At 58.0% G+C, this 57,671-nt stretch carries 42 protein-coding genes and 2 tRNA genes (1 of these 44 running past the window's edge); 12 read left to right on the top strand and 32 right to left on the bottom strand.

Annotated features, from left to right (window positions below; translation table 11 throughout):
- Nucleotides 1-415: 415 nt before the first annotated feature.
- The 3 genes from EII30_RS03050 to EII30_RS03060 form a co-directional block, all read right to left on the bottom strand.
- Nucleotides 416-488, bottom strand: a tRNA-Arg gene (locus tag EII30_RS03050).
- A gap of 176 nt (nucleotides 489-664) precedes the next feature.
- Nucleotides 665-1,402: a C40 family peptidase gene (locus EII30_RS03055; RefSeq protein WP_124885869.1), complete on the bottom strand. Its 738-nt coding sequence runs from the start codon at nucleotides 1,400-1,402 to the stop codon at nucleotides 665-667.
- 155 nt (nucleotides 1,403-1,557) lie between these two features.
- Entirely contained in the window at nucleotides 1,558-2,253 is a 696-nt protein-coding gene (locus EII30_RS03060) for a metal-dependent transcriptional regulator (RefSeq protein WP_124885870.1), read from the bottom strand.
- A 104-nt stretch (nucleotides 2,254-2,357) separates the two neighbouring features.
- Between EII30_RS03060 and serC the strand changes: the two genes are divergently transcribed.
- Nucleotides 2,358-3,479: a phosphoserine transaminase gene (gene serC, locus EII30_RS03065; RefSeq protein WP_124885871.1), complete on the top strand. Its 1,122-nt coding sequence runs from the start codon at nucleotides 2,358-2,360 to the stop codon at nucleotides 3,477-3,479.
- On the opposite strand, the gene EII30_RS03070 is transcribed toward serC, so the two are convergent.
- Entirely contained in the window at nucleotides 3,476-4,066 is a 591-nt protein-coding gene (locus EII30_RS03070) for a DUF3027 domain-containing protein (RefSeq protein ID WP_124885872.1), read from the bottom strand. The genes serC and EII30_RS03070 overlap by 4 nt on opposite strands.
- On the bottom strand, nucleotides 4,059-4,436 hold the full coding sequence (locus EII30_RS03075) for a cold-shock protein (protein WP_124885873.1): 378 nt from the start codon (nucleotides 4,434-4,436) through the stop codon (nucleotides 4,059-4,061). The genes EII30_RS03070 and EII30_RS03075 overlap by 8 nt, the downstream gene beginning before the upstream one ends.
- A 155-nt stretch (nucleotides 4,437-4,591) precedes the next feature.
- Here EII30_RS03075 and EII30_RS03080 point away from each other — a divergent pair, with 155 nt between their 5' ends.
- The 5 genes from EII30_RS03080 to EII30_RS03100 all read left to right on the top strand — a co-directional run bounded on the left by EII30_RS03080 (nucleotide 4,592) and on the right by EII30_RS03100 (nucleotide 11,011).
- Entirely contained in the window at nucleotides 4,592-4,966 is a 375-nt protein-coding gene (locus EII30_RS03080; protein WP_124885874.1) for a hypothetical protein, read from the top strand.
- 84 nt (nucleotides 4,967-5,050) lie between these two features.
- Entirely contained in the window at nucleotides 5,051-6,883 is a 1,833-nt protein-coding gene (locus tag EII30_RS03085; RefSeq protein ID WP_124885875.1) for a helicase-associated domain-containing protein, read from the top strand.
- Nucleotides 6,884-6,904: 21 nt separating this feature from the next.
- Nucleotides 6,905-8,632 carry a DNA repair helicase XPB gene (locus EII30_RS03090; protein WP_124885876.1) on the top strand — a complete coding sequence of 576 codons (1,728 nt, stop codon included), beginning with the start codon at nucleotides 6,905-6,907 and terminating at the stop codon, nucleotides 8,630-8,632.
- Nucleotides 8,633-8,654: 22 nt separating this feature from the next.
- Nucleotides 8,655-9,353: a response regulator transcription factor gene (locus tag EII30_RS03095; protein WP_124885877.1), complete on the top strand. Its 699-nt coding sequence runs from the start codon at nucleotides 8,655-8,657 to the stop codon at nucleotides 9,351-9,353.
- Between the two features lie 50 nt (nucleotides 9,354-9,403).
- Nucleotides 9,404-11,011 (top strand): HAMP domain-containing sensor histidine kinase, encoded by a 1,608-nt coding sequence (locus tag EII30_RS03100; protein WP_124885878.1) that lies wholly within the window; start codon nucleotides 9,404-9,406, stop codon nucleotides 11,009-11,011.
- Between the two features lie 142 nt (nucleotides 11,012-11,153).
- Here the strand turns inward: EII30_RS03100 and EII30_RS03105 are convergent, their stop codons facing one another.
- The 7 genes from EII30_RS03105 to sdhC all read right to left on the bottom strand — a co-directional run bounded on the left by EII30_RS03105 (nucleotide 11,154) and on the right by sdhC (nucleotide 23,898).
- Nucleotides 11,154-16,679 carry a SpaA isopeptide-forming pilin-related protein gene (locus EII30_RS03105; protein WP_124885879.1) on the bottom strand — a complete coding sequence of 1,842 codons (5,526 nt, stop codon included), beginning with the start codon at nucleotides 16,677-16,679 and terminating at the stop codon, nucleotides 11,154-11,156.
- A gap of 431 nt (nucleotides 16,680-17,110) precedes the next feature.
- Complete coding sequence (locus EII30_RS03110; RefSeq protein ID WP_124885880.1) at nucleotides 17,111-19,756, bottom strand: leucine-rich repeat domain-containing protein; 2,646 nt, start codon at nucleotides 19,754-19,756, stop codon at nucleotides 17,111-17,113.
- Nucleotides 19,757-19,758: 2 nt separating this feature from the next.
- Entirely contained in the window at nucleotides 19,759-19,959 is a 201-nt protein-coding gene (locus EII30_RS08870; protein ID WP_158608644.1) for a hypothetical protein, read from the bottom strand.
- Between the two features lie 418 nt (nucleotides 19,960-20,377).
- Entirely contained in the window at nucleotides 20,378-21,157 is a 780-nt protein-coding gene (locus tag EII30_RS03115; RefSeq protein WP_124885881.1) for a succinate dehydrogenase iron-sulfur subunit, read from the bottom strand.
- Nucleotide 21,158: 1 nt separating this feature from the next.
- Entirely contained in the window at nucleotides 21,159-22,967 is a 1,809-nt protein-coding gene (gene sdhA / locus EII30_RS03120) for a succinate dehydrogenase flavoprotein subunit (protein ID WP_124885882.1), read from the bottom strand.
- A gap of 50 nt (nucleotides 22,968-23,017) precedes the next feature.
- Entirely contained in the window at nucleotides 23,018-23,455 is a 438-nt protein-coding gene (gene sdhD, locus EII30_RS03125) for a succinate dehydrogenase, hydrophobic membrane anchor protein (RefSeq protein ID WP_124885883.1), read from the bottom strand.
- A 17-nt stretch (nucleotides 23,456-23,472) separates the two neighbouring features.
- Complete coding sequence (gene sdhC / locus EII30_RS03130; RefSeq protein ID WP_370266921.1) at nucleotides 23,473-23,898, bottom strand: succinate dehydrogenase, cytochrome b556 subunit; 426 nt, start codon at nucleotides 23,896-23,898, stop codon at nucleotides 23,473-23,475.
- 175 nt (nucleotides 23,899-24,073) lie between these two features.
- On the opposite strand from sdhC, the gene EII30_RS03135 reads away from it, so the two are divergent.
- Entirely contained in the window at nucleotides 24,074-25,180 is a 1,107-nt protein-coding gene (locus tag EII30_RS03135; RefSeq protein WP_124885884.1) for a mannose-1-phosphate guanylyltransferase, read from the top strand.
- Nucleotides 25,181-25,194: 14 nt separating this feature from the next.
- Here the strand turns inward: EII30_RS03135 and ccsB are convergent, their stop codons facing one another.
- From ccsB to EII30_RS03215, 16 genes are all read right to left on the bottom strand, one after another.
- Nucleotides 25,195-26,085 carry a c-type cytochrome biogenesis protein CcsB gene (ccsB, locus tag EII30_RS03140; RefSeq protein WP_233569257.1) on the bottom strand — a complete coding sequence of 297 codons (891 nt, stop codon included), beginning with the start codon at nucleotides 26,083-26,085 and terminating at the stop codon, nucleotides 25,195-25,197.
- Between the two features lie 51 nt (nucleotides 26,086-26,136).
- Entirely contained in the window at nucleotides 26,137-27,585 is a 1,449-nt protein-coding gene (locus tag EII30_RS03145; protein ID WP_124885885.1) for an MFS transporter, read from the bottom strand.
- Nucleotides 27,586-27,594: 9 nt separating this feature from the next.
- Nucleotides 27,595-28,962 (bottom strand): M20/M25/M40 family metallo-hydrolase, encoded by a 1,368-nt coding sequence (locus EII30_RS03150; protein WP_124885886.1) that lies wholly within the window; start codon nucleotides 28,960-28,962, stop codon nucleotides 27,595-27,597.
- Nucleotides 28,963-28,971: 9 nt separating this feature from the next.
- A complete protein-coding gene (locus EII30_RS03155; protein WP_124885887.1) occupies nucleotides 28,972-29,622 on the bottom strand; it encodes an ABC transporter ATP-binding protein in 651 nt (216 codons plus the stop codon).
- A 20-nt stretch (nucleotides 29,623-29,642) separates the two neighbouring features.
- Entirely contained in the window at nucleotides 29,643-31,376 is a 1,734-nt protein-coding gene (locus tag EII30_RS03160) for a hypothetical protein (RefSeq protein WP_124885888.1), read from the bottom strand.
- A 635-nt stretch (nucleotides 31,377-32,011) separates the two neighbouring features.
- Nucleotides 32,012-32,087: transfer RNA gene (locus EII30_RS03165), tRNA-Thr, on the bottom strand.
- Between the two features lie 156 nt (nucleotides 32,088-32,243).
- The gene (locus EII30_RS03170) at nucleotides 32,244-33,185 is read right to left on the bottom strand and encodes a thioredoxin domain-containing protein (protein WP_124885889.1); all 942 of its coding nucleotides are present in this window, start codon (nucleotides 33,183-33,185) and stop codon (nucleotides 32,244-32,246) included.
- Between the two features lie 27 nt (nucleotides 33,186-33,212).
- A complete protein-coding gene (gene secA / locus EII30_RS03175) occupies nucleotides 33,213-35,957 on the bottom strand; it encodes a preprotein translocase subunit SecA (RefSeq protein ID WP_124885890.1) in 2,745 nt (914 codons plus the stop codon).
- Between the two features lie 214 nt (nucleotides 35,958-36,171).
- Complete coding sequence (gene hpf / locus EII30_RS03180) at nucleotides 36,172-36,831, bottom strand: ribosome hibernation-promoting factor, HPF/YfiA family (RefSeq protein WP_124885891.1); 660 nt, start codon at nucleotides 36,829-36,831, stop codon at nucleotides 36,172-36,174.
- Nucleotides 36,832-36,951: 120 nt separating this feature from the next.
- The gene (locus EII30_RS03185) at nucleotides 36,952-37,701 is read right to left on the bottom strand and encodes a ComF family protein (protein ID WP_124885892.1); all 750 of its coding nucleotides are present in this window, start codon (nucleotides 37,699-37,701) and stop codon (nucleotides 36,952-36,954) included.
- Nucleotides 37,702-37,814: 113 nt separating this feature from the next.
- Nucleotides 37,815-39,479 carry an LpqB family beta-propeller domain-containing protein gene (locus EII30_RS03190; protein ID WP_124885893.1) on the bottom strand — a complete coding sequence of 555 codons (1,665 nt, stop codon included), beginning with the start codon at nucleotides 39,477-39,479 and terminating at the stop codon, nucleotides 37,815-37,817.
- A complete protein-coding gene (mtrB, locus tag EII30_RS03195) occupies nucleotides 39,466-41,148 on the bottom strand; it encodes an MtrAB system histidine kinase MtrB (RefSeq protein WP_124885894.1) in 1,683 nt (560 codons plus the stop codon). Before mtrB ends, EII30_RS03190 begins: the two co-directional genes overlap by 14 nt.
- Nucleotides 41,148-41,837 (bottom strand): MtrAB system response regulator MtrA, encoded by a 690-nt coding sequence (mtrA, locus tag EII30_RS03200; RefSeq protein ID WP_124885895.1) that lies wholly within the window; start codon nucleotides 41,835-41,837, stop codon nucleotides 41,148-41,150. The genes mtrB and mtrA overlap by 1 nt, the downstream gene beginning before the upstream one ends.
- A 29-nt stretch (nucleotides 41,838-41,866) precedes the next feature.
- A complete protein-coding gene (locus EII30_RS03205) occupies nucleotides 41,867-43,243 on the bottom strand; it encodes a DUF5719 family protein (RefSeq protein WP_124885896.1) in 1,377 nt (458 codons plus the stop codon).
- A complete protein-coding gene (locus EII30_RS03210; RefSeq protein WP_199731552.1) occupies nucleotides 43,236-46,307 on the bottom strand; it encodes a glycosyltransferase family 2 protein in 3,072 nt (1,023 codons plus the stop codon). Before EII30_RS03210 ends, EII30_RS03205 begins: the two co-directional genes overlap by 8 nt.
- Nucleotides 46,308-46,359: 52 nt before the next feature.
- Complete coding sequence (locus tag EII30_RS03215) at nucleotides 46,360-46,677, bottom strand: WhiB family transcriptional regulator (protein ID WP_124885897.1); 318 nt, start codon at nucleotides 46,675-46,677, stop codon at nucleotides 46,360-46,362.
- 268 nt (nucleotides 46,678-46,945) lie between these two features.
- Here EII30_RS03215 and EII30_RS03220 point away from each other — a divergent pair, with 268 nt between their 5' ends.
- From EII30_RS03220 to EII30_RS03235, 4 genes are all read left to right on the top strand, one after another.
- Complete coding sequence (locus tag EII30_RS03220; protein ID WP_124885898.1) at nucleotides 46,946-48,310, top strand: O-antigen ligase; 1,365 nt, start codon at nucleotides 46,946-46,948, stop codon at nucleotides 48,308-48,310.
- A gap of 148 nt (nucleotides 48,311-48,458) precedes the next feature.
- Complete coding sequence (locus tag EII30_RS03225; protein WP_124885899.1) at nucleotides 48,459-50,387, top strand: glycosyltransferase; 1,929 nt, start codon at nucleotides 48,459-48,461, stop codon at nucleotides 50,385-50,387.
- Nucleotides 50,388-51,623, top strand: a complete 1,236-nt coding sequence (locus tag EII30_RS03230) for a glycosyltransferase (RefSeq protein ID WP_124885900.1) — start codon at nucleotides 50,388-50,390, stop codon at nucleotides 51,621-51,623.
- A 107-nt stretch (nucleotides 51,624-51,730) separates the two neighbouring features.
- Nucleotides 51,731-52,486, top strand: a complete 756-nt coding sequence (locus EII30_RS03235; RefSeq protein WP_158608645.1) for a hypothetical protein — start codon at nucleotides 51,731-51,733, stop codon at nucleotides 52,484-52,486.
- A 125-nt stretch (nucleotides 52,487-52,611) separates the two neighbouring features.
- Here EII30_RS03235 and EII30_RS03240 read toward each other — a convergent pair whose 3' ends face one another.
- From EII30_RS03240 to EII30_RS03255, 4 genes are all read right to left on the bottom strand, one after another.
- A complete protein-coding gene (locus EII30_RS03240; protein ID WP_124885902.1) occupies nucleotides 52,612-53,700 on the bottom strand; it encodes a peptidoglycan bridge formation glycyltransferase FemA/FemB family protein in 1,089 nt (362 codons plus the stop codon).
- Nucleotides 53,701-53,764: 64 nt separating this feature from the next.
- A complete protein-coding gene (locus EII30_RS03245) occupies nucleotides 53,765-54,991 on the bottom strand; it encodes a glycosyltransferase (protein ID WP_124885903.1) in 1,227 nt (408 codons plus the stop codon).
- The gene (locus EII30_RS03250; RefSeq protein ID WP_124885904.1) at nucleotides 54,988-56,217 is read right to left on the bottom strand and encodes an acyltransferase; all 1,230 of its coding nucleotides are present in this window, start codon (nucleotides 56,215-56,217) and stop codon (nucleotides 54,988-54,990) included. Before EII30_RS03250 ends, EII30_RS03245 begins: the two co-directional genes overlap by 4 nt.
- 8 nt (nucleotides 56,218-56,225) lie before the next feature.
- Nucleotides 56,226-57,308: a glycosyltransferase gene (locus EII30_RS03255; RefSeq protein ID WP_158608646.1), complete on the bottom strand. Its 1,083-nt coding sequence runs from the start codon at nucleotides 57,306-57,308 to the stop codon at nucleotides 56,226-56,228.
- 188 nt (nucleotides 57,309-57,496) lie between these two features.
- Between EII30_RS03255 and EII30_RS03260 the strand changes: the two genes are divergently transcribed.
- Nucleotides 57,497-57,671, top strand: the beginning of a protein-coding gene (locus tag EII30_RS03260) for a glycosyltransferase family 2 protein (RefSeq protein ID WP_199731553.1). Its footprint extends 536 nt past the window's final position; 175 of the gene's 711 nt are visible here — the first part of the coding sequence; it begins with the start codon at nucleotides 57,497-57,499; the stop codon falls past the right edge of the window.

Consider the following 57,671-nt stretch of genomic DNA (forward strand, 5'->3'; position numbering starts at 1 on the left):
TATCCAAAGAAATCACCCTTTCATTTTTAGATGAATTGGGCTACTTTTCGAGCGGCGCTAGTGGGCTACTTTTCGACCGTCACTGACAGCAGTTTTATGAGCACGTAACGATTTAGGCACTGAGCAATTAACGAGTTCTTGTGAATACTTAGCTTCGCTCTTTAACCACCGGTCTACCAGGTTTTTTAGGAGCATCCGGAGAGTTGCTGCAGCTGGCCTGCATCTTAAAAATTAGCAAAATTTCCCCGAAAGCCCCAACTTCCGGGTTTAGAGTCGAGTAGCGGGGTTACTAACTCCTAGAAGATGTCTCACAAGTGGTCGGTTAGACCCAAAATAGACCCTTGGCAGGGTTTTGGGTGCTTTAGCTCGGAAAGCGTTTCTCTGTTTTGTGCCCCTGACCGGTGTTTTTGGCTTGTGCCCCAGAGAGGAATCGAACCTCCGACACCTTCTTTAGGAGAGAAGTGCTCTATCCACTGAGCTACTAGGGCGGATGTGTGGGTTTGGGCTGCTGCAAGAGCGCCCAGACGCACCTATCTAGGATACCAGGATCGGCACGGTTGATGCTGCACGTCAGCTGCCAAAGACAGAAAACCGCGGGATCCACCTAGGGAACCCCGCGGTTTAAGCTGCACGCCGCTGTTAGCTGCGCAGCGCAAGCACCGAACTAGTTAACGCGAATGATGATCGAGTAGGTGCTTGGGTTTGAAACGTAGCCTGGCTTGTCGTAAACGGTTGAGCCGAGGTAGCCACCGTGTACGCCGCCGCCGTTACCAGCATAGATGCCAACGTGACCTGGGCGGATCATAATATCGCCAGGCTGAGCCTCTGCTGGTGACACCTGGGTGCCGTAGCGAACGAAGTCGTAAACGCCGTGGTCGTAGCCGCCTGCGTCACGACGCTGGGTTTTGCCGAGAGCAGCCAGCGCGTTCTGCACCATGTCGGTGCAATCCTGTGAAATGCCGAGCTGCGCAAACGCTGCGTTGAGCAGACCCTGTGACCCCTCACCGGCTGGAATTGCAGGAGCTGCTGGAGCTGCTGAAGCTGCTGCCTGAGAGTTTGCCTGGGTGTTGTTTGAGCGGTTGTTTGCCTCGGTTGTTTCTTCAGCCTTAGCCTCTGGCTCTGCAGGCTTCTCAACCTCGGCGAGCGCAACGCTCTCACCAACCTGCGGCAGAGAAACCTCAGCCACCTCGGTGATAATGCCCTGGGTTGGAGCAGTGCGCAGATAGTAGAGGAATGCGTCATCCTCAGAGTTGCTCTCTGCGTATGCTGGAACCGCGAAGGTTGCTGTTAGACCAACCGCAATAACTGCCGCGCCGATTGCACGTACACCTGAACGGCGCTTTGCTGGCTTAGCCACACCGCTAGGTGCGACAACAAGCTCTGTGCTTGGGGTGAACTCCATAGCTTACTTCCTGTTTGTCGATTCGCTTCTTAGATTAGTTAGTGGAAGAACCACACCTGATCAACTGTAACGGAAAATAACGAAAATGTCACATTTAGATCACGGATTCTCAGCTTGTGTCGCTTTTCTGACCGTCGCAGGCGTGGAAAAAAGCCCTATAGGGTAACGAAAATATGGGCTGCGAGGTCTTTGCTTAAATCCAGGGATTTCTCAGATCCAGCAACCGTGATCGTGACATTTCGACCCTCACGGACGAACTTTGCGTGCTTACCAGGCAGCACATCTGCGGCGATGAACTGCTGCAGCACCTCCGGATTTACCTGCACCGGCTCAGCCAGTCTGCTGATAACAGCCTCAAATTCATCCAACGCGCCATCGGTGAACACCGACACAACGTCAACGACCTCACTGCGGAACACACCGCGCGGTTTGTGACCGAGCTCCTCAAGCCCTGGAATCGGGTTGCCGTACGGCGATGACACCGGATTGTCGATGAGTTCCAGGATCCGCTTCTCAACCCGGTCGCTCATCACGTGCTCCCAGCGGCAAGCCTCCTCGTGAACGTACTCCCACTCCAGCCCGATCACATCGTGCAGCAGTCGCTCAGCCAGGCGGTGCTTACGCATCACCTGCACAGCCTTCTGACGGCCCTCACCGGTGAGTTCCAGGTGACGATCCTCGGTTACAACGACCAGGCCGTCACGCTCCATCCGCGCAACCGTTTGTGAAACAGTCGGCCCGGAGTGATCCAGTCGCTCGGAAATACGCGCCCGCAGCGGCGTAATACCCTCTTCTTCAAGCTCAAGAATTGTACGCAGGTACATTTCTGTTGTGTCAATCAGGTCGGTCACAGATTTACCCCTCTCGCAGTCTCTATTGTTAGTCTACTCGCGCAACTCTTAGGATCGCCTAACTTTTGCTAAAAATTTTGTGAAAAAGCGCTAAAATTTCATGTATGCCTGAGATCAATATCCCACAGTCCCTACTCCCCGCAGATGGCCGTTTTGGTTGCGGTCCCTCCAAGATCCGCACCGCCCAGCTCGATTTTCTCAACTCTTTGCAGCCCGGCGTGCTCGGCACTTCCCACCGCCAGGCGCCCGTTAAAGACCTGGTTGCGAGCGTCCAGGCTGGCCTCCTGAAAATGTTTAACGCCCCCGATGGTTACGAGATTCTGCTCGCTAACGGCGGCGCCACAACGTTCTGGGATTCAGCGGTCCACTCGCTCATCGAGCAGCGCAGCGCACACGCCGCGTTTGGCGAGTTCGGCGCGAAGTTCACTAAGGCTGTTAAAGCGGCTCCGTTCCTAGCGGATCCGGTTGTGTTTGAGGCCGAGGCAGGCTCACTAGCAACCCCGTCAGAGGTGCCCGATGTTGACGTTTACGCCTACCCGCACAACGAAACCTCAACCGGCGTGATGAGCCAGGTGCGCCGCATCGCCGCTGACTCCGGCGCGCTCACCGTCGTTGACGCAACCAGCGCAGCCGGCGGCATCGACTTCAACGCCGCAGACGTTGACGTCTACTATTTCTCACCGCAAAAAAACCTCGCCTCCGACGGCGGGCTCTGGTTTGCGCTGGTTTCTCCGGCTGCAATCGAGCGGATCGCGAAGGTCACCGCCTCCGGTCGCTACATCCCTGAGGTGCTCAACCTGCAGGTTGCAGTCGATAACTCACGCAAACACCAGACCCTAAACACGCCAGCGCTTGCAACCCTCGCGCTGATGGATGAGCAGATCCGCTGGATTAACGACAATGGTGGCCTCGCCTGGGCTGCCGCCCGCACCGCCGAGTCGTCAAACATTCTCTACGATTGGGCCGCGAAACAGAATTACGCGCAGCCGTTTGTTGCCGACCCGGCACACCGTTCACAGGTGGTTGTGACAATCGACTTTGACGACAGCATTGATGCCGCCGCGGTTGCGAAGGCGCTGCGAGCAAACGGTGTTGTTGACACCGAGCCGTATCGTAAGCTCGGTCGCAACCAGTTGCGGATCGCGACATTCACCGCGATTGAGCCCTCCGACGTGCAAAAGCTGACGGAGTGCATCGACTTTGTTGTCGCCGAGCTAAGAGGTTAGTTCAGCTCGTCGGCGCCGGTGGCGTCCGCGTCATCGGCGTCGTCTTCGTCGGAGTCGGAGTCATCGGCATCGTCGGCGTCCGCGTCGTCGAGCTCTACCTCGTCCACGTCCACACCGTCGATCTCATCGTCAAAGTCGGAGAAATCGTTGTCGAGCACATCGTCCTCAGCAAAATCCTCGTCAGCGAGCTCAAGCGCTGCCGCCTCCGCATCCACTATTTCGGCGAGCGCCTCACGCGCTTGCGCCTCCCGATAGAGAGCCAGCCGTTCAGCCCATGGAACCCACTTTGGCGCAAGCAACGCCTCAGTGCCGGGCAACAGAGCCACCTCAAGAACCGTTGGCGCGTCACCGTTTACAGCAGCGAGAGTCGCCGTCCAGTGCCAACCCGGGTAAGCGGGGTGCAGACACTCAAACTTGACGGTCCAGGTCAGCTCGCCGGGTGCGGATCCACCCTCGCGGCGCTCGTCAATACCCGCGAGCGCGCCAATCTGCGCGGCCTCGGTTATCTCCAGCAGCGCCTCTTTTGCCAGGTCAGTAAGCTGTTTTTCTGCGGCGGAAATCGGATCCGCCCCCTTCTTTTTAGGCATCAAACTCACCCGCCACGTGTCTTAACATCTGTGAAAGCTTGCGCGCTTGAGCGCGATCAGGGTACTGGCCCTGCTTCAGTCGGGAACCGGCGGCGTCGAGCACCTTCACCAGGTCCTCAACAATAATCGCCATATCGTCGGCGGCTTTGCGGGGACGGCGAGGCACCCGGCCGGTCTCAACAACCGAAACCGACAGCGCCTGCGGGCCGCGGCGGCCATCGACCACGCTGTATTCGACCTTCGCTCCCGGATACAGCGTCGACGGATCCTGCACCGCTGAGGCGTGCACATAAACCTGCTGCCCGTCAGCGCCGCTGATAAAACCAAAGCCCTTTTCTTCGTCAAAGAAACGGATCTTACCGCTTGGCATTTTGCCTCCAAGTTCTAAACCACCCGCCAGAGTGGGCGGCCACAAAAAACAATAATTCAAGTTTACGCTGGGTTCGGCAAAACTGGCAGTCAGTTTCGCTAGCCGCGCAGTCGAGCGGGCGAAACAACCCCGCGGCACGCACTAGAGTAGATAATATGAGCCAAAAACGTAACCAAGAGATAACCCCCGCTCCGCTGATTGAGCGAGTGCTCGCAATTATCGGTGTCACCTGCATTGTGCTCGCCGTCGTCTGCTATCTCACCGGGCTGTTTGTTACCCTGTTCTTCTCGCGTCAAACACTCGCCGACGGTTTTTGGACGTTCGTTGCCTGGTTCTCTTACATCGGTATGCCGTTCGGGTTCCTTTGCGTGCTGACTCTGCTGTTCCTCAACCTGCGCCGCCGCAGCAGCGAACAGCGGGAGGCTGCAAGCAAACACTCCCGTCCGGCCAGTAAACAGTCCCGTCCCGCAGGAAAAAACAGCCCTGCTAAAGGGCAGCGATCCGGCGGGAAGAAACAGCGTCGCCGGTAGTGGCGAGCATCCGCAACGGGTTTTGTCGATAAGCGTTTCGGCCACCCAATAAAACAGCCGGCGCACAACAGCGGTGAAACAGCGATGAGTTCGGTTCTAAATCTGGCAGCGGCGTTAAACCACTTTGCGCCGCAGCTGGACAGCGCCTGCCTCAGCCTGCGCGAAATCAAAACCCCGCACAAAGACCTGCTGAGCCTCGCCGGGGCGCTCATCAGACCCGATTCGCTGCGGTGTGCAATCCGCAAACTAAACCGCGCGCAGCTCCGCCGCCTCACCGACCTGAAAACATCCGCACCGCTAACCGACAGTGACCCGCTCACTCAGCAGCTAGGCGCGCTCGGACTGCTCGGGGTGCAGGCGGGTCAGCTGAAAACCCTCCCCGAGGCGACCTGGCAGCTGGAGCGGCTGCAGGGCGAGTCGGCGGGCGCGGTGGCTAGTAGGCCGGGCGCGGAGGCGAGCGATTCGGTGGGTGGCTTGGCTGGCGAGCTGGCGGGCGGATCCGCACCGCCCCCGCACGGCGAGGTTTCAGGCTCTGAGCTGCCAACTGCCGCGCCAGCCAGCCAGTGGTGGCACGCGGCAGCGCTGGCAACAACCCACTGCGATACGCTGACGCGCCTTCTGCATCACAACCCCGTGAAGCTGATTGCGGGCAAGCGGGCATCGACAAAAACCCCGGTCGGAGTAAAAACTCTACGCGCTTTTGCGAAGCAGCTGCACCTCACCCAGCAGCTTGTTGGCGAGTATTTTGAGCTGCTGTTTAACGCCGGAATCCTGTCCACCCGCGCAACACAGGATCGCGGCACTTTCGCAGTTGTCAGCCCCGCCGGCCGTAACTGGTTGCGGCTTGACCTGCCCGAGCGGTGGAGTGCGCTGGTCGCCACCGCGGCACTCCAAACCGCCGCCTATAACCGGGCGTTTCCGGGGACTATCGCGGGTGCGGAAGAGTCGCCGCTGACGGTTGTACCCCCCGCGCAGTATCTCGCGGAACATCCGCTGGCCAAGCCCCAAACCCTCACCGCGTACACAGCGCTCCACGATCTCCTGTCCGCGCTCGGCTGCGCGCTCGAAACCGGCTACAACCCGGTGTTTTCACACTCGTTAAAGACCGAGCTAAGCTACCTGCGATCCACTGCGGAGGCAGGGGCGGAGGTGGGGACCAGCTCGGGAGCTGCGGCGGCGGCCAGCTCGGGAGCTGCGGCGGCGGCCAGCTCTGACGTCGAGGGGCCGCTGATCGGCGGGTGTGCGGATCCGCCCACGAACCCGATCGCGGTTTACGGCCTTGACGGGCTCGCGCCGCAGCAGCAGACGCGGATATATTTGCAGCCTGACCAGACGATTCTCTGCCCGGGGTCAGCGTCGCCCGCGCTTGCCGACACGCTCTGGCTGCTCGCCGACCCGGAGCAGCTTGAGCTCGCCTCAACCTGGCGAATCTCGCAGGAGAGTCTCGGGCGCGCGGTTGCGGCGGGGGTGAGCCCCGATGAGATTCTGCGGAGGCTCAGCGAAATCTCGCTCACCGGCGTGCCGCAGCCGCTGCAGTTCACGCTCGCGGAAATGGCCGCGGCGCTCCCCCGCGAGAGCACGAACGAGGGCACCGGCCCGGCTGAGACCGCGGGGTCTAAGCAGCCGACACCGCTCGCGGAGAAACTCGCCGGGCTTGGCGCGATCCACCGAGAACTGCTGCAGCTTGTGACCCAAAAACCCGGCGGCGACACGATCACAAACACCCTGCAGCTTGCGGCGCGGGGTAGCATCGCCGTCACCGTCGCGGTCACCTCCCACGGCCAAGACCACAGTTTCACGCTGGTGCCGCGCGCGGTTGCCAGCGGCAGGCTGCGCGGGGTGGATCCGCAAAACGAGATCGAGCGCACAATCCCGCTCTCGGCAATAACCGCGGTGACGGTTTCAGACCACCGGTAATAGCGCTAAAATAATAGCCTTATGACTGCTTCCTCGCACACAACAGCCGCCGCCAGTAGCCTGCCCGGTCCGCTGATTGTGCAGAGCGACAACACGCTGCTGTTGGAGGTTCACCACCCCGACGCTGACGCAGCCCGCCACGAGCTCGCGATCTTCGCTGAGCTTGAACGCGCCCCTGAGCACATTCACAGCTACCGGATCACGCAGGTTGGCCTGTGGAACGCGCGCGCCGCCGGGCACACCGCCGATGAGGTGCTGGAGATTCTAAACCGGTTCTCGAAGTTCCCGGTGCCAGACACAATCGCCCGCAATATTAACGATGTAATGGATCGCTACGGCAGACTCGAGATTGTGCGCGCCGAAACACCCGAGGTGGCCGGATCCACCCCGCAGCTGCTTTTGCGCAGCAACAGCCCCGCGATTTTGCGCGAGGTTGCGAGCAACAAAAAGGTTGCCTCGCTGCTCACCGAAAAGCTTAACGAAAACAGCTACCTGATCGCCGACTGGGCGCGCGGTGAGCTGAAACAGCAGCTGCTGCAGCGCGGCTGGCCCGCAGCGGATCACGCCGGCTACCAGGACGGTGCTTTCCTCGACGCCGAGATTACCGAGCAGGATTGGCGGTTGCGCGACTATCAGCGGGAGGCGGTTGCGCGTTTTTCCCGTAGCGGGTCAGGCGTCGTTGTTTTGCCCTGTGGTGCGGGAAAAACGATTGTTGGCGCGGCCGCGATTGCAGCGCTTAAAACGCACACCTTAATCCTTGTCACCAACACCGTTTCGGCGAGGCAGTGGCGTGATGAACTGCTGCGCCGCACAAACCTGACCGTGGACGAAATCGGCGAGTATTCCGGGCAAATAAAAGAGGTGAAACCTGTAACCATCGCAACCTACCAGATCCTCACTGCCCGCCGCGGCGGCAAATACTCGCATCTTTCCCTTTTAAGCGCCGCTGACTGGGGCTTCATTGTTTACGACGAGGTGCATTTACTGCCCGCACCGGTTTTCAAACTGACCGCCGAGCTACAGGCGAAACGCCGTCTCGGCCTCACCGCAACGCTTGTCCGCGAGGATGGGAAAGAGGGTGAGGTGTTCAGCTTGATCGGGCCAAAACGATTCGACGCCCCGTGGAAAGACCTTGAACAGCAGGGCTATATCGCACCCGCAACATGCTATGAGGTACGGGTGGATCTGCCAGCAACCGACCGGTTCAAATACGCCGCGGCAAACGATCAGGATCGCTACCGGATAGCCGCCTCCACCACAGCTAAAATACCGGTTGCGAAGCAGATTATCGAGCATCACGGCGGCGACGCGCAAACCCTCGTCATCGGCCAGTATCTTGACCAGCTAGAACAGTTCGCCGCCGAACTTGACGCTCCCCTAATAACCGGTAAAACCCCGGTGTCCAAGCGCGAGCAGCTGTTCCAGCGATTCCGCGAGCGCGAGATTAAAACACTCGTTGTCTCAAAGGTCGCAAATTTCTCGGTGGATCTCCCGGACGCCTCCGTAGCGATCCAGATTTCCGGCTCTTACGGGTCACGGCAGGAAGAAGCACAGCGGCTCGGCCGGCTACTTCGGCCGAAAAGTAATGGCGAGTCCGCCGCCTTCTACACGATTGTCACCAAAGACACGGTGGATCAGGATTTTGCGCAGCATCGGCAGCGATTCCTCACCGAGCAGGGGTACAGTTATTTGCTTGGGAATGCCGCCGATCTCGACACGCTGTGGGCGCAAAATTCAGCAAGATCATAGAAATTTATCAGAGACTGGTTTTATGGCACAGAATAAAGGACCACGCATTCTAATTGTTGATGACGAACCAAGCATCCGCGAGCTACTCACAACCAGCTTGCGTTTCGCTGGCTTTGGCGTGAGGGCTGTAGCAAACGGTGCCCAAACCATCTCAGCGGTGCTTGAAGAAGAACCAGACTTGATTCTGCTCGACGTAATGCTGCCAGACATGAGCGGCTTCAGCGTCACAGAGCGGCTGCGCGGTGCCGGATACACCGCTCCGATCCTGTTTTTGACAGCGAAAGACGACACCGAAGACAAGGTTAAAGGCCTCAGTGTTGGTGGCGACGACTATGTCACCAAGCCGTTCAGCCTTGACGAGATTATCGCACGCATTAAAGCGATCCTGCGCCGCACAACCCCAGAAGAAGAGGTTGCATCACTGTCAATCGGCCCGATCACAATGGATCAGGACACCCACGAGGTGCAGGTTGGCGACGCTTCGATTGAGCTCAGCCCAACCGAATATAAACTGTTGCGCTACCTGATGCAGAATCCAAACCGGGTGCTGTCAAAAGCACAGATTCTCGACCACGTTTGGGAGTACGACTTTAACGGCGATGCCGGAATCGTCGAGTCATATATTTCGTATCTGCGTCGCAAGCTTGACCCGCTAACAGCGGAGCCGATGATCCACACCAAACGCGGATTCGGCTACATGTTAAAAATCGACACCAAGTAGTTGGGGCGTTTGCCTGCCGCCGCGGGCCGGAGTAAGAAAGCATTAACCCTGTGAAACGACGGACGCTAGCACAGCGCTGGGCGGATATTACACTGCGGAGCAAAATAACCGGTGTGACGGTGCTTATTTTGTCATTCGGTTTGCTTGTTGCTGGTGTTGGCACAATGTCGTTGCTGAAGCCAACCCTGTATGCGAGCCACGATCAGGAGCTGAGGCAGTACCTCAGCAATCCGACCGCAGCTCTGCAACAGGGCGCTGATATGCACAACCCAACCCAGGGCGATGTTATTAACGCCCGCGGCCCAAACTATGTTGCGCTGTACGACAGCTCCGGAAAACTGCTCGCAGATAACAACTACGCGGAGGTTCCGGACGAATTTCGTGACAGTGTAATGCCGAGTATTGATCAGATCGACACAGAGCTGCTCCAGCGGCACAACAATGACTACGATATTTTAGAGTTCAAGGCCGCGGACGGTACTGCCTGGCGAGCCGTGCTGGTGCCACTGTTTGATCAAGATACCGGTAGCATAGACCGCTCCCTGCTCGTGGCATCCTCCACCAGGGTTATCGAAAATGTAATGGCACAGTACATTACGATCTTTTCTGGGTTTGGGCTCGCTGTGATTCTGCTCGGGGCAGCGCTCACCAGAATCCTTGTCACCGCAACATTTGAACCCCTCAGCGAAGTGGAACGAACCGCCCGCGAGATTGCGCGCGGTGACTTTTCAAGGCGTATCCATGTGGCAAGCCCAAACACCGAGGTCGGCCACGTGGGAACCTCGCTCAACATTATGCTCGACAAGATCGACGAATCGTTTAAGGAGCGACAAAAGACTATTGAGCAGATGCGTCGCTTCATCGGCGATGCCGGTCATGAACTGCGCACCCCGCTGGTGTCTGTGCGTGGCTACGCCGAAATGTACCGGCTCGGGATGCTGCAGGAGCAAGAGCAGGTAGATCAGGCGATGGGCAGGGTTGAAAAAGAAGCGATCAGAATGACGTCGCTGGTTGAGGATTTGCTCTCTCTTGCGCGCCTCGATTCGCAACGGCAGCTCGATATGGTGCCGCTCGACCTTAATTCACTAGCGCGTGATGCTGCCCTTGATGCGGTTGCCCAAGCACCCGACCGTGAAATCGTTGCGCTTGAGTGTGACCAAACACCAATGGCGTTGGGTGATGAGCACAAGGTGCGGCAGCTGATGACGAACCTGCTGGGTAACGCGATCCGCCACACCGATGCTGACAGCCCGATTGAAATCGCGGTGATTGCAACCCCCGAAACTGCACGTTTTGAGATTCGCGACCACGGCGAGGGCGTGCCAGAGCAGATTAGGCAGAAAATTTTTGACCGTTTTTGGCGCGCAGACACCTCCCGCAACCGTGAAACCGGTGGTTCTGGGTTGGGGCTTGCTATTGTCTCTTCAATTGTGGCTGCGCACGGTGGATCCGTCTCTGTTCACGACACCGAAGGCGGCGGCGCTACCTTCCGGGTGGACCTGCCTTACGCTGTTGGTGAGGAACCGGTTGAGCACCAAGACGCAACAACCGTGTTTCAGCAAAACGCCGCAGAGACCGCCGCAAACGGCAGACGCAGTGGCTCCCGCAGCCGCGGTCGCACCTCCCGCAACCGTCGCAAAGAGAGCGGTGAGGGTTAAGCTCCGCCTTGCAGCTACTGGGCGCTGAGTGACAGACTGCAACTGTGTAAACCACATCACAGACAATAAATAACAGCCGGTGGAGTACCATTTGAGAACTCCGCCCGGCTGTTATTTAGTGGGTGACTAATCTATTTCTAGATCAGCTATCTTGAGCCTGCTTCCGATACCGTGCCAAGGATACATAGCAGATTCCGGCGCCAAGGATCATCATGGCTATACCGCCGCCGAGCAGTGGTAGATTATTGCCACCGGTAACGCTCAAGATCGGTTTTGGCTCCGGCTGGTTAACTACGTTTTCCAGCTTCACCTCTTTGCCGTCTTCGGTTACCTCTGCGCCAATCTCACGGGTGTCGAGCACATAACCATTAGGTGCTACGGTTTCTGTGATGATGTACTTGCCGTAGTGTACGTTCTCGAACCTCACTGCGCCAGCATCGTCAGAGGTTGCTTCTGCGACCTTGTTGCCGTCGCTGTCACGCAGTTCAAAGATTGCCCCAGTAAGCGCCTCATCGCTCGGGTTCACCTTCTTGAAGGTAATGTGACCGACAATGAACTTGTTTTCAAGGGTGCCAAGGTTAATGGTCTCACCGTTGTCACGCACCTTCACCGCGTGCACATCGGTTGCAAGCAAGTAACCCTCAGGTGCTTTAACTTCGACTACCTCATAGTCGCCGTAAGGCACACTCTTGAACACTAGCTTGCCATCCTGACCCGTGGTTTGCTTAGCAACCACGTTACCGCCCTGACGCAACTCAAACTCTGCACCAGCCAACGGACCTGCAGGATGATCACCAGTCTTTACCAGGGCGATATCGCCGGTCTTGATCTTATTGGTTACTGTGCCAAGATCGACTGTTGCACCGTGCAAACGAATCTGCAGATCTGCCTTCCAGCTCTGATTCAACAGGTGTGTCACAACGGTTGATTTTTCCCGCACGGTGTAGTCACCGTATGGCAGGTTCTCGAAGATAACAAGACCGGTTGCGTCAGATTTTGCTTCTGCTACCGGGGTGTTACCCTTAAGCACCTCAAACACAACACCCGCGAGCGGTGTCTTGGTGTCTTCATCCTGCTTCAGCAGTGACGCGTTACCGCGGATCATAGTGTTTGGTACGTTACCCAGGGCTACCACCTGACCTTCGGCCTGAATGGTTGCGGTGCCCTCCCAGTTGGTAAGCAGATAATTTACCAACGGGGTGATTTCACGGACCTTGTAAGTGCCGTATTCAATTCCGGTAAAGGTTGCGACACCGTCTACACCGGTTTTGGCGGTCTTTAACGGAACGGTTTCACCGTCTCGGTATAGGCCGAAGATCACACCCGGCAGCAGCAGATTAACATCATCAGCGTCATGTTTAACAACCGTGATGGTGCCGGTGATTTTCGCATTCTTGAACGGTGCAGCGCTCAAGTCGATAACTTTACCGTCGGCATCGATATTTATGTCACGACCGTTCACCTCTTCGCTCGGATTGTAACCAGCGATTGGGGCGTCTTCTTTGAGTGTGTACTCGCCGAAGGCAACGTTGTCAAAGCGCACAATACCTGATGCATCAGTCTGGGCAACAATCTTTGCGCCACCGGATTTCGGTGTGAGCGAGAATGTTACGCCCTTTAGTACGACGGTTTCGTCTGCTGCGTCAACCTTTTTTGCGATAACAGAACCTTTGGCGATCCTGTTGTCAATGCTGATCCGCTTGCCGTCTATGCTGACATTTTGGTGGGCAGACAAATCTTTGATTGTGACACCGGTTGGCGCAACGGTTACCTCAAGCGGCGGGGTTTTTACATACTGTGCCGGAGCCTCAACCTCGGTGAGAGTGTAAACACCGTACGGCACATTGGTGAAATTGATCATGCCGGTGGCGTTAGTCACACCTTCGAAGCTTGGCAGCGGGTTTGGTGCTGGGAAGCCAGCAAACTCACCCTTCCAGTCCAGGCTAAACTTTACATCAGCCAAATCTGCGCCAGCGCCGGTTTTCTTGATGTCAAGATTAACAGTGCTGTAGAAGATGCCGACGTTCTTAAGCGCTTTACGGTTGGTCGGGCTGAGTGTAAACACTGCGGTGAGACCGGTATCGCCGGCTTTATCAACCACGTGGTTTGCTACGTTCTCTGCGCCGTTACCGAGCTTGGTGAAGTTATCTACCGGCTTCTTCGTGAACTTCACACGGTAGTCACCGCGCTTGTAGACATCGAAGTGGTAGGCACCGTTGGAGTCGGTGTTAACCGCAGCGATCGGTGTACCGTCTTGATGCATTGCTGGGCTACCATCAGCGTTAATCAGTTCTGCTTTGTAGCCGGCTAGCAAACGCTCACCTGCGTCATGGTTGCCGTTTTCGTTTACATCGTGGAACGCAATACCATCAACCTGGTATTTCACAATCTCTGAACGCACGTGCAGTGTTTCCAAGTACCGGGTGTTGTTTGCTGAGATCGCGAGTGCGTTCACAGACTTGGTACCGGAATCAAGTGCCTTGGTGGTGTCGTTAAACGGTATCTGGTGTTTAGTGACAATTTCTACTAGTGAACGAGCAGGAATTGCTTTACCGTCTTTCACCTCGGCACGGATGCTCTGCACCTTTGCCCAAGCGGCTTGGGTATTGCCAAAGGCGGCGATGAACTCATCTTTGGTGTACCACTGTGAGTTAAGAACAGATGCCAGAATGTCACCCGAATTTGCCTGCTCCGTCACTGAGTACTTGTAAACGAAGTAGTCGTTCGGCACCAGCTTGTGTCCCGATGCCGTCTTGTTTTGTGGCACATCTTCAATCGCCATCACCAGTGGAGTGACGTAACCAGAATGGTTTACGATTTCGGTTGAACCGTCGTCCTTCAGTTTCTCCCACCAGCGTGGGGTATAGACGAGGTCGTTCGGGCTGGCATCGGTGTAGCCGTCAACGATTGTGTAGTCGTCGAGTGACGGCAGCACGTCAAGCAGGTAAATCTTATTCAGGTTTACAGCATCACCGTTTTCAAGGGTTATGCGGTAATAGAGATCTGAACCAAGATCCTGTGCCGGTGCCTCATAAGACCAGTTTTCTGCATCAGTAGAGATGTGCTTCATAATGCGCGTCTCTTTTGGCGGCACAAAAGTGATGGTGTTAGTTGTCTTTAGGAAGAATTCGTTCTTGTCACCATCGTTGTCAAGGTCTATTGCGTCACGGTAGGCGCCAGCGCCGGCATCCCAAGTTAGGTTCGGGTTTTCGAGTTTGCCAGCAGAACGAATACCACCGAAATTGTTGTTTGACCAGCTCCAGTAGAACTCTACGGTGTTAGAGCCTGTTGCTGCATACTGTGAGGTGTGCAGGTTCAGGGTGATTGCAGGCATTGCATTGGCTACCTGCTGTTCCCCTGCGAAGTCGTAAACAACAGCGGTGCGCCCGGTGTTTTGGAAGTTCTTAACGGTGCGCGGCTGTGGTAGTTCTGCAGCTGTTACGTTTGCACCGTTGACGGATCCACCCACGGTGCTGTGGTAATCAACACCCGGCGGTAAGAGCACGATGCCCTTCACATCTTTAGCGGTTGGCGCCGGAACGCCCCAAAGGTTGCCGTTTCTATACATTGAGAATGTGAACGGTTTAATTCGACCACAGTTTTCTGGGGTGAGCACGGTTCCCGGTGGCAGGTGGTTCTCACAGGCAATCCACGGCACAGTGTGGTTTTGTGTTGATCCAGCGTGCACACGCGGATCGATCCCCTGAATGTGTTGAATATTGTCTTTGTCGTCTACCTTGGTAGAGAACGGTTCAACTACATTTTTTGCACCGTTTTGCCAAGTCTTGGTGCCGTCTGCGTTCACCACTTGCGCAATGTCATACTGAATAGTTTGTACCTGAGCACGAGCCTTATTGTCGTAATCCTGACGTTCGCTGTAGTCGCCCTTTGCCCATTTTGCAAATTCGGCCGCAGTAGGCATTGCCTTAAAGTTAATGCGAACACCGAAGTTATCGAGTTCAAGTGGATTATTAATAAACTTCAACTTCAGCGCAGAGTACTTACGGGCAGTATCCTCGATCCAGATATCACTGCCAATATCACTCACGTCAGTTAAACGCTTGATTTCGCTTTCGCTGCCATCAGCAGCGATACCGTATAGCACCGGACCTGCAGCGATGAAGCGCTCTTGTTGCTGCTTGTGGGTCAAACGGGTATGGTTACTAGAGTTTCTCTGCAAGAAACCAGCCTCAATGCGGACAACATTGTAGTACAGGCGGGAATCGAGATCGTAGTCCTCAATTTCTGTCACTTCTTCAATTTTGCCGCCATAAGCTGGCACACTGGCATCATAGCGTGAACCGCTGTTGAAGTTAGACTGTTCGATCCACCAGTGTAAACCTGCCTTGTTAAAATCCCTGTCTGCGCTAGGATCAGCAACAATTTGAGATCCGGAAGCAACTTTTCCGTCGCTCATAATTAGCTGATACCAGCCATAGCTGCGATGCTTCGCTGTAGTTGTTGCGTACTGAGGGTCAAAAGCTGTCTGCTGTTCGAGCATTCTGAAGAAGTGATCCCACTTCACCTCAGGTTTAACCTGTTGGCTGGACAAGCCCTCATCAATAATAACCTTTGCCCGGTTGGTGAAGATGACTGCGTTTGAGCCGTCTTCAGCCACCTCATTACCGTCTTTTGAAATCGGTAGTTTTGAGAAAAGCAGGTTAATCTCTGGGCAAACTACGTACGGAATCGGCTTACCCGGGGTGCTGGTCAAAGTCCAAGTTGCGGACTTACCGTCTGCAGCAACCTGCCAACCACTCCCGCCTGCAAATTTCGCGCCCGCAGGGAAGGTCTCAGTGATTTTGATGGTTTGCGGGCTGAAAACACCCGTGCCGGCTGCAGCGTTAGGCAGTGGCACGTTAGTAACACAGATGCGGTATCCTACCCGCTGATCGGGTCTAGTATGAGTAACATACTCATCAATCTGGTTTTGATCCCACTGCTCAACGTGCTTTTGCAGGTGTTCAAACTTAGGCACACCCGAAATACCCTGCACCTCGGGGCCATAAGAGTCATCACGCCACTGACCGTCAGCAGCTCCGAGCTTTACTGCTTTATATTCTGAGGCGGAACGCGCCACAAAGGTAATCGCACCCTCTTTTAGCACGGTGCCGTTAGCACTCATCAACTTCGCAGTTACCGGCACCGTGGAACCGTTTGGAGTAACAAAGTTTTTAAAGTAGAACGGGAACTCATACTGGAACTTCGACCCGCCAGAAAGCTGTGAGTAGTGGTACTCCATCCACCACTTATTCGCGTCTTCACCCCTGACACTGGTAACGCCAAACACACGAGGGTCAATAAAATCCGGGTCTGAAATGAAGCGGTCGTCTGTTTTCGGATCAGACGGATCGATCGGATTCTGCTTTAGCACTTCAAGGCGTAGGATCGGGTCACGCTCATCTAAGGTGCTAGCATCGCTAACCTCAAATCTAACAGCCGCTTTGATCGTTTCGCCCGAGAAATACTCTGTCTTAGGATCGGTAACCTCTTGATACACCGACTCTTCGTCACCCAACCACAGATTAATCTGTGTTGGGTCAGCCTGCGCTGTCTGTGGCGTGACGGTGAGCAAACCGCCTACGGCAACAAGAGTTGCCAGGACAAGCACCACAAACTTATTTACCGCAAGCGCCAACGGTGATTTAGCTCGCAATTTAGGTTTCATAGCGGGGGGATCCTTAATTGTGATAATGGCCTGCTGTAAAACAACAGGCTTTTCAGATGGGGAGTAGATTTGTCATAATAAACTACAAGCCCCACTCTAGCAAAAATGCCCCCCCCCGCAAGATGCGAGAGATATAATTCCAGACCGGCGCCAGACAAACAACCCTTTTGTTTGTGATAGTTTCAGAGAAATCATCGACTACTGTCGCAGTGCCTTACCCTTTTACACCTGTGGATCGTAATCAGCTTTTCCCCGGTGAGGAACTAAAAACTTACACATCAAACGCTCTAGCTTCGTTTAAAGGCATTGAGATTCAAACACAAAGCACTGGGGTTGAGGCTCACAGGAACCTTAACCCCAGCGCTTTGTGTTGCCGAACATACCGGCTTTATCCGAGCGGGCTGTTAATAAGACCCGCCCAAATTGTGTATTTAGCTGCGGCGGGTGCGGCTTACCGCTGTGACAGCGGTCACTGCTATGCCTGCAAGGAGCAGCACAGCACCGGCAAGCAGCGTACCAGCACCGTCAAAGCCGGTCTTTGCCAATTGCCCGGAACCTGTTTTAGCACCGGCTGCCTGGGAACCGTTAGCTGGGCTACCAGTCTGCTTTGTAGGGTCTTGAGAGTTCGCGGTGTCTGCTGGTTTGCCACTGTCTGCTGGTGCAGTGCCTGAACCGTTGTCAGAGCCTGCACCTGGGGTGGCTCCTGCACCATTATCGGCACCGGCGTTACCACCGTTACCAGTGTTATCTGTGTCACCGGTGTTACCGGTGTTACCGGTGTTACCGGTGTTACCAGTGTTCCCGGTGTTACCGGTGTTACCAGTGTTCCCGGTATCACCCGTGTTACCAGTATCACCTGCATTACCACCATTACCGGTGTTACCTGTGTCACCGGTGTTACCACTGTTACCGGCATTACCACCATTACCACCATTACCAGCATTACCGGTATTACCAGCATTACCGGTATTACCAGCATTACCGGTATCACCCGTGTTACCACCATTACCGGTGTTACCTGTGTCACCGGTGTTACCGGCGTTTCCGTTGTCAGCTGGTGGTTGCTCATTTGCAGTGATGGTGATTGCATCCCAACCAACCAGGTCATTAACTCTGTCGGTCACCGCGATTCGGTGCTCACCTGTGACATCAGCTGGTAGTTTCACCACCACATTGCCATCGGCATCAACAACATGCCGGCCAAGCGAGTGTGGGTCAGAGAACAACCACAGTGACAGTTCTTCACCAGCACGCTCTGCACCAACCTGAACAGTGATCTCAGATCCAACAGTTGCCTTTGCCGGGGCATCAACCTTGCCCCTTGTAGTATCGATGAGATCCGCCAGGTGCGGTGGAATAGTGTTCGGCAAGAAAACAAACGGAGAAACATACGCCTTGTAGGTGGCACCTTTCGGGGTCTTCAAAATCACCGCAACGGCTGTTGCTTCACCGACAAATTTCCGCTCTGGGGTAAACACAAAATAACCATTTTCGATGGTGTATTTGCCATGGCCATCTACTACCAATACGCCCTTGTCTGCGCCTTCCAGTTCATAAACAGATTTGGCAGGAGCGTTCTTAAAGAGCTTGTCTAATGCAACCCGCTGCACCTCACCAAGCTCACCCACAGATTGAGTGCCTTCAGCGATAACCGGGTCATCAGCCCCTGCCTCAGCGGCATGAGCTTGCCGGTCAGCTTTGAGCACGTCTTCCAGGTTCTTGGGGTTAACAAAGTCCGCAGGATTTTCGGTTGCGGTTGGTGCGCCCCAGAGCTTACCCGCTAGTTTTTCTTGCAAACCTGACCAGTCAGTGAACTTGTTATTAGTCGCACGAATGCCCCGCAAAGCGTAACCCTTCGACAGCTCAGCGAGCGGACTCGGATCAGTAATGAAATTGTTGCGCAGGTCAATAGTTTCTACAACTCGCAGCGCTTTCAGTCCATTGACATCGGTGATTCGGTTATCCGCCGCGTCAATCTTTTCCAGTCTCCGCAGATTATTGATGTAATCAAGGTTCTGCAGTCGATTGTTCTTTACGTTGAGACTGCGCAGGTTTTCACCTGACACAGAGTTAAGCTCTGACAGCCGATTATTCTCGAGATCGAGTGTGCTCAGGTTCTCAAGACCGGCGAGCGCACTAATGTCGGAGATTCGGTTGTCTGTTGCGTGTAAACCATCCAAGTCCTGCAGCGTCTGCAGCCCATCCAGGCTGGTCAGCCTGTTGTGTGACACATCAAGGTCTACCAACTTGGTAGTTTTAGCCAGGGGTGTTAAATCTGTAACATTGTGGTAGAGTACACGCAGCCGTGACAGGTTACGAGCGTACTGCAAGCCCTCCAGACTCTTGATTTTCTGCTCCTCAGGAAGGTTAACTCCGATGCAGTTTACCGCTTGCAGACTCTGCAACACCCGATTCACAATCGGGGTATCAGGCTGCAGATCAAGTGTCTCAAGGATGCAGGCGCGCAGCTGTGGATCAGGCACCTCAACATCGAATGTATCCTTGTCTACGACCGGGACGTTGCTGGTTTTTGGCCGCTCATAGATATCCGGGAACAGATTCCACAGCACCGGAGCTGGTCGGTCAGCCTCTCTGCCGTGGATCTCAAAGGTTGCAACAAATGGTTCCCGGGTTTCACCGTGGTAAAAACCTACCAGCTGTTTAGAGAGTTCGGTAATTGTTGGTTTATGTGAGTAAACGATTAGGTAATCGTCTCTCACTTCCCACTTTAGATCAGCCAGCTCAAGCAGTGGCTGCTGTTCAAAGGCTGCCGCTTTTGCTCCGGCCAGTGTGCCACCGGTGGCAGCATCAACAAGCAGTTTTTTATTAACAAAATCGATTGTCGGGTTGGCCAGCGTCACATCCAAGATACCGTTGTATTTGCTCCAGTTGACACTCCCTTTGAAGCTGAGCGTTGTTGGGTTTTTTGTGTCAAACTGCTGATTTGCTGCTGCTGGCCAATCGAGCGCTGTTGCGCCTGCAACGGTGCCAGCACCCTCAGAACGTGTCTCCCCCTCAAGGCCAACATATTCTCTAAAGCTGCTAACAAAATCCCAGTTAGCGCTGCCCGTTGTCAAAGTTAGCTGATCAGCTGATTTTGCAGCAGCTGTGGTCTCTTGTGGCGCGCTTGACTGTGCCGTAGCTGCGCTCTCGGTTTGCCCTTCTGTAGCAGGTGCTCCGGTGCTTGTGCCAGAGTCTGCTGGCCCTGACGCTGCAGTAGCTGCTTAAGCGGCGCCTGCAGCTGCCGCATTTGCTGCCGCAGGATCACTGCTAATCTCATCTTGCTGCTGCGCAGTTGCTGTATTTGCAACAACCGAATTGCCGGGCGTATCTGACTCACCACCGGGTAAATCACCGGTAGCAAACGCCGGCAGACTACCACCAGCTACCAACCCAAGTGTGAGCAAAGCGGCAGTTGAAACGACCGCGCCGCGTTTAAACGGCTTTTCAATCACGTGCGTACCTCTCAGTCTCGTATATCAGTGCTGCGGCAGCGCTGATGTTTAAACAACAGAAACAGAATAGATATTGCCGACCCATTAAACGGTCAAACAAAAGATAGCCTACCCTTACTAACAGGGAAACATCAAATGCGAAACACCACACCTAAAACACAAAAACGGGTTGATCTCCGAAAACAGAAATCAACCCGTTTTTAGCGGCTGATGGCCACAATTTAGACAGCTAGTTGCTAGCGGCTAGCGAACCTTACCGGTGCGCAGCGCCTCTTTCACCTCAGCGATTGCCTTGGTCACCTGGATGCCGCGCGGGCATGCATCGGTGCAGTTAAAGGTTGTGCGGCAACGCCATACACCCTCTGTCTCATTTAAGATATCAAGTCGCACCTGCGCTTTGTCATCGCGGGAGTCGAAGATGAAACGGTGTGCATTAACGATTGCGGACGGCCCAAAATACTGCCCGTCAGTCCAGAACACAGGGCATGAGGTGGTGCAGGCGGCGCAGAGGATGCACTTGGTGGTGTCATCAAAACGTTCACGATCGGCAATCGATTGCAGGCGCTCTTTGCCCTGCTCAGGCTTACTGTCGGCCTGCAGAAACGGCTGCACCGCGCGGAAGGCGTCAAAGAACGGCTCCATGTCAACGATCAGATCCTTCTCCAAAGGCAGTCCCTTAATCGCCTCAACATAGATAGGCTTGGAGATATCCAGATCCTTAATCAGGGTTTTACAGGCCAGCCGGTTCCGGCCGTTAATCCGCATCGCGTCGGATCCGCAAATACCGTGCGCGCAGGAACGACGGAAGCTGAGTGTGCCATCCTGATCCCATTTAATCCGGTGCAGAGCGTCGAGGATACGATCCGTGGGGAACATCTCAACGTCAAAGTCCTCCCAGTAGGCATCTTCCCGCACCTCGGGATTGTAGCGCCTAACCAGCAGGGTTACCGTGAACGGCTTTGGAGCCTCTGGGGCTTCAGCCGTTGGGTTCTCGGTGTCATGCGCAACTGCTGTGCTGCTCACGTTAGTACTTCCTCTCCTGCGGTTCGTAGCGAGTCTGTCGTACTGGTTTCCAGTCTAAGCGGATATGATCTTCCGGGTTTGGCGAGTGCGGATCGCCGCTGAGATACGCCATAGTGTGCTTCATGTAGTTGGCATCGTCACGCTTCGGATAGTCGTCACGCATGTGCCCACCGCGGCTCTCTTTGCGGTTGCGTGCTGTGTAAGCAAGCACCTCAGCAAGATCGAGCAGGAAGCCCAGCTCAATCCCCTCCAACAGGTCGGTGTTAAACCGCTTGCCGTGATCCTGCACAGCAATATGCTGGTAACGAATCCTAAGATCGTGGATAACGCCCAATACCTCGGTTAGTGACTCCTCAGTGCGGAACACCTGAGCACCGCGGTCCATCGCCTCCTGCAACTCCTTACGAATCCCAGCAACAGATTCGGTTCCCTTTGAATTGCGGAGATTCTCGATCATCTCCCGCACACGTTTAGCTGGGTCGTTGGGCAGCGGCACAAAATCGGCGGTTTTTGCGTAATCAGCTGCGTTATTGCCGGCGCGCTTACCAAACACGTTAATGTCGAGCAGCGAATTAGTGCCGAGGCGGTTAGAGCCGTGCACAGAAACACAGGCACACTCACCTGCCGCGTAGAGACCCGGCACAACAGTGTCGTTGTCTTGTAACACCTCAGCGTCGTTATTGGTTGGGATACCGCCCATCGCATAGTGGGCTGTTGGGTACACAGGCACAGGCTCAACCACTGGATCCACACCGAGGTAGGTGCGAGCAAACTCGGTAATGTCTGGTAGTTTAGTCTCTAGCACTTCAGCGCCGAGGTGGGTGCAGTCTAGGTAGACATAGTCCTTGTGCGGACCAGCGCCACGGCCGTCAAGCACCTCTTGCACCATTGACCTGGCCACGATGTCACGCGGCGCAAGGTCTTTAATGGTTGGCGCGTAACGCTCCATAAAGCGCTCGCCCGAGTCGTTACGCAGGATCGCACCCTCGCCACGGGCACCCTCTGTTAACAGGATCCCGAGACCGGCGAGGCCGGTTGGGTGGAACTGGTAGAACTCCATGTCTTCAAGCGGCAAACCGTTACGCCAGATGATTCCAACACCGTCACCGGTGAGGGTGTGAGCGTTTGAGGTGGTTTTGAAAATCTTGCCGAAGCCACCGGTTGCAAACACAAAGGATTTCGCCTGGAAGACGTGCAGTTCACCGGTCGCCAGCTCGTAGGCAATAACCGCAGAAACGCGCTTCTGACCGTTTGGCTCTTCAACCATCGCCAGATCGAGCGCGTAGTACTCGTTGAAGAACTCGACATTGTGCTTAACACAGTTTTGGTAGAGGGTCTGCAGAATCATGTGGCCGGTGCGGTCAGCCGCGTAGCAGGCGCGGCGTACCGGTGCCTTGCCGTGATCGCGAGTGTGACCGCCGAAACGGCGCTGATCGATCTTACCCTCCGGGGTGCGGTTGAACGGCAGACCCATATTCTCCAGGTCGATAACCGCTTCAATCGCTTCCTTTGCAAGGATCTCGGCGGAGTCTTGGTCAACCAGGTAGTCGCCACCCTTAACCGTGTCATAGGTGTGCCACTCCCAGCCGTCTTCTTCAACGTTAGCGAGCGCCGCAGCCATACCGCCCTGCGCTGCGCCAGTGTGTGAGCGTGTCGGGTAGAGTTTGGTGATAACAGCGGTTCGTGCCTTTGGCGCTGCCTCAATCGCAGCGCGCATACCAGCTCCGCCGGCACCAATAATCACAACGTCATACCGGTGATAGGTGACACCGTCTTTTTTTGTCACTTCGTATGCTGTGTCGTTAGTCAAGGTTGATCCTCATTTAGCTGATTGCGAGCAAAAATTGTTTAGTGTCCCTGTTAAAGGCTCTGGCAGAAACTTGCCACCATTTCAGGGTCGGCTCCCGCTGGGCAAGGGTCAAATGTCCACACAACCAGGGTGCCGAGCAGGATCAACAGCGCCGCAGCGATAAAGATTGCCGCTTTCAGTGCCTTAGCCAGACCCGGTTTTGCCACGTAGTCGTTAACGATTGTGCGCATTCCGTTTGAACCGTGAATCAGTGCCAGCCACAGCATCAGGGTGTCCCACACCTGCCAGAACGGATTTGCCAGTTTGCCACCAACAAAGCCAAAGTCGATACCGTGGATACCGTCGCCGAGCATCAGATTGGTAAACAGGTGACCAAAGATGAGCACCACCAGCAGAACGCCGGAGATACGCATGTAGATCCAGCCCCATTTTTCCCAGTTGGTGGTTTTTTTGTTTTTAATGAAGGGATTAGTTGTTGTCGTAGTCATAGCTGCTTAGTTCCCTCCTAGTGCCCAAACACGTTCATTAGGTGACGCGGAGTAAATCCGGCCATCAGAATAACCCAAAGCACAATCACAATCCAGAACATAACCCGCTGGTATTTTGCGCCCTTGCTCCAGTAGTCAACCAGAATCACACGCAGACCGTTGAGCGCGTGGAACACCAGCGCACCAACCAGTCCAACCTCACCAATACCCATAATCGGGTTTTTATAGGTGCCAATCACTGCATTGTATGCCTCGGGGCTGACACGAATCAGCGCCGTGTCAAGCACGTGAACGAGCAAGAAGAAATACAGCGCCACACCGGTGATACGGTGGATAACCCACGACCACATTCCTTCGCTGCCGCGATAGAGTGTGCCGCCGGGCAGCTTTTTCTTTTGTGCAGGCTTTGCAGATGCTTTAACCTGTGCCGTTTCGGTTGACACTAGCCCTCCTAGTTAGCTGAAAAAATGCTCCACGTTCCATTATTGCACTTTTCAGAGCGAGCAAAAGTTTATAAGATTTACCCTTCATCTGATGAACACCCGGTCGCCTTCCCGATTCGCGCTGATTAACGGCTAAAAACCGCGACACGAGGTTGGCTACGGTAGGCTATAGTGCATGAGTCTGCATGAAAATTTCTGGTGTGTTATCCCGGCGGGCGGTGTCGGATCCCGCCTCTGGCCGCTGTCTCGCGCTGAGGCTCCTAAGTTTCTGCTCGACCTCACCGACTCCGGTGAGTCACTGCTGAAAACCACCTGGAACAGGCTGCTACCCCTTGCCTCCCCCGACAGAATTATGGTCGTCACCGGTATGAGCCACCGGGACTCCGTGTGTGAACAGCTTCCCGATCTGCTGCGCGACAATCTCGCACTCGAACCCTCCCCCAAAGACTCCTCAGCAGCCATCGGGCTCGCCGCAGCGTTAATCCTACGTCGTGACCCCGATGCCATAATCGGCTCTTTTGCAGCGGATCATGTCATCCGCGGCTCAGTGTTGTTTGAGCGTGCAATCCGCACAGCGGTGCAGGCGGCAGAGAGCGGCTCAATCGTCACTGTCGGGATCCGCCCCACACACCCGGCAACCGGTTTTGGCTATATTAAGGCTGGCGAGCCGCGCACTGACATCGCAACCTTTGACGTCTATAACGTCCGCAAGTTTGTTGAGAAACCGAGCCGCGCAACCGCGAGTAAGTACCTGTCGCGCGGTGATTCACTGTGGAACGCGGGCATGTTTATTAGCCGCGCCGATGTGCTGCTCGCGCAGATGGCGGAGTCGGAGCCGGAGCTGGTTGCGGGGATTAACAAAATCGCTGACGCCTGGGGCACCCCGGAGCTCGCGCGGGTGCGTGAGCAGGTGTGGCCGACTTTGAAGAAGATCGCGATCGACTACAGTGTTGCCGAGCCGGCAGCGCGCGCGGGCAAGATGCTCTGCGTTGCCGCGCACTTCGAGTGGGATGACGTCGGTGATTTCGCGAGCGTCGCCAACCTGCTAACCCGCGGTCGCGCCAAGGATCTCGCGGTGCTCGGCTCGCAGGCGAGGGTGCTCAGCGAGTCGTCCAGTGGGATCGTGGTGGCGCAGCAGGACCGTCTCGTGACCGTCGTTGGAATGCAGGATATTGTTGTGGTCGACACTCCGGACGCGCTGCTCGTCACCAACAAGGCGCACGCCCAGGACGTGAAACAGCTGGTTAACCGGCTGCGCGACTCCGAAACCGAGGTGCTCTAGCCCGCCTACTTTGCCTAGTCCAGGCCGGAGTAGGCGTGCAGTCCCTTAAAGTAGGTGTTCACGATCGTAAAGTTGAAGATCACCGCGGTGTAGGCAATAATTGACAGCCACGCTGAGCGGATCCCCCGCCACCCGCGAGTCGCGCGCGCGTGAATAAAACCGGCGTAGAGGATCCAGATAATCAGCGTCCACACCTCTTTCACGTCCCAGCCCCAGTAGCGGCTCCAGGCGCGCTCTGCCCAGATAGAGCCGGCGATCAGCGTGAACGTCCAAAACACGAAACCGATAATCGCAACCCGGTATGACAGATCCTCTAGCTGTTCCGCGCTCGGCAGCGTTTTCAGGAACTTCAGCTTCGACGGTTTACCGGCGTTCAGCAGGTTACCGCGCCTGGTTTGCAACAGCTGCAGAATCGACAGACCAAACGACAGCGTTAGGAAGCCGACCGCGAGCACCGCAACAATAATGTGAATAATCAACCAGTAGGAGTCGAGCGCCGGCTGCAGCGGCACAATCTCCACATAGTAACCGACCTTGCTAACGCCCAAGAACAGCACAACCAGGCCGGTGATCAGGCTGCCGAGGTAGCGCAGGTCGACGATGAAGAACGACAGCAGGTAGATCACAATAACCGCGAGCGTTGCGGTTAAAGCAAACTCGTACATGTTTGCCCACGGCACACGCTCCGCGCCAATACCGCGCATAACCGTCGCGGCGCTGTGCAGGATCGCGCCGAGCACCGTCAGTGCGTAAGCAACCCGCGACCAGCGCCTCACCGGCTGCTGATCCGCGAAATCACCTGAGCGGGCAGCGAGATCCACAACATAGAAAATGAACGCGAGCGCGTAAACGATAATTGCCGAGTACAGGGAGAGTACTGAGAATTCTTCAAGCGATGCAGGCACAACTTAGATATTAGCGCCTGTTGCTGGAAAAATTAAAAAGCTCGCGAAGATTTAGAAAGCTCGCTTTGGCAGCACAAACATCAGCAGCAGGGCGGCGATGAACGCGGACGCCGAGCAGACAATCCAGACCGTGTAATAGCCGCTGATCGAGCCGGCGGTGCCGGTTGCACCGCTTAACAGCGCGATCCCGAACACGCAGGAGGCAACCGCGCCGCCGACGGTTTTCACTGAGTTGGTGAGGCCCGTAGCAACCCCGGTTTGGGTGGTGGGGGCGGCGGCCGCTGCGGCGGCGGGCAGAGCGGCGACGAGCATCCCGGATCCGCACCCGACAATCGCCATGTTGATAAGCACCTGCAAGTAATCGTGGTGGAATGGCACAAACAGCCCGTAGCCGAGCGCGACGGTCAGCGCTGCCCCGGCGAGCACCCGTTTACCGCCGAAATAAGCTCTGAGGCGCGGGTAGAGCAGCGCACCAATCGACATAACCAGCACATAAACACCGATCAGCAGCGAGGTTTTGAAGCCGGGTGCGCCGAGTCCGAAACCGTGCTCGGCGGGGTCGGTGCGGGCGAAGGTGGAGAGCGGCGCCTGCGCTCCCAGGACGCTCATGCCGAACAGCCCGGCGGTCAAAAATACCGGCCAGAGGGCGTTATTTCGGAACATGCTGACGTCGATAAGCGGATCCGGGTGCCGCCGCTCGATCCTCACGAACAGCGCGACAAAGCCGAGCGAGAGCGCGAGCGCGGACCACGCCCACGGGTTTGTCAGGCTCACCCGCAACAGGATTAGCGCCCCCGTAAACAGAACGAGCGCGGTCGCAATCACCGCCATGCCCGCGCTATCAAAGCCGGTCGCTGCCGGGTTTGCCGCCGTGTTCGCAGCCGGGTTTGCCGCCCGAGGCCGTGGTTTAACACCGATCAGCACAGCAATAACGCAGAGCACAGTCGCTGCCGCCGGAACCAGCAGCACCGTCAGCAGCGGCAGGCTGTCAATCAGTGCGCCGCCCGCGAGCGCCCCGGCAATCGCCCCGAGCTGCAGGCAGGCGACCAGCACACCGGCGGCTTTCGCGGTTGTGTGTTTACTGTCCGGGTGGTCGGCTGCGCGGATCCACACCAGCGCGATCTCGAGCGGCAGCCACACAACATAGACGCCCTGCAGCGCCCAAGCCGCCATAAACCACCACCAGCCGGGCGCGAACGCCAGCGCGAGGGTTGCCGCCGCGGTTAAAACCGCCGAGATTAACAGCATCCGCCGGTGTCCGACGCGGTCGCCGAGCTTCGCAAACAGTGGCACAACCAGCGCCGACAGCATCAGCTGCGCGCCCTCAAGCCAGTTCACGTCGGCGTCGTTAACCCCGAAGTTTCGCGCGATATCAGTGAGCAGCGGCGTGTAGTAGCCCTGAATAATGCCGCTGACGAACTCAACGAAAGCGAGAGCGCCAACAACCGCGAACAGGGATCCGCCCGCGGGGAGGGTTTTTAACCGGGAGGTTTTATTCACAGCTGCCCCCTACTGTCCTGTTTCGCTGGTGGGTGCGGCGCTCTCGGCCGGATCCGCCCCGGGAATCGCGCTAATAAACCGGCGCCAAAACTCGACGCCGCGCCCAAGCGCGCTAACCTCGATACGCTCGTCAACCGCGTGCACGGTGCTGCGCAGTTCTCCGGGCATCTCCAGCGGCGCGATCCGGTAGACGTGTTTGGCGAACCGGTGCCAGTGTCTGCTGTCGGTGTTTGCGAGCATCAGATACGGCACCGTCGCATGTCCCGGCCAAACGGCGGTTACGGCGCTGTCGACTAGTCGCCATTGCGCACAGTCGGTGCTCGCGATCCCGGTCGGTTCCTCACCGTCAAGCAGTGTCACCGTCACCTCGGGGTCGTTAATAATCCGCTCAATTTTGCGCGTCGTCGCCGCAACACTGCTGCCAGGCGCAATACGACAGTTGAGGGTTGCGGTGGCGTTTGCCGCGAGCACGTTTTGGGCGGATCCGCCAGCGACCATGGTTGGCGCAACGGTTGTGCGCACCATCGCAGCCGACTCCCCTCCCTGCCTCGCTAACAGCTGCGCGGTGAGGCGTGGCCTGCCCTTTAAGAAGCTCAGCAGCTTCGCCGTTTTACCGCCGGCTGCCCGCTGAAAAACAGCGATCATATCGCTGACTGCGCGGCTTGTGCGGGCTGGGAAGGGGCTCTGTTCAAGCCGCACAATCGCGCGGCTGAGCCTGCCGATTGCGCTGAGTTTCGGGGGTGCAGAGGCGTGACCGCCCGCCGCTGTTGCGGTGATTTCGTAGGTCGCGATGCCCTTCTCCGCGACACCAACCATCGCCGCTGGAATCTCCAACCCCGGCAGTGACCTGTCAAGGATCGCACCGCCCTCATCAACCACAAGCCAGGGAATCTCACCCCGGTTTTTAAAATCGGAGGCAACGGCCCTGCCTGATTTGCCGTGGATCTCCTCATCACCGCCGAGCGCGATCACGGTGTCACGCTCCGGCACAAAACCCTCAGCGAGCAGCTGTTCAACCGCTTCAAGCAGCACACAGAGGGCGCCCTTATCGTCGAGTGTTCCGCGGCCATAAAGCCAACCGCTGTCAATCACCCCGGCGAACGGCGGATGCGTCCACGCCTGCGGGGTTTCCGCCGGCACAACATCGTAGTGAGCCATCAAAACAACCGGCTGCGCTGTCGGATCCGCTCCCCGCCAGCGAAACACGAGCGCTGACTCGATCCGCTGCAACTCTAAATGCTCGTGCACGAGCGGAAACAGTTCCCGCAACACCTCCGGGAAATCTTGAAAAGCCTGGGCTGTTTCAGCGTTTGCCGCACTCGGCTCGGAAATGGTTTGCAGCTGCACCAGCCGCTGCAGCTTTGCCGCGATAGTCATACAAGTATTTTAGACGCTTGGCAGCGTCAAAACCGCGTCACAGGCTGCCGCAACTGTCGGATCGTGGGTGACAATCACAAGCGTTTTCCCGAACTCATGCTGCATCTGCAACATCTCGGTGAGCGACTTGGCAGCGAGTTTCGCGTCTAGCGCGCCGGTTGGTTCATCCGCCAAAATCAGCTCACCGGGTTTCAGCAGGCAGCGCGCGAGTGCAACCCGCTGCTGCTCACCGCCCGAGAGCGTCATAACCCGCTGATCTATCAGGTGCGAAAGCTCTAGCCGCTCCAGCATCTCGCCAGTCTGCGCTTCCTTCTGCTTCTTCGACCCTGCCGCATAACGCATCCCCAGCAGAATATTGTTGCGGACCGTCTCACTCGGCAAAAGCGCGAAACTCTGGAACAGGTAGTTGATGCTGTGGCGGCGCAGCATCATCGCGGCCCGCGAGTTAATCGGCGGCAGCGGCTTACCGGCCAGCTTAACGATTCCGCTGGTTGGCGAGTCAAGCAGTCCAATAATGTTTAGCAGCGTCGATTTACCACTGCCTGATTTACCAACAATCGCGGTGGCGGATCCGCTCGGCACCGCCAAATCAACCCCCTGCAGCACAGTCCGCTGCCCAAACTGTTTTGTTACCGCTTCAAGCGTCAGAATAGTATCCATTTTTACCCGTCTCGCTTTCACTACACTGTTTTCACCGCAAAGGCTATCTGCTCTCGGTGGCTCTGTGCGACCAAGATCGTAAGGATCGCAGGCTGCACCACCAGCATGACCGCGCTCACCAGCACCGCTACGTTTGACTGCGCGATCAAGCCGATCAAAACCCCCAGCAGGTTCACCGCGATAACCGCGGCGAAGGTGAATCTAAAGCTGTGCAGAGGGCTGTGCCCGAGCAACATTTTCACCGCCAATGACCTGCGATTAACCGCCGCATACAGTTTTGTTAGGGTTAACAACGCCAGGATTTCAAGCAGTAGCACCGCTGCGCTAACCCCTGCGAAGAGTTGCAAAAACTCCTGTATGTTTTTTTGCAAACCGGCGATGAAGTCACTAACAGGTCTAAACTCTGGCCGGTTGTCGTCCAGGTTGTACTTCGCCAGATACTCTGATGATCCGTATTTGGCTACAGCATCTGAGCTGAGTTTTATGTAACTGTTCTCTAACCCAATCGCAGACAAACTCTCAGATTCAAAGAAGCTCATGTTTTGTGGTGTGACAACCAAAATTACGGGGTCAGCGGTGGTGCTCTCGACTTCCAGGTCAGCACTCCAGGTAAACAAGGGTTCAGCTACCTGATAGCTCTCAAAACTGTGTCTGGGGTTTTGGGTGAACTCGGTCTGAATTACACTATCCTGTTGTGATAATTGTATAACGTCCTCAGCTACCCAGGCTTTCAGCGCAGCAGCGTCTGCTTCGCTGTAACTATCGGGTACCAGATAGACGCGCTCACCGGAATCTGCTCTGGAAAGCAGATCCTGGTTAAGATTTAACCCCACCGATTCAAGGTAGCTCGGAGATGCAGCAAAATACCACAGGGGTTTATTGGGAATGTTCTGATAGACACCGAGTTCACGCCAGTTTTCCAACTGTTCCTTATGATGGTATCTAGTGTTAACAACTGATACGCCCGCCTCAGCCGCGATTGTCCTGTACCAGGCATAGTAATCCGCCATAAGCTTTCCACCACCGCTGGTAAAACTAGCAGAGTCATCTCCGGCATCCTGTTTGTAGAGTATCTGATAGTCTGTGACCCGCTGCCACTGCTGGCTAACACTGCCCAGTCTGTCAATTTCTCGAATCGGCCCGTCCAAGAATATGCTCATTCCGATCACCCCCGCTGCACTAGCGCAGTAAGTAATCGCTAGCATAACAATCATGATCTTCTTCGATACCAGGTTGCGGATCGCGGTTACTGGGCGCACAAGTAAAAGCACAAGCGATGCAACAACAACCGTTGCGAGGGTAATCGCAACCGTAACCAGCGCTGGAGGCAGTGCCACTGTCGCCACGGTAGCCAAACCGTATCCCTGCATCGTAAAGAATGTAACAAGAAAACTAACTGGGTACACCAGCAGCATGCTCAGAAGCACCGATCTAAACAGGCTCACACAGTAATCGAATGCAGACCAACCTAATATTAGGTGCGTTCCGAGCTCTTGCAGCGATCTAAAGGCCTGTACCAACAGTAAAACCTGCAGAAGGCCTGATACCGCCACCAGCCCAATTAACGGTACTAAGAACGAGAAACTGCGGTCAACAGCAGAGCCTTGGAGAGCTGAGCCTACTTGAGCAGTTGTATCGCCAGTAATACTGTTAATCTGGGCGCTGAGCTCTGAGAGGGTTTGCTCGTCTACTCCAATAAACCGATAAGTGCCGCTAACTGTTTCGGATCTCTGCGTCAACTCTGCTAGCTGCATCACCGACAGTCTCTCAGCAAAGCTGAGATGTGGTACGTTCAGGAGGGTGTCGGCAGCGTTCTGATCCAACCCGAGTGTCTGTTCTGGCTCGGCTGCTAAGAGTTTAGCTATCGCCTCTGTTGAGACGACCTCTGTCCCCATGAAACGCAACACACTGGCATCGGTTAGGTCTGACTCGCTGCCAGCGAATACACCGATCCTGATTGCGCCTGCGCCCCGGTCAACCTGTGACAGTACAGTGTCAACGCGAAACACCGTTGCGTGGTTGGCAGCGGTATAAGAAGCTATCGCTGACAGCACACTGGCGTGCTGCACCTCGTCAACATTCGATACGGTGAGTTCGGCGGAGTTATTCGGGTATTCATCACTTGCTTTACCGAACTCTGCTGCCCGATAGAAGAGGGAGAGGGTGCCAGTACAGATGGCTAAAAACAGTACGAGTAGCACCCGCAGGGAAAGCATAAGCGAACGCACGATGTTCCTCCAATAGCCTAACCGGGTCGGCATCGCGATAGTTACTATTGTTCCTTCAAGACACTCACCGGTTTTGCCGAGACAGCGCAAGTTTTAACACATACTGTGCTCGTAGCTTAACGCATATCCGGGGGGAAGACAAGCAATTGTGAGAAGAAAATTGGAGCCGCCTATCGGACTCGAACCGATGACCTTCGCTTTACAAGAGCACTGCGCTACCAACTGCGCCAAGGCGGCATGTGCGTTTAAGCACGTTTAACAATCCTACCCTGTTTTAAGTTTCAGCGCAAAATAAAAAGCTCGGGGTTTGGCGCGTTTTACGCCCAACCCCGAGCTGTTTAACAATGCTGTCTGCTGAAGCAGATCTACCTAGCCGCTTGCTTAGCTATCTGCTTAACCGGCCTCGGTTGCGTCCGCGTCAATATCCTGCAGTGTCTTTAACAGGTATGACTCCAGGTCACCGTCGCGCGGCTGGTACCACTGCTTACCGTTAACGATCGCGGTCGGTGTTGAACGCAGGGTCTGCGGCTGTTTCGCGTCCTGCAGTTCACCGGTTTGGATGTTATCAATCAGCTGCGAACCCTTGGCAAGGCCGAGCACCTCGGTCTGCATTGCCTGTGTCACATTGCCGTCAATAAAGGAGACGAATTTGCCGTCGTTGACACACTTTTCAAGCTCTGCGTTCTTCTTAGCACCGCCCTTTACAGCGATCTCAAGCAGTTTCTCGTTGCTGTGCCCGGCAGCTCCCTCTTTCGGCTGATCCGCAAACAGTTCCTTGTGAACCTTAAACGCGTGCTCCGGCTGTGTTGACGCTACACACGCGAGCAGGTTGCCGGCGCGTGATGAGTATTTGGTGCCTGCCGACTGTGGATCCAGGAAGTTCAGCGGGTAAACCTCAAGGCTGATATCGCCCGATCCGGTGTACTGTTCAAGCATCGGACCGTAGGTTTCTTCAAAGCTGCCACAGGCCGGGCAGAGGTAGTCAACGTAGGTGACCACGTGCACAGGACGCTGGTTAACGTTGAACTCTGTTGCGATCCGCTTCTCGCCAGCCGCAAGCGCCGGTGTCTCCTTAACCTCCAGGTTTTCACCGAACACAACACCGCCTGACTGCATGTTCTTTGGGCCAGCGGTTGGCGCAGCCTCACGCACACCGTTTGCAATCACCAGCGCAACAATCGCGACAATCGCAACAAGCGCCGCCGCAACACCGCCCTGCAGCAGCAGACGGTTACGCTTCTCGCGCTTCCTCTCAGCCTCACGAGCCTGTCTAGCGAGCTCGCGAGCCTGCGCTCGGCGTTCGTTCTTAGTCAGCCGTTCCGGATTTTGGCTCATTTATTGTCCTTTCAAAACGGGCAGAGCCTAGATCTCTTGCCCAAAACTGCCACGCTTTTTATTCGCGTTAACGGTCTGTGTTTTTAACTGCTGTTTTTGCGCTTTTGCCTTCGCTGCAGACTGTTTAGCTGCTGGCTTGTTTGCCCGACCGGCCGCACCACCGCTGGTTTGCGCATCACCAGAATCATCCGGGGCGGTGTAGGTGAGATCCTGACGCTCAGCGCTGTCAGTCTGCTCTAGTCCGCTGCCCTCCAGCTGCACATGGTGCTCAGCGTCCTCTTTCACCTGCACCTGCAGGTTGTGGATCATGCCGATTGATTCCTCTTTGATCTGATCCATCATTGCCTGGAACAGGTCATAGCCCTCACGCTGGTATTCCACGAGCGGATCCCGCTGCGCCATCGCCCTCAGCCCGATTCCCTCTTTCAGATACTCCATCTCATAAAGGTGGTCACGCCAGTGCCGGTCGATTGTCGCCAGCACAACGCGGCGCTCCAGCTCACGCATCGCCTCCGAACCGAGTTCGTTCTCTCGCTGCTGGTAGGCGTGCTCGGCGTCGCTCAAAAGCTCCCGCTGCAAGAACACGGCGGCGTTCCGCTCCAGCTCACGGCCACCGGCCTCAACCAGTTCTTCGCTGGTAACACCAACCGGGTAGAGCTGCTTCAGTTCGGTAAGCAGCGCGTCAAAGTCGTAGGATCCGTCAGCACCGAGATGGCTCTGCACAATCGAGTGGATCGTGTCCTCACGGAACTGGTTGATCCGATCCTCAATATCGTCGCCGTCGAGGATGTGCTCACGGTCGCTGTAGATTGCGTGACGCTGACGGTTAAGCACATCGTCATACTTCAGCACGTTCTTACGGATCTCGGCGTTGCGTGCCTCAACCTGTGACTGCGCCGACTGGATCGCACGGCTCACCAGTTTGCTCTCAATCACGGTATCATCGGGGATGTCGTTGCGGTTCATCAACATCTGCGCCGCCCCGGCATTCAGCCGCAGCAGATTATCGGTGAGTGACAGGTAGAAACGGCTCTCACCCGGGTCACCCTGACGGCCGGCACGACCGCGCAGCTGGTTGTCGATACGGCGGGATTCGTGACGCTCGGTTCCCAGCACGTAAAGGCCACCGGCGTCCTGCACCTTCTTTGCCTCTTTCGCAACCGCCGCCTTCACGGCCTCAAACACCTCTGGCCAGGCTGCCTCGTACTCTTCCGGGTTCTCTTCGGTGGAAAGCCCTCTCGCGCTCATCTCTTGCACAGCCAAAAACTCTGCGTTACCGCCGAGCATAATGTCGGTTCCACGACCAGCCATGTTGGTTGCCACGGTAACCGCACCGAAACGACCCGCCTGCGCAACAATCGCTGCCTCACGCGCGTGATTCTTAGCGTTCAAAATCTCGTGGCGGATCCCCAGTTTCGCGAGCTTCTTCGACAGGTATTCGCTCTTCTCAACACTGGTTGTGCCAACCAGCACAGGCTGACCGGTTTTGTTGCGCTCGGCAATGTCTTTCACAACCGCGTCAAACTTCACCTGCTCGTTCTTGTAGACGAAGTCTGGTTGATCCAGGCGGATCATCTCTTTGTTGGTTGGGATCGGCACAACACCGAGCTTGTAGGTGCCCATAAACTCGGCCGCCTCGGTTTCAGCGGTACCGGTCATGCCCGAGAGTTTCTCGTACATCCTGAAGTAGTTCTGCAGGGTGACGGTTGCAAGCATCTGGTTTTCTGCTTTCACCTGCACACCCTCTTTTGCCTCAATCGCCTGGTGCATACCCTCGTTGTAGCGGCGACCCGGCAGGATACGACCGGTGTGCTCGTCAACGATCATCACCTCGCCGTCAAGCACAACATAGTCTTTATCGCGGCTGAACAGCGCACGCGCTTTAATCGCGTTGTTGAGGAACGAGATCAGCGGGGTGTTAACAGACTCGTAAAGGTTTTCAATCCCCAGGTAGTCCTCAACCTTGGCGATGCCCTCCTCCAGCACACCGACGGTGCGCTTCTTCTCGTCAACCTCGTAGTCGACTCCCGGGGTGAGGGTTTTTGCAACCCTCGCAAACTCGGTAAACCAGCGGTTTGCCTCACCCGAGGATGGACCGGAGATAATTAGCGGGGTTCTCGCCTCGTCGATGAGGATCGAGTCAACCTCGTCAATAATCGCGAAGGCGTGACCGCGCTGCACTCGCGCATCCGCGGTGGTTGCCATGTTGTCGCGCAGATAGTCGAAACCAAACTCGTTGTTGGTGCCGTAGGTGATGTCTGCCTCGTACTGGGCGCGGCGCACCTCCGGTGACTGGTTGGCGACAATACAGCCGGTTGTCATGCCGAGGGCACGGAAAACACGACCCATCAGATCACTCTGGTACTGCGCCAGGAAGTCGTTAACGGTAACAATGTGCACACCTTTGCCGGTGAGCGCGTTCAGGTATGCCGGCATTGTCGCAACCAGGGTTTTACCCTCACCGGTCTTCATTTCAGAGATGTTACCGAGGTGCAGGTTTGCGCCACCCATAATCTGTACCGGGTAGGGGCACAGACCGATTGTGCGCTTTGCCGCCTCCCTCACCGCCGCAAACGCCTCCGGCAGTAGATCGTCGAGGGTTTCACCCGCGGCGAGGCGCTCTCTAAACTCGGCTGTCTCGCCGCGCAGTTCCTCGTCGCTGAGCTCCTCAAAGTTGCTCTCCAGGTTTTCGACCTGCTTTGCTATGCGCTGCAGCTTCTTCAGCGTCCGCCCCTCGCCAACGCGAAGTACTTTTTCGAGAACAGTTGCCACTGTTAAACTCCTGATTTCTTAGTCTTTCTGGGTCACCGGTTGCAAATAGACCCACATCAGTTCAGTCTATCAATCCTCAGCATTAACCGCGCTGTGAGAATCCTAGTTGCCCGCCAAAAAGGATCCGGCACCGCACAGACTGTGCAGCACCGGATCGCTTTTATCTTCAGCTAACGCTCGATAGCGCCAGCAATTTCAGTCACAGAATCTGCTGTTACTCCTCAGCGTCTTCCAGGCTGATTACACCGTAGTTCCAACCCTTGCGCCTGTAAACAACGCTCGGTTTATCGGTTGCGGCGTCAACAAACAGGAAGAAGTCGTGGCCGACCAGTTCCATGCGGTCAACAGCCTGCTCAACCGTCATCGTCTCTGACGGGAATGATTTGCTGCGGATCACAACCGGCGACTGCGCCTCCTGCTCCCCGCCATAATCTCCCCCGTGCTCACCGCTGCCAGCCTCAGCAAGTTCCTCGGCACTGACCGGGCTAAACACCGATGCGTCAGCCGGGGTAATGTCGATTTTGCTGAAGTCTGCGGCGGCTGCCTCGCCAAGCGAGGTTAGCCCACGCTTGTGGTCAACCTTGCGCTTGTCTTTCATCCGACGCACCCGCTCAAGTATTTTGCCGTAGGCGATATCAAACGCGGAGAAGTTATCGCCGCTGTTTGCCTCGGCACGCACAACCGGCCCCGGACCGATAATCGTAATCTCAACCCGGTCACCGTGTTTAGGGCTTTTGTCGTTAACACAGCTAACACGAACCTCGAAAGACTGTGTTTTAGGCAAAAGCGTCTGTATCTTCTCGGTTTTACTCTCAACGTAGTCTTCAAACCGACCGCTTAGTTGTGCGTTAATCGCGCGGATGTTTACGTCCATTTTGCCCTCCTCGGGGTTAAGACGGTGGCTCCGGGTGGGAGCAACGTTACCCGCCTTAACAACATTTTACTCTGGCTTTGTTTAGCTCGCACTGCCTATTAGCTTTGTGAAAGCTGGAAACTATTTCGGAGTGTGCAACATCACCCGGTAGAGCGCCGCCGCTGCCGCAACCTGATAGCCCGCAGCGCTCAGGCAGAGAGCCGCACCGCGCAGGGTTGCCCCGCTCGTACAAATATCGTCAAACAGCACAATCTGCCGCCCCCTAATCTCCCTCGCACGCCTGCCCACGCGGATCCGCAACGCATTCAACTGCCTCGCCTGCTGCCCCAGCCCCACCTGCCCGGTGCGCGCACCCGTGGCCGCGAGCGCCTCACACACCCGCTGATCCCGCACCCCGGCAACGCGAAGCAGCAGCCGCAGGTGGTGATAGCCTCGCTGACGCACCCTGCTGCGCCGGGAGGGAATGGGGACGAGCACAATGTTGCGCGGATCCACCCCCTGCCCAGCCAGCTCGCTCACGGTGTGGTTGATTAGCGCCCGCACGCCGGGACGCAGCAGCTTCGCAAAACCGGGCATGTCGCGGTGTTTCAGCGAGACGATCAGCGCTTTCAGTGCGCCGTCGTAGTGCAGCAGCGTCCACACGGTTAGGCTTTCTGGCTCACCGGAGGGTGAAACCCCGAGCGGAACGCTGATGCACTCGGGCAGCTGTTGCTGTTCCTCGGCGATAAAGGCGCGGCAGCCCGCACACAGCAGCTCGTTGACTCGGCCGCAGCCGCAGCAGCGGCTTGGGAAGAGCAGGGTTATCAGCTGCTGCAGCAGCGTTGTCGCCCAGCGTCGCAGCAAAGTCAGGGATTGTTTCGGGGTTTTCACACAGTTATTCTCTGTCGTGCGGGCAGACGGGAGACGCGAAACCGGCAAACTGTGGAAAACTTCCGCGGCGACGCGGTTATCCACAGCGGCAAAACAGCAACACTACGGCCGGTCTAGCCCCACTTCACGAGCACGTCCACGCCCTTCAAGCGCTGCTGCCAGCCGTTTAGTCCGCGCGGCTGGAACAGCTCACCCGAGCTGGTTAGCACCCTGATGCCCGATGACCCATCAACCCCCGTGATCCGCAAAGCCCCCGACAGGCTGCCCCTGGAGGAGCTGAACAGCCCCGTGCCGCCGACGGTTATCGCCTTGGTTTCGGAGCTGCCGGAGATAACGGCAACGTGTTCGTTATCAACCCAGTCCATGTCGACGGCGGATCCGCTCGCGCTCATCGCCAAAACCGGGCTCGCCGCGGTAAACGACGGCTCGTTCGTCTCGCTGCGCACAATCGACAGCACCTGCACCTGCGTCACCGTCTCAACCTGCAGCATCACCGCCAGCCTGTAGCCGTCGGGAGAAACCCGGAACTGCACCAGCTGACCGGGCAGTTCCGGCAGCTCCAGGATTTTTGCGCGCTGATCCGGGTGCCACACGTGCAGCTCCCGCGAGCCGGTAACGGAGCTCCAAACAAAACCCCACCGATCAATCGACGGCGGTAAGAATCCGCTGCCACCCGAGAGCAGCTGGGTGCCCTGATCGGTTGCGTAAACAAGCCCCTGACCGGTTAACATCGCCGCCGCCCGGCCGTCAGAACGGAGCGACACAGTGCTCGGTTTCGCGTTCGCGATCAGGCTGGAATAGCTAAGCTCCTGCCCCAGTTCGGTGCCCCGCTGCACAATCACCCTGTCGTCAGTGAGCACGTAAGCAGCGCGATCCGCCCGGCCGCTGGAGATATTCTCAACCCGTTTCTCGGTGAGCTCAACCCCCTCGATTGCCAGTTCGAAGGTATCAACGTTGGGCACACCAACCAGGCTGCGACTCAGCTGCGTAATCAAGCGTTCCCGCGCCGCACCGGTCACAGCACTGAGCGCGCTAGACATGTCAATCTTCGCGCGGCCGTCAACGATTGTGACGGTGTTACCGATCAGTTTCGAGTTTGCGGGGAACTCGGTGTGCGCAATCTCGGCAAACTGCTCGCTCGGGCCGGCGATCAGCGCCTGCACAATCTGGGTTGCCGCGCGGCTGCGCTTCGCAAACCAGCGCTCCTCCGCGATCATGTCCCCTTTACCGTCCGGGAAATAGAGGGTGTAGGCGTTTAACAGGCTGGTGAACACGGTTTTTTCGAGGACAATTCCGGTGGGGGCTGACGCGATCCGCCACTGCTCACCGATCCGCTCAAACTCAAACCGCAGCTCCGCCTGCGTGCCCGCAACCGAGTTGGTTAAAAGCCCGTGATTGTCGACCCGGCCAAGCTGCTGGGTAACAACCGTGACAATATTCGCCTCCGACTGTTTAAACTCGCGTGTGCCAGAGTCCACCAGAATCCCCGCGGTTGGCGACCACAGATCGGCGTAGCTCGGGCTTAAAAACTCGCGGGCGACAGCGTAGTTCTCGTCCGGCGAGGCGGCCGCCTGCAGGAAGCCGCGCAGAATATCCTCCTGCGTCGCCCCATCCTGCGGACCAACCGCGTCATACACAACCGGCTGCTCAACCTGCGACAGGTCCGAAAGCCCGGTTCTCACCTGCCCGCTGTCGGGCACGTTCTGGAACCCGGTAGCGACAAGCGCACCAACCCCGACAATCGCGAGCCCGGCAATCACCCAGTTACTTCTTGCCATCGTCGCCCCTCCGCAACAGCCACCGGCTCGGCCGCTTCACCCAGTCGGTCACCGTCTGGCTCGCGTCAGTGCCCGTAACATCCTCGGGAACAAGCGGCAGCGGCGACAGGAAACTGTCAAACGAGTCCGAGCGCGGCAGCGTCAGCCTAAAGTTCGAGCCAACGTTCGGCTCCGACCACAACTCAATAACGCCGCCGTGCACAGCCGCGTCCTCCTGCGCGATCGCGAGCCCCAGACCGGTGCCCCCGAGGGTGCGCTTGCGTGACGGATCCGCCCGATAAAAACGATCAAACACCCGCTCGGCCTGGATCTCGTTCATGCCAATACCGTAGTCGCGCACCGCAATCGCGTAGGCGGTTGTGTTGGAGTCGATTGTCACAATAATAGGGTTGCCCTCACCGTGCTCAATCGCGTTACCGACCAGGTTAGAGACGATGCGGCGGATCCGGCGCGGATCCACATCAATCGCACTGTAGCCACCGAGCGGGCGCACCTCGATAATGCTCTCAGACAGCGGCTGCAGGTCAGCAACAACCTCCTGACAGAGCGATACCAGGTTGGTTGGTTCGGTCTCAATCTGCACCCGGCCTGCATCGTAGCGGGAAATCTCCAGCAGGTCCTCAAGCAGCCGCTCAAAACGGGTCACCTGCTCGGTGAGCACCCGGGCGGCACGCTGCTGCCCGGCAGGCACCTGCTCGTCGGAGGTGTTTAACACCTCGGCGGCGAGGCGAATCGTGGTCAGCGGCGTCCGCAGCTCGTGCGACACGTCAGAAACAAACCGCTGCTGCATAGTTGAGAGCGTGTCAAGCTCTTTAATCCTGGCGTTAAGCGTGTCCGCCATCTGGTTAAAGTTGTCGCTCAACTCATCAAAGTTGTGATCGTTCTGGTGCCGCATCCTGGCATCGGTTTCACCCTCCGCGAGTTGGCGACTAACCTGGGCTGCCATGCTGATCGGTTTAAACACGATCCGCGACATACTCCACACCAGCAGGCCAATAAACAGCATCAGCACAACACCGGTGAGAATCAGCGTCTGCGCAATAAAATCGAGCGTCGTTTTTGTCTCGGCAAAACTGTAGGCAATAAACAGGTTGTAGTTGCCAGTGTTCCCCGGGAAGGAAAGCGTTGTGCCAACGATTATGCCCGGCGCTGCCTCCCCCGGCCCGGTTTCCAAGCTGACATACTGCCACAGCTGCGGCTCTTCAGCGGTGATAATTTGCTCGCTGAGCTCCGCCGTCACCGCCTTGGGAACAGCCTCGCTCGTGCGAAAGTTTAAGGGTGCCTCGGTGGATCCGTCCTGCCCCGGCTCCCGGCGCACATAAATCGCCGAACTGGAGCTGGTGTCGCGGATCGCGGCCCTCACCGACAGCATCAGCGACGCGAGCGCCTCCCGGTCGGTTGCCTCGGTTGAGTCGATCAGCTGCTGGGCAACAGTTGTTGAGCGGGCGCTGTCCTGCAGGGCGGCGTTCAGCTTGGTTGAGTTCAAATCCTCCCGCACACTGCTCAAAATAAACGCACCGGCGAGCGCGATCATGCAGAAGGTGATAACGCCCGTAATGGTCATCAGCCTGAGCGCGAGCGAGCTGCGCCAGCGGCGGCGGAACGTGCCCAGCACCGGGTCGCTGAACCGATACCACTTCAGCAACCAGCGCCGGAATTGATACCGCATTATTTTTTGGGTGTTCCTGCCCTGTAGCCAACACCGCGGACGGTCAAAATATAGACCGGATTGTCTGGGTCTCGCTCAATCTTGGAGCGCAGTCGCTGCACGTGCACGTTCACCAACCGGGTGTCGGTTTTGTGCCGGTAACCCCACACCCGCTCCAGCAGCGTGTCACGGTTGAACGCCTGTTTCGGGTTGCGCGCCATAATCACCAGCAGCTCAAACTCGAGCGGGGTGAGTGAGATGGTTTCGCGGCCGCGCATCACCTCGTGGGCGGCGAGATCAATCTTCAAATCGCCCAGCTGCAGCGTCTCCGACTCGGTTGTTTCCGGTTTTGGCTCACGCAGTCGGGCGCGGATCCTGGCAACCAGCTCGGCAGGGTTAAACGGCTTCAGAATGTAGTCGTCGGCGCCAGCCTCGAGCCCCTGCACAACATCGGTTGTGTCGCTTTTGGCGGTCAGCATAATAATCGGCACACCCGACTCGGTGCGCAGGCGTTTACACACACCAACCCCGTCAATGCCAGGCAGCATCAGATCGAGCAGCACCAGATCCGGTTTTGTGGTTTGGAACAGTGAGATCGCGCTTTCGCCGTCTGCCGCGTGAGTTACCGCAAAGTCTGATCCCTCCAGCACCATCGTCAGCATCTCTGCCAGGTCTAGGTCATCGTCTACGACCAGAATGTGTGCGCTCATAACTACCTATTTTATTGCCTAGCGAATGCTTATTGGGTATAAACCGTCAGGTTTTCGCTGTTGGTTTTTGCTGGCGGCACCGGGTATGCTGCGCCGCCGTCTGCCAGGATCCGCACCCCGGCGTAAACACCCGCCGGTGAATGGATCGTGAAGATTGAGCTCGGGGGTTTAGCGACGGTACCACCGCCAGCTGGCAGTGTCAGCTCGGTTTCGGAGCCGTCCGCACCGAGCAGTTTCACGCTCGCTTGCGACTCCCCGGAGTTTACGAGCACCAGTTCACCGCCGGAGATCCCGGCCACCGCTGTCTCATCACCCCGCAGCAGCTCCTCCGCCGGGCTGTACCAGACCATGTCTGCTTTGCCGTTGCCGAGCACGCTCGACTCTACCGCGCCAACAACCGCAACGTCAGCGCTAATCTCGGCGGCGATCGCGTCATCCGGCCAGTTAGCGAGCGGGGTTTTGGTGACAATTCCGGCGATCAAATCGACGTTCGCGATCTCCTGCGCAGTGCCGTCCGGGCGGATCGCGCGAACAGTCGCCTGCCCCGCCTCGCTCGGCGCCAAAAGCACCAGTTCCTGTAGCTCGGTTGCGCCCGCGTCGCTGTCTCCCTGCCCGTCAAGCACCGCCTTCACGCCGGGAATCACCAGCCGCTGTTGCGGGGTGCCCTGCGATGCCACAGTGTCCGCGCCAACCGCACGAATATCAATCTGCGCGTATGTGCCAAGCGTCGCCACAACCGCCGCGCCGGTCGCCTTCACCCGCACCGCCAGCTGCTCCTCATCGGTAACAATGCCGTTAACCGCGATTGTCCGTGACTGTCCCGCGGGCACAACAATACCCGAGCTTGTCTGGTTGCCCACAATCCCGGTGGATCCGTAAACCTCCAGCGTCACCGTCGCCGCCTGCGCGGCCGGGTTAGACACTGTCACGGTTGTAACGTTACCGGTTGTTGTTTTGCCGCCAACCAGCCACTGATCGGAGCTCGGCTCCTGGCAGGCGTAGGCGGTTAAACCGGAAACCGTTTCGGAGTTAAGCTGCTGGGTTGCGGCGGCGGTCAACTGCGCGGTTGCGCCCGCTGTGTAAACCGCTCCGGCCTGCTCCTCCCCGCCTGCTTCACGGGCGAGGGAGCGCGTCTGCTCACTGTTTGCAACTACGCTCTGGCGCCCCTGCGGGACCGCGAGATTCGGCTGTGCCGGATCCGCCCCCAGCTCGGCGAAAGAGCCGCTGCAAACGACTGAGTGGTTTGCAGCGCTGGCGGTGTCAACCACAACGCCCTGCGGCTTCGCAATAACCTCCGGTGTAGGCAGGGTTTGCAGCGCTAAAACAGCGGCACCCGCGACCACGGTGACCGCAACACCGGTTGCTGCCCGCCCAAAACGGCGCATCGACTGTGTGTCCTTAGTCATGCTTCGAGTCCTCCCCCAACGGATCGTTCTGGTCGCCGTCACCGCCCGCTGTCGGCTCCTCAGCTGGTGCGGGCTCGACGGTGTCTGCCGGCGCCTCGGCCGTGGCCGGCGCCGCCTCAGCATCGGCATCAGCTGGCTCGGCCGCTGCTACCTCGGCAGCCTCCGCCGGATCCGCCGCCTTAGCCGCAGCGACCTGCCCCGCTGGCACAGCGACCTGCCCCGCTGGCACAGCGACCTGCCCCGCTGGCACAGCGACCTGCCGCGGCTCGCGCGGCTGCCGCTTTTTCACGCGCGGCCGTTTCTCCGGCCTCGCAACAACCTCACCGGTTGGCAGCGCGAGCAGCAGCATGCCAACAAGCAGCAGCGCCTGCACGATCCACACCGATGTCGCTGTGAAGCGCAGCTTCGCAATCTTAATCACCGGGTTCTCGTCGACCGGCTCTGCGGCGGTTTCAGCGCCCGGGTCGCTCACCGCCGAAACCCGCCAGAGGTGGCCGGTTGCGGTGTCTCCGGCGCCCGCCAGCGCACCGTGCTCCTCAATGGTCGCCTGCAGTTCGGCGCGTTTCGCCGGGTCGCCGTCAGCGTTCAACAGCACAAAATCAATCCGATTACCGCTCAGCTGTTCCGCAAGGTTGGTGGAGCCGTTGGAAGCGAGCGCACCAACCAGGGTTGCCAACTGTTCATCAGAGCTGTTCGGCTGTGAACGGTAGGCGGCGGTGCGAATCTCGTCAAACCGTAAGCCCGGCCCGGTAACAACCCGCGCCGTCACACTGTTGTCGCTGTTCGCCTCCAGCACGAGGGTGCGCAGCTGCGGATTCTCGCGACCCGCCGCCTGCACAAGCGACGGCATCTGCTGGGCTGCGTTCCGCACCTCAGCCCTGCCGATGACAAGGTCGGCGAGCAGCGGCAAAACCACGACCAGGTTGAGCAGCAGCGCAATCGCAACAAGCGGTTTAGCGCCGCGACCCAGCACGGCGGAGCCGTTGGCTGCGAGGGTGACTATCGCGATCCAGTAGAGAGAAAGACCGGAGCCTGTCCAGAGGTTGATAACCTCCGCACCCTGGGTGGTTAGAGCGAGGTGGGCGGAGGCGACGGCGGTGATTAGGCCGAGCCCGCCAAGCAGTGAGGCGAACACGGTGACGTTCGCTTTGCCCGTGTAGGCGCCGAGCAGCACCAGCAGAATCAGCGGCAACAGCAGCAGTCCCACCAGCAGCGTTGTTGGTGCGATATCGATGCCGAGGTTCGCGGTTATGTCACCCCAGCCCTCAAGCCCAAACTCGGGGAAGCCGAGCAGCAGGTGCGGCAGCGTGCTCGGGGCATAGGAGGAGGTAATGCCGGGGTCGCGCAGCACACTCAGCAGGTCACCGTGCAAAACCGCGTGGATCACAAGCGGCAAGAACAGCGCCGCCGGGGCGATCGCGATTGCGGCGTAGCGGACGATGCCGCGCGGGTGGGTGATAATCCCAACAATCCAGAACAGCAGCGCCGCGGGGATCAGCACCGGCGCAGCGGCAAGCCCGATCAGCGCGAGCAGCGAGGCGGTGCCTGCCCACGCCCAGGACTCGTGCGCGCGGGTTGCGGCGATTAGCAGCCACGGCAAAACAACCGCGAGCACGATGGTTGGCAGCCTGCCGTGATCGAGCGAACCGAGCAGCACCGGACTGAACGCCCAGGCAACGCCGGCGAGCACCCGACCGGCCGCTGAGGAGGTGAACTGCGCACCCCACAGCCAGCCGCCGAGCGACGCGAGCGGGATTGCGGCCGCGAGCAGCAGCACCAGCGACAGCGACGGGTTGAACGGGGTGAGCGAGCCGAGCAGCGCGAGAATCCAGGTGAACGGATCCGCCGGGATACCCTCGCTCAGGTGGGTGTTACGCCACAGCTCCCCGAGGTCGCTGAGCGGAATAATCCCGCCGCCGAGGGTTTGCTGGCCAAACAGCCACCAGGTCAGCGCAACTGATACCGCGACGCTCACAACCAGCAGCCCGAGCCCGCCGGTTGAGATAAAGTGCAGCTCTTGCCGCTGTCTGCCCTGCGCCGCGAGAATCGCCTCCCGGTCGATTGCGAGCGCGGTGCGCACGGTTTTCGGGTCGGTTCTTAGGGGGCGGATCGCACCCCACCCTGCTTTGTTGTTTAGGCGCAGTCGCCTCCGCGCGCGGATCACGCGCACCGGCGTGAAGAAAACGCGCAGTGTTGCGGCGAGCTCACCGGGGATATTGCCGGGTTGTTCGCGCAGCAGCAGCCAGAAGACGCGGAAGATTGCGAGCGCCGGGAGCAGGATCCACATCAGGAACGCGAGCGGCGCGGGTGCGTAAGTTAGTCGCCTGTGCAGGTGGGAGAGACGTGCCTGGTGGTGTGCCTGCCGCAGCACTTTTCGGCTGCGGTCGATGCGGGGACCTGCAACACCGCTGAGTGCGTAGCGGACGCGCGATTTTGGTGCGACAACGACGCGGTAGCCGGCGAGCCTGGCGCGCAGGCTGAAGTCGAGGCCGTCATCAAAAACCGGCAGTCCGGGGTCGAATCCGCCGAGCTCCTGCCAGACCTGGCGGCGCACCAGCATACCCGCGGGGCCGACACCGAGTGTGTCTTGGATGTGGTCGTACTGCTGCTGGTCGAGCTCCTGGCGGCGCAGTTTCCAGCGGTTGCCGTAGCGGGTGAGGCTCTGGCCGAGCTCAATAATTCGCTCGGGGTGATCCCAGTCGAGCAGTTTCGGGCCGGCAACAGCAACCGACGGTGCCTTCTGCACCGTCCGCAAAATAGACCGCAGCGCTTTCGGTTCGGGGGCGGTGTCCTCCGCCAGCAGCCACAACCACTCCTGTTCACCGTCGTGGCCGATTGCGCGATCCGCCGACGCAATTGCTGCACCGTAGGCAAGATGTTTGCCGGTAACAATTACCTGATCCGCTCCCGCCTCAGCGAGCTGCGCCGCGAGCGCTTCGTTGCTGCCGTTAACAACACCGATGAGTCTGTCTGGTTGGCGCGTCTGTGCAGCCAGAGCCGCTAGTGTCTCGTCTAGTCTGTCTCCGGTTTGTGCAACTAAAATTGCGGTAACTGTTGTGCGCATATCATTTCAACGATAATTAATCGTCTGTATGTTTGTTAGCTGCCGCGCCCTGTTACGCAGATTTGCGTCGCAGTTTACGCCTTTCTCGCTCAGACAGACCGCCCCAGATGCCAAAGCGTTCATCGTTTTCAAGCGCGTACTCCAGGCACTGCGCCCGCACATCGCACTGACCGCAGATACGTTTTGCCTCGCGGGTTGATCCGCCCTTCTCGGGGAAGAAAGCCTCGGGATCGGTTTGTGCGCAGAGCGCATCGGCCTGCCACGCGAGCACCTCATCGAGCTGCGGATCTCGCACGCCGGGAACACCTAAGTAGACCGGATCAACAAACCAGTCGCCTGGCACACTCGAGCCGGGGAGCTGCTGTGACATACTACGGCTCCTTTCTGCTTACCACTGTTTGCCTCCACAACCGCGTCTCATTTGTGGTGAGTTGCGATTATTAACAACTAATTACACACGTGTAACTTTGGTTTCGTCAAGTTTTGCACGCTAAACCCTGAAGCTGGGGTTGAACCTTTACCCGCCCGTATTGTGCTGTCTGATCGCCGGTTTCGGTGTTAGCGCGGGGCAGCCAACACCGCGGCAGAAACGACGCGGCACAGTGCAGAAAGCCCGCCAATCAAGTACCATCAAATGTATGAGCTCCAACAAAACAAGACTCGGCATAAGCGCGTACACGATCACGGTGTTCTTTGTGATGTTGGGCGGCAACGCGGTGCGCAACACGGTCGGCTGGGTGGGCTTCTTTGTGATCTGCGCACTGCTCGTGGCTGGTGCGGCGGTGCTGCTCGTAAAAGAAAAACCGGACCGCCTCAACTGGACCCGGATGCCGAAGGGGCTGCTGCTGTTCCTCGCGCTCGCTGGTCTGTCGATTGCCTGGTCCGCTTACCGTTTCGAATCGCTGCTCGGGTTTATTGCGCAGCTGGCAACCAGCTTTGTCGCCGTTGTTTTGGCGGCGGTGCTGTCGTGGCACGAGATCCTGCGCACCCTGGGAACCGCGCTCCGCTACCTGCTTGGCCTGTCGCTGGTTTTCGAGTTCGGCGTTGAGCTGCTCTTTGGGCGACCCATTTTGCAAAACTTTATCACCGTCGAAAACCCCGAAAAACCGTCGAAGCTGTTTTACTGGAGTCGCTCACTGCTGTTTGACGGTGGCCCTGTGCAGGGGCTTGTCGCTAACTCGGTGCTGCTCGGTTTTATCGCGCTGATCGGCCTCATCGTTTTCGCCATCCAGCTGCGCGCGGGACTCGTTAGACCGTTCGCCGGCTGGTTCTGGGTGACTGTCGCGGTCGCAACCCTCGCCCTCACCCGTTCGGTGACGGTGCTCGCGGCACTCGCCGTGGTTGTTATCACGCTGCTGTTTGCGCTCTGGACCCGCCGGGTCGGTGTGAAGCGGATGCCGGTCTACACAACCGGCGCGGTGCTGCTCGCTGGCTCAGCCGCCGCCGTGTTCTTCCTGCGTGACACCCTGCTCGCAAAAATCGGCAAAAGCCCAACCCTCACTGGCCGCTCAGAAACCTGGGAGAAAGTGACCGCGCTCGCCGAACAGAAGCCGATCTTCGGCTGGGGCTGGGTGAGCCACTGGACTCCGTGGGTTGAGCCGTTTAAGAGCCTCGACACTAAAAACGGCATCCAGGTTATGCACGCCCACAACGCCTGGCTTGATGTGTGGCTGCAGCTCGGCTGGGTTGGTGTGCTGTTCTTCGCGGTGCTGGTGCTGGTGACGCTGCAGCGGGTGTGGTGCCGCGCGGTTGACCAGCCGCGGCGCGGGTATGCGGATCCGCTGCCCTACGCAACCAGTTCGCTCTTCCCGCTGCTGGTTATGACGGCGCTGTTTGTGCAGAGTTTCTCGGAGAGCCGCATCCTCATCGAGGGCGGCTGGCTGCTCTTGATTATCTTTGCGGTGAAGAGCCGCATCGACTACGAACTGCCGACCAAGGCGGACGAGCCGAGCCGGCTGCCGTGGAGCAATGTCCCGATCAGTCAGGAAAGCCGGGCGGCGTAACGGGCTCCGCCGGAAAGCAGTGAGCACACTGCCTGCCGGACCCGCTCGCCCGACCCGCTCGCCCGACCCGCTCTCCGAGAAACCCTAAGCTTGATCATCTACACTAAAGGGGTACCGCTTTAAACCCAAGAACTCGAAAGGCGTGACAGTGGCAGTTGTCCTGCAGAACGTGGTTTTTCCGACTAACCAAGATCCTGACGTCCTCCCCCTCTACGCGGATCCTGAAACCTGGGCAACCGTCAAGTGTATGCCACTGCGACTGAGCGACAGCGCGAGCATCGACAATGTGCTCTCCCGGCACAGCGCCCGTGTGCGCCCCGGTAAGCGCGTCTCCTACGCAACCTACTTCAACGCCTTCCCCGCATCCTACTGGCAGCGCTGGACGGTTGTGCGCGATATCACCCTCAACATCTCAACCAGTGGCACCGGCACGGTTATTGTCTACCGCTCCAACTCTGGCGGCCAGCAGCAGCGTGTTGAGAGCCGCACCGTGAAGGGTGACGGCGTTAACAACGTCTTTCAGCTGCCGCTTAACAGCTTCGGTGACGGCGGCTGGTACTGGTTCGATTTGATCGCGGGCAGCTCCGAGCTGGTGCTTGAACGCGCCACCTGGGAGACAACCGCCAAACCGGTGAAAACCGGCAAGGTGAGTCTCGGCATGTGCACTTTCAATAAGGCAGAGTACTGTGTTGAAACCCTCGCAAATATTGCGGCGGATCCGGCTCTGCGCGAGGTTGTTGACAAGATCCTGCTCGTCGATCAGGGCACCGCGAAGGTGAAGGATCGCCCCGAGTTCCCGCAAATCGCAGCCGAGCTGGGCGACCAACTGCGCGTCATTCACCAGGGCAACCTGGGTGGATCCGGTGGCTACAGCCGTGCGATGGCAGAGACCCTGCAGCTTGCGGACACCGATTTCCTGTTGCTGCTCGACGACGACATTGAGTTCGAGACTGAGAGTGCGATCCGCGCCCTGCAGTTTGGCCGATTTAGCAGCAACCCGGTGATCGTTGGCGGTCACATGTTCGACCTCTACGATAAACCGGTTCTGCACGCCTGGGCGGAGCACGTGAAACCGGGGCCGTTCCTGTGGGGGCCGAGCTTCCCGGAACAGCACCGCCACAACTTTAAAGAGTCCAACCTGCGGCAGACCCCGTGGATGCACGCGCGCCTCGACGCCGACTATAACGGCTGGTGGATGTCGCTGATCCCGAAACAGGTTATCGCCGATATTGGGCTGTCGCTGCCGGTGTTTATTAAGTGGGATGACTCCGAATACAGTCTGCGGGCGGCGGAGCACGGCTACCGCACCGTTTCACTGCCGGGTGTTGCGCTGTGGCACATGTCGTGGCTCGATAAGGACGACAGCCAGGACTGGCAGGCTTACTTCCACACCCGCAACCGGATTATTGCCGGTCTTTTGCACTCAACCCAGCCGCGCGGCGGCAAACTGATGCAGAACAGTAGCCGTCAGGACATTAAAAAGCTTTTGAACATGCAGTACTACGCGGTGCAGCTGTCGATTAACGCGATGCGTGACGTGCTCGCCGGCCCCGAGAAACTGCACAGCACCATTAAAACGGTTATGCCGGAGGCGCGGGCGCTGATGAGCGAGTTCGGTGAGACCAGGGTGTGGCTGCCGGATGACGAGGATCACCCGGTTAGCCGCGGCGGCCGGTCACTGCCGATTATTCAGGATCCAACCTGGTTCGAGGAGGAGAGCCGTCCCGAGCTGCAGTACCCGACCGGGATTAACCTGGCGCTGTTCACCGCAAAAACCGTTGCGAAGCAGTGGCTGCGAGAGGACGCAACCGACAAAATCCCGGAGCTGGAGTATGCGAAGCGTGACGCGCTGTGGTGGCATATCCCGAAGCACGAGAGCGTGATTATTGGATCCGCTGACGGCCGCGGCAAGATGTGGTATCGCCACGACCGCGCTAAGTTCCGGCGGATGCTGCGCGAGATTCAGGTGCTGCGGCGCCAGATTGAGCGCAACTGGGACACCCTCGCGAAACAGTACCGCGAGGCGCTGCCGCACATCACCTCGGTGGAGATGTGGCTGGAGACGTTTGAGAAGTAAATGCGCCTGACAATTGTTTCCCGGATTTACCGGCCTGAACCCTCCGCCGCCTCGAACTTCCTGGGCGCGGTGGCTGACGCTGCCACGGATGCCGGGCACACGGTGACGGTGCTGACCGCGAAACCGCCGCGGCACCTCGCGTCTCAGGGGCGGGGCAAGCGCGGGGCTCAGCGGGGAACCCAAAACAGCGCCTGGCGAGGCAGTGCCGCCGACGCTTTAGGGGGCGGCGAAACCGTTAAAACCTTCCCGGTATTGCGCGATAAAACCGGCTATGTGCGCGGCTACGCGCAGTACATGAGTTTCGATATTCCGCTGTTCTTCAGGCTACTGTTTCACAAGAAACCGGATGTGCTCTATGTTGAACCGCCGCCAACCACCGGCGCGGTCGTCCGCGTGATCTGCGCGCTGCGGCGTATCCCCTACGTCTATGACGCTGCGGATCTGTGGTCGGAGGCGGCGGTTAACGCAACCGGTTCCAAGCTGGTGCTGCGGGTTTTGCGCGCGCTTGAGTCGTTTGCGTTGCGCGGTGCGGATCACGCAACCACCATCTCGGAGGGTGTGCGGGTGCGCCTGGCTCGCTTCGCACCCAAACTGCCGGTGACGGTTGTCGGTTTCGGCGCCAACACTGAGAGCTTCAAATACACGCCCGCGCCGGTTGAGAAACACTTTGTTTACGCCGGCACCTACTCGGATATTCACGGTGCCGAGGTGTTTGTTCAAGCCTTCGCCGAGTTCAGCAGGCAAAACCCGGGCTACCGGCTAACCTTTGTCGGCAACGGCACCGTCGGCCAAACACTTGAGGAGTGCGCTTCCTCACTCGGTATCGCCGATCGCTTCGCCGTTTTGGCACCGATCACCGAGCCGGAGCTGCAGCAGCTTTTAAGCGGATCCCTCTGCTCACTCGCGAGCCTAAAACCTGGTGTCAACTACGACTACGCCTTCGCAACCAAGATCTACTCCGCGATCGCGAGCGGCTGCCCGGTTATTTTCGCGGGTATCGGGCCAACCGTCGATTTTATAACGGAGGCTAAGGACAGCGTCAAAATCGGCGAGGCGACTGCCCACGACGCCGCGGCGGTTGCCGCCGCTATGCAGCGATTGGCAGCGGATCCACTAACCCCCGCAGAACGCCAGCAGCTCGCCGCCTGGACAGACCAGCAACACTCCCTAAAATCAAGCGCTAATCGTGTGCTTTCGGTTATTATGGAGACGCTGAAAAACCCTCGCCGCCGCTAGCAATTTTTGCTGGGACGGGCTTTGTTTACCGTCTGTTAACCAAGATGTAAACCGCTGGTAACCATTTTTCGGGCACAGTATCTTATTCATCTGAAACAATGAATAACATGAGTTTTGCTGCCCTAAAAAAGCTGAACCTCACACCCCTCTCAAAACGTGTTAGCGTTGTGTTGCTGCTGGGTGCTGTGGCTTTGGTTGCGATTTCCGGAATCCTCTATCTCTGGGTGCTGCTCACGGGTTTTGAGAAGGCGAGCTGGCAGTACGGCGCGTGGAACCGCTTCAGCGTCGCCCTCGAATCGAACATCGCCGCCTGGTATGCCGGGGCTCTCTGGCTAACGCTCGCCTACGCGCTCGCGTTCATCGGAGTCATCGCTGACCGCAAACGCATCAACTGGTTCCTGCTCAGCGCCGTCGCCGTCTACGCCGCAATCGACGAAATAACCGTGCTGCACGAGTACTACTTCTTGCTCGGCGACCACATAGCAAAACTACTGCCGTTTATCCCGGTCTCCTACACCTGGGTGCTGATCGGCATCCCGCTGGCGCTGCTCGTGCTTGTGCTGTCACTGCCGCTCGTGAAAATCCTCCCCCGCGGTGTCAGCAACGGTCTCTTCCTCGCCGGTGGCACCTTCCTGCTCGGCGCCATCGTGTTTGAAACAATCGGCGGTCACATCGAGATTTTGCACAACTACGACATCACCTGGCACTTTATGCTGGAGGTGCACGCTGAGGAGCTGCTCGAGTTCTGCGGCGTTATCTTCGCAATCGCCGCGGTGCTGCAAATGGCGGTTGTGGATCGCACAGCAACCGGCTTCCATCTCCGTTTTCGGGGCTACGCCGACGCGGTGCCGCAGGCGGCCTAGCGCGAGAAGGGCACCAGCGCGGTGACCAGCCCGCGCGCAAAGCCTGCTGTTGCGAGCGCGACCTCCTAGCGCGAGCGGCCTGCGCTACCGCCTAGCACGGCGACCCGCGTGATCCACCCGCCCTGCTAGTACATTGTGCTGTCGCCGTAGCGGCGACGATACAGTTTTGCCGCGAGCCGCGCCCCGAAGCGGCGCCACAGCCGGTACTGTGCTGGCCGAAGCGGCAACTCCAGCGCGCCAATGTAGTCGGTGCGTTTGCCCGCGAAGGCGAGCTTGAACTTGCCGAGCCCGTATGACGGGTGCTCCGCGGTGCTGTTTGCCCAGCGTGGTGCGATACCGCAGAGGTCCAGGCGGGTTGGTCCCGCCTCCTTGGCGTCGACGATCATCTGCCAGATAACCAGGTTCGACATGCCCGGCGAGGTGCGCGGCCGGTCGGATCCACCGTCTTTATAGAAGGCGGTCTCGTTAACCCGGATCATGTACGACATCACGGCGGGCTCGCCCTCACCGTCGGCGGTGCTGTAAAAACGCCCATGATCGCGGCGACTGAACTCGTTCCAGAGCAGTTCAGAGTGGTTTTGTGCGCGCAGGAAGAGGACAGCGGATCCGCCGCCAACAAGCCGCATCAGCCGGTGCATGTGGGCATGGGTTGCTGCCGTGTTTTCGGGGCTAATAACCGTGACGTCATCGCGTTCGGCGCGGCGCAGGTGGTTGCGGCAGGTGCCCTTAAAGTTTGCGAAGATCTCAGAGAGTTCGGGGGTTAGGTCAACGATTGCGGTGTTGGTGTCGCCCTGCACCGGGTCAACCCGCTGGTAGCCGAGGTTTTTCAGCTCGACCTCGGTGACATCGTCCTCCAGCAGCGGCGGGTTAGCGACGATCGCAAATACGCGGCGCTGCTGTTTCGCGAGCTCGCGGAGAGCGGCGGTGTGCGCGGCAAGCTCCGAGGTTGTGACGGCGGCGGGCCCGCACGGCAGATACCAGAGTGTTCCGAGCAGGGGGACTTTGCAGGCGAGAATCTGCGCGTAGCTGTGCGCGGATCCGGCAGCGGTTTCAAACACAACCTGTTTTACCCGCCAACCGAACTGACCCTTGACCGTGGCGAAGGCGAGGGTGTTTTGGTAGCGGGTGCCGCCGGGGTTGTCTCCGATGAGGGTGTCCCAGCTTTCACGCTCGACGGGGTTTGCAAAACGAGCAAGCAGTTTTGAGAGAGACATAACCCCTCTATTCTAGATTTATACGCCTGTATTTAACGTGAATATCACCGATTGGCGCATAAATTTAGGAATCTAACCAACCCTCGCTGAGAACCCGGGCGCTGGCTTTGCCGCTGTGGACCTCGCGCACAAACTCCTTCCCCTCGGCGGCGAGCTTGTGGATCCGCCCCCGATCTGTCACGAGCTCGGTGATAACCCGCTCAATCGTGTCGGGCGTCGCCTCAACAATCGGCAACTCAAGGCCGGACTCCTGCAGCACAGTTTCGCGGGTCGCCTCGGTGATGTGGCCGAGCACAACACAGCCGGCCGCCATCGCCTCAATCGCGGTAACACCGTAGCTGCCGAGACGGAACTGGTCCAGCACAATATCCGCCTCACCGTAGAGCTCCGGCATCTTTTCGGACGGGATGCCGACCACGCGCCGGTACTCAATCAGCCCAGCGTCAGCGAGCCGGTGAAGCGCCGGCTCAATCAGGTCTGTGCCCTTAATCAACGGTTTGCTCGGCACGTGCACGACCAGCGGCTTCTCGCGGTCGCCGCTGTGCTGCTTCTTCGCGCCGAACCACTTGGCGGTGTCGATAACGGTTGGGCACCACCTCGCCTCCGGCAAGAACAGCTGCAGATCGGGGGTTGAAACAAACACCCTGCCACCCAGCGACTTGAGCGCCGCAATATTGGCGCGCGCCATCCGCTCCTCACCCTGCCAGTAGTAGCCGGGGTCGTGGAACAGCGACCACGGTGACTCCCTGCGGTGGATCGTGGGGACGCGCACATCGGTTCCGTGCGCCAAAAACGCGACGTTCAGGCCGCGCGACCGCAGCTCCCTCACCTCCGCGCGCAGTGACTTAAAGCGCCGCCCCAGAATCTGCCGCTCCGCTTCGATCAACACGTGGCTGCACTCGGAAACGGTTGCGAGCTGCCGATCCTGCCAGCTGCGGGATCCGGCATAGACGTGCAGCGGAATCTCGGTGTCGGTGGGGAACGCAAACCCGCCCGGCACCTCAACCGCGTAGGCATACGCCCAGGTGTCCTCACGGTGCTCCTCAAGCGCCCGCGCCCACAGCGTGCCCTGCCCCGCGTAGTTAACCGGGGCGATAACCACCCGGGTTGCCACCTCAGCCGGCACCCGCGGCGGGGTGAGCTGCGGTTTCTTCTCGCCACGGTACTGTGAGAGGATCCGCAAAACCACAACCGGGGTGTTTGTCATCGCGTAGTCGATCAGCCGGTTAACAAACCGCGGCAGTCGGTTGCGGTTATTCAGCAGTTTGTAGACGAGCTGCAGCGGGTTCATCGGGCACCTCCCGCAGGGTTTGCGGCCTTGGCGGCGGGATCCGCGGCTACGGGCGCTGGTGCGGGATCCGCCCCGGCGCTCTTTGCGGCCTTGGCGGCGTCGTGACGGCTGCGCCACCCGCGAATTACCCGCTCACACGGCTTTTCAACGAAACTGTGCAGCAGCCAGGCGAGCGCTAGCGCGACCACGAAAGTGACCGCGTACCAGCCGAGGTTTCGCCAGCTGCTGCCCTGATAACCGAAGATAGCGAGGAACGTATAGAGCACGGTTGCGTGCACCAGATAGAACGCGAACGACACCTCACCGAGCTTCACCAGCACCCGGTTGCGGTAGCTGGAGAAGCCGCCGCGAATATCGCGCAGCGCAACACTGTAGATCAGCAGCGCAAACAGCAGCACCAGAATCGGCACGATCAGTTTGCTAAACACCGCTATCAGATAGATATCTGGGAAGCGGGGAGCCACAAACACCTGGGCGACGACCACGGCGGCGATAGCGGATCCAACCAGCAAAGGCGGCACCTTCACCCTGACACCGCTCATCAAAAGCAGCGCGAGCGCAACTCCGAGGGTGTACTCGCTAACCCGCGCAACCGGGGGCGGGATCATGTCAAACAGCTCAGGTGCTTTCAGCTTCCCGATCGGGTAGGTGACGATCGCGGCCGCGCTAACAACCGCCAAAACCGCGGCGCCGCGGGCACGCAGTCCTCGCATCGCAACAAACAGCAGCGGTGTGATCGCGTAAAAGAAGAACTCCGCGGTCAGCGTCCACGCAGCCGGGTTACCGGAGAACAGCACAACCGGATCATTCGACCAGCCCTGCAAAAGCGGGATAGACAGCGAGAGAATCCCCCAGTCATAGGGTTTAACCCAGTCCGCCGACGCATCCGGGTTGGCGCTGTAGAACACCGGCAGGGCGATCAGCAGCGCAACAAAGTGGGCCGGGTAGATCCTGCCGAAGCGGCGCCAGTAGAAGGTTGGCGCGGAGGTGGAATCACGGTGTGACCAGGCGATAACGAAACCGGAGAGCACAAAGAAGAAGGCAACACCCATGTAGCCGTAGTTGGCGAGCCCGCTAACACCGGGCAGCTCCGCGAGCACCCCCATGTGAAACAGGAAAACCCCGAACGCCGCCCACCAGCGAAGGCCCGTTAGTGAGTCAAGCCGGGGCCGTGGGGAAACAAATATCGAGAGGCGCCGCTCGGTTGTTGTGTGTGCCAGGGTCATTCCTTATTTTACTTTCCAAATCTCTGCACGAGCAGCTGCGCAATCCGCAACCGCAGTGGTGCCTGGGGGTGTAATAGATGTTTTAGATTGCTGGTTAGCACCGTGTCAAGGCCTGTGAAACGGTTGGCGCGCGCTGCGAGTTTGTGGAGAGCATCGCCCCTCACCTCACCAGAGACAATCCCACCAACAAACTGGGCCTCAGCCCTAGACAAAACCCGCAAAACAGAAGGCTCAGCAGCAACAACCAAACGAGTCACACGCTGCAACTCCAAAAACTCATCACCCTCAAGCTGCCCACCAGACCGCAACAAAACCGTGTTCCCAACAACCTGCCGCAAAACCTGACTAAACACCGCAACCCGAGACGCCCGCGACCCAAAATACGGCATCTTCGGATCAAGCAGCAGCGACACAACCGCCAAATCCTCTGTAAACGAACGAGAAGTATAAGTCACCCTGTCGGTTTGGTCCTCAAAACCAACATAACAGCGGGAGCGCGGCGCAAACACAACCCGACTACTAAACCACAGCCGCAAGCTCAAAGGCTGATCCTCACCGGTAGCAAGCCCCATCTCAAGCCGATAATCTGCAAGCGCCTCACGACTAATCAACCCCAAGGGCGCAACCCGGTAACTAAGCCGATCTAACACCGGATCACAAACCCGCTCACGCCCAAACAACCAACCCGGACGCACCGGCGGATACGAAAACACAGCACCGTGATTGAACCTAATCGGCGCGATAACAACCCCCGCCTGATGCTTCTTCGCCAACGCAAGCCACTGATCCAGCGCGCCAGGCTCAAGCGCATCATCAGACCCGACCAGTGAAACCCAGGGCGCATCCGCCTGATCAAAACCATAGTTCATCGGCCCCGCCGGGCTTTTCACACCGTCGTTAAACTCCAACAGCCTAACCCTGGGATCCGCCGCCAAAACACCCAACCGGTCACGAATCGGATCCACCTCGGTGTTGTGCACAACAACTAAAACCCGAACATCACACTCGTTCTCCAAAACCGAAGCAACAGCGCGCTCAATCGGCCGCTCAGGCGTGTGCACAGCAATCACAACATCAACAACAGACCCCACAAACACCCCTTACAAGTCGTTTTCGGCACTGTCTTAAATTTTAGTCGGTGAAAGCTGCGTATCTGCGGCGGATACGCCCGGTTTTTAAGGAGGCGGCAACCCGACTAGAGCGGCGAGCGCCCGAGCGATCCCCTAAAAGCACTGATCTTCCGGTTACTTAGGCGGTCGGACGCTATAGAATGGAAAGCATGACAGCCGACCCGCAACTCAGCAGCACAGCCGCGAGTGATTTAAAGCACGCCGACACCTGGATTGTTATTCCACTGTTTAACGAGGCGACTGTCATCGCTGACGTTGTTGCTGAGCTGCGTGAGCAGTACAGCAATGTGCTGTGTATTAACGACTGTTCAACCGATAACAGCG

This window comes from Leucobacter sp. OH1287 (genome assembly GCF_003859945.1).
Taxonomy (GTDB): Bacteria; Actinomycetota; Actinomycetes; order Actinomycetales; family Microbacteriaceae; genus Canibacter.

Excerpts from the sequence above, each read along its gene's own strand:
- sdhD (WP_124885883.1), bottom strand. The coding sequence starts at position 23,455 with ATGACTACGACAACAACTAATCCCTTCATTAAAAACAAAAAAACCACC.
- EII30_RS03080 (WP_124885874.1), top strand. The coding sequence starts at position 4,592 with ATGAGCCAAAAACGTAACCAAGAGATAACCCCCGCTCCGCTGATTGAG.
- EII30_RS03230 (WP_124885900.1), top strand. The coding sequence starts at position 50,388 with ATGCGCCTGACAATTGTTTCCCGGATTTACCGGCCTGAACCCTCCGCC.
- EII30_RS03250 (WP_124885904.1), bottom strand. The coding sequence starts at position 56,217 with ATGACCCTGGCACACACAACAACCGAGCGGCGCCTCTCGATATTTGTT.
- EII30_RS03155 (WP_124885887.1), bottom strand. The coding sequence starts at position 29,622 with ATGGATACTATTCTGACGCTTGAAGCGGTAACAAAACAGTTTGGGCAG.
- EII30_RS03170 (WP_124885889.1), bottom strand. The coding sequence starts at position 33,185 with ATGAGCCAAAATCCGGAACGGCTGACTAAGAACGAACGCCGAGCGCAG.
- mtrB (WP_124885894.1), bottom strand. The coding sequence starts at position 41,148 with ATGCGGTATCAATTCCGGCGCTGGTTGCTGAAGTGGTATCGGTTCAGC.
- EII30_RS03090 (WP_124885876.1), top strand. The coding sequence starts at position 6,905 with ATGACTGCTTCCTCGCACACAACAGCCGCCGCCAGTAGCCTGCCCGGT.
- EII30_RS03190 (WP_124885893.1), bottom strand. The coding sequence starts at position 39,479 with ATGGCAAGAAGTAACTGGGTGATTGCCGGGCTCGCGATTGTCGGGGTT.
- EII30_RS03075 (WP_124885873.1), bottom strand. The coding sequence starts at position 4,436 with ATGCCAAGCGGTAAGATCCGTTTCTTTGACGAAGAAAAGGGCTTTGGT.
- EII30_RS03245 (WP_124885903.1), bottom strand. The coding sequence starts at position 54,991 with ATGAACCCGCTGCAGCTCGTCTACAAACTGCTGAATAACCGCAACCGA.
- EII30_RS03235 (WP_158608645.1), top strand. The coding sequence starts at position 51,731 with ATGAGTTTTGCTGCCCTAAAAAAGCTGAACCTCACACCCCTCTCAAAA.
- EII30_RS03240 (WP_124885902.1), bottom strand. The coding sequence starts at position 53,700 with ATGTCTCTCTCAAAACTGCTTGCTCGTTTTGCAAACCCCGTCGAGCGT.
- EII30_RS08870 (WP_158608644.1), bottom strand. The coding sequence starts at position 19,959 with ATGAGATTAGCAGTGATCCTGCGGCAGCAAATGCGGCAGCTGCAGGCG.
- EII30_RS03215 (WP_124885897.1), bottom strand. The coding sequence starts at position 46,677 with ATGTCACAGCAGCTCCCCGGCTCGAGTGTGCCAGGCGACTGGTTTGTT.
- EII30_RS03210 (WP_199731552.1), bottom strand. The coding sequence starts at position 46,307 with ATGCGCACAACAGTTACCGCAATTTTAGTTGCACAAACCGGAGACAGA.
- EII30_RS03095 (WP_124885877.1), top strand. The coding sequence starts at position 8,655 with ATGGCACAGAATAAAGGACCACGCATTCTAATTGTTGATGACGAACCA.
- EII30_RS03205 (WP_124885896.1), bottom strand. The coding sequence starts at position 43,243 with ATGACTAAGGACACACAGTCGATGCGCCGTTTTGGGCGGGCAGCAACC.
- EII30_RS03105 (WP_124885879.1), bottom strand. The coding sequence starts at position 16,679 with ATGAAACCTAAATTGCGAGCTAAATCACCGTTGGCGCTTGCGGTAAAT.
- EII30_RS03070 (WP_124885872.1), bottom strand. The coding sequence starts at position 4,066 with ATGCCTAAAAAGAAGGGGGCGGATCCGATTTCCGCCGCAGAAAAACAG.
- EII30_RS03055 (WP_124885869.1), bottom strand. The coding sequence starts at position 1,402 with ATGGAGTTCACCCCAAGCACAGAGCTTGTTGTCGCACCTAGCGGTGTG.
- EII30_RS03150 (WP_124885886.1), bottom strand. The coding sequence starts at position 28,962 with ATGACTATCGCGGCAAAGCTGCAGCGGCTGGTGCAGCTGCAAACCATT.
- serC (WP_124885871.1), top strand. The coding sequence starts at position 2,358 with ATGCCTGAGATCAATATCCCACAGTCCCTACTCCCCGCAGATGGCCGT.
- EII30_RS03160 (WP_124885888.1), bottom strand. The coding sequence starts at position 31,376 with ATGCAGCTAGCAGAGTTGACGCAGAGATCCGAAACAGTTAGCGGCACT.
- hpf (WP_124885891.1), bottom strand. The coding sequence starts at position 36,831 with ATGGACGTAAACATCCGCGCGATTAACGCACAACTAAGCGGTCGGTTT.
- EII30_RS03085 (WP_124885875.1), top strand. The coding sequence starts at position 5,051 with ATGAGTTCGGTTCTAAATCTGGCAGCGGCGTTAAACCACTTTGCGCCG.
- EII30_RS03220 (WP_124885898.1), top strand. The coding sequence starts at position 46,946 with ATGAGCTCCAACAAAACAAGACTCGGCATAAGCGCGTACACGATCACG.
- EII30_RS03135 (WP_124885884.1), top strand. The coding sequence starts at position 24,074 with ATGAGTCTGCATGAAAATTTCTGGTGTGTTATCCCGGCGGGCGGTGTC.
- mtrA (WP_124885895.1), bottom strand. The coding sequence starts at position 41,837 with ATGAGCGCACACATTCTGGTCGTAGACGATGACCTAGACCTGGCAGAG.